This window comes from Pseudomonas sp. GM18 (genome assembly GCF_000282195.1).
GTDB lineage: Bacteria > Pseudomonadota > Gammaproteobacteria > Pseudomonadales > Pseudomonadaceae > Aquipseudomonas.
The window spans coordinates 1-51,193 of sequence record NZ_AKJT01000103.1 but is presented as its reverse complement, the minus strand read 5'-3'; the positions used below and the strand labels follow the sequence as shown (position 1 = coordinate 51,193).

Below are 51,193 nucleotides of genomic sequence, written 5' to 3'. Positions count from 1 at the left end.
CGCTCTGCGTGGGAATGCATCCTGTGACGCTCTGCGTCACGCTTGCGAAGGGACGCGGAGCGTCCCGGGCGGCATTCCCACGCAGAGCGTGGGAACGATCATCACCAGACACAAAAAAGCCCGCAGACGATAACTCATCTGCGGGCTTTTTGTTTTCAGCTAACGCTTAGATCGCGCCACGCTTGCGCAGCAGATCCAGCACTTGCTTGACGCTTTCTTCCAGCGACAGCGACTGGGTGTCGATCACAAGATCGGCATTCAGCGGCACGTCGTACGGGAAGGATTCGCCCGGGATGTTGTCGCCACCCGCCGCGTACAGGCCTTGCGGATCACGCTCGGCGCAGACTGTTGGCGAGGCCTGGACGTAGACCGTCAGCAGACGCTCCTTGCCGATCAGCTCTTTGGCCTGCTCACGACCTTCGGCACTCGGGGCAACAAACGCCGCCAGTGTCAGCAAGCCGGCTTCGTTGAACTGACGCGCAACGTGCGCCGCACGACGCCAGTTTTCGGTACGCCCGGCACGATCATTCGGCAGGCCTTTGTTCAGGTCATGACGCAGGTTCTGGCCATCGAGCACAAACACCGCGCGGCCCATGTCGAACAGCTTGCGTTCAACCGCATACGCCAGGGTGCTTTTGCCAGCGCCCGACAGGCCGCTGAACAATACGGTGGCCGGTTGCTGACCGAAGCGCTGGGAGCGTTCTTCGGTGGCTACATGGGCCAGTTTGCCGTGGTGGGAGCTGCTGCCATGTGCCAGCGGCTGAGCGATGATCATGCCCGCCGCGACCGTGCCGTTGGTCAAACGGTCGATGACGATGAACGAACCAGTGGTGCGGTTGCTGTCGTAACCGTCCAGCGCGATGGCCGCGTCGAGGCTGATCTTGACCCGACCGATCTCGTTCAGCTGCAACGAACTGGCAGGGCCTTCGGCCAAGGTGTTCACGTCCACGCGATTGACGATGCTGGTGATCGAGCCCGGCACGTAAGTCGTGGCGCGCTTGATGTCGTACTTCTTGCCCGGCAGCATCGGCTCTTCGGCCATCCACACCAGCATGGCGTCGAAGGCGTCGGTCACTTGCGGCTGGTTGTCGGCATGCACCAGCAAATCGCCGCGGGAGATGTCGATCTCGTCTTCCATGGTCAGCGTCACCGCTTGACCAGGACCTGCGTGCTCCAGCTCACCTTCGAAGGTGACAATGGATTTCACGCGGCTGCTCTTGCCCGACGGCAACACAACGACTTCATCACCCTTGTGTACGATGCCGCTGGCCAGGGTGCCGGCGAAACCACGGAAGTTCAGGTTCGGACGGTTGACGTACTGCACCGGGAAACGCAGGTCGGTGTAGTTGCGGTCGCTGGCGATTTCGACGGTTTCGAGGATTTCCATCAGCGACTGGCCGGTGTACCACGGCGAGCGCTCGGACTTGTTCACCACGTTGTCGCCCTTGAGCGCGGACATTGGCACGAACGCCATGGTGCTCGGCTTGAACGCGATGCCTTCGGCGAACTTCAGGTAATCGGCCTTGATCGACTCAAATACGCTTTCGTCGAAGCCGTTGAGGTCCATCTTGTTGATGGCGACAACGATGTGCTTGATGCCCAGCAACGAGGCGATAAAGCTGTGGCGACGGGTCTGGGTCTGCACGCCGTAACGGGCGTCGACCAGGATGATCGCCAGGTCACAGGTGGACGCACCGGTGGCCATGTTGCGGGTGTACTGCTCATGGCCGGGGGTATCGGCGATGATGAATTTGCGCTTGGCGGTAGAGAAATAGCGGTAGGCGACATCGATGGTGATGCCCTGCTCACGCTCGGCCTGCAAGCCGTCGACCAGCAACGCCAGGTCGATGTCTTCGCCGGTGGTGCCGACTTTTTTCGAGTCGCGGGTAATGGCTTCCAGGTGATCTTCGTAGATCATTTTGGAGTCGTGCAGCAGGCGCCCGATCAGGGTGCTCTTGCCGTCGTCGACGTTGCCACAAGTCAGAAAGCGCAGCATTTCCTTGCGTTCATGCTGGCCCAGGTAGGCGAGGATGTCCTCGCTGATCAAATCAGATGCGTGCGACATGACAACCCCTTAGAAATAACCCTGACGTTTCTTTTCTTCCATGGAACCGGCGCCATCGTGATCGATGACTCGGCCTTGGCGTTCGGAAGTTCGCGTCAGGAGCATTTCCTGAATGATGTCGGTCAGGCTGGTAGCCTCGGACTCGACAGCACCGGTCAACGGGTAGTCGCCCAGTGTACGGAAACGGACCTTTTTCTTGACGATGCGCGCCTTGTCTTCGTCGCTCAAGTGATTGAGCAGGCGCTCGTCGTCGATCATGATCCAGGTGCCGTTCATCTCGATGACATCACGTTCGGCAGCGAAATACAGCGGCACGATCGGGATGCCTTCCAGGTAGATGTACTGCCAGATGTCCAGCTCGGTCCAGTTCGACAACGGGAATACGCGGATCGATTCGCCCTTGTTGACCTTGCCGTTGTAGACGTTCCACAGCTCCGGGCGCTGGTTTTTCGGGTCCCAGCGGTGCTTGCTGTCACGGAAAGAGTACACGCGCTCTTTGGCACGGGACTTTTCTTCGTCGCGACGGGCGCCACCGAATGCAGCGTCGAAGCCGTACTTGTCGAGGGCCTGCTTGAGGCCTTCGGTCTTCATGATGTCGGTGTGCTTGGCACTGCCGTGGGTCAGCGGGTTGATACCCTGCGCTACGCCCTCGGGGTTGACGTGTACCAGCAGGTCCAGGCCGAGCTCTTCGACCATGCGGTCGCGGAACGCGTACATTTCCTTGAACTTCCACTGGGTGTCGACGTGCATCACCGGAAACGGAAGTTTGCCCGGGAAGAATGCCTTGCGCGCAAGGTGCAGCATCACGGCGGAGTCTTTACCGACGGAGTACAGCATCACCGGGTTATCGAACTCGGCGGCGACCTCGCGGATGATGTGGATGCTTTCGGCCTCCAGCTGTTTCAGATGCGTCAGTTTGTCGACCATGGCTACTCACGAAAACGATCTTATGGACGGCCTGCGGGCCGTGTTCGAGCGGGGAATCCTAGCACAGCGCCCTCTTCTAATCAGGACGGCGGCTAGATCGAAAGGGTATATGAATATACCCCCTCGTTTGGGCTCCAGCCCTGAAATCAAATCGGGTTCGGGCAATCGATGAAGATGTGCTCGAGGGCGAAACGTCGCGCCAGGTAATCGCCCAAAGCCTGCACACCGTAACGCTCGGTGGCATGGTGGCCGGCGGCGATGAAACTGATGTCGTTTTCCCGGGCGCTGTGGAACGTCTGCTCGGAGGCTTCGCCGCTGAGGTACAGATCGACGCCGGCCAACACCGCCTGGTCAATGTAACCTTGGCCGCCACCGGTGCACCAGCCGACCCGACGAATCATCTCGCTGCCTTCGATCAGCAACGGCTCGCGCCCCATGACTTCCTGCACGCGGCGGGCGAAATCGCGGGGAGTCATCGGTTCGCTCAACGAGCCGACCAGGCCGACGATTTTCAGATTGTCCGGATCCAGCGGACCTTCGACGGTGATGTCCAGTTGCCGGGCGAGCTGCACGTTGTTGCCGACTTCCGGGTGCAGGTCCAGCGGCAGGTGATAGGACAGCAGGCTGATGTCGTGCTTGAGCAGGGTTTTCAACCGGCGCTGCTTCATGCCGGTGATGCATGGGTTCTCGCCTTTCCAGAAATAGCCGTGATGCACCAGCACCAGATCGGCCTGGGCCTCCACCGCAGCGTCCAGCAGCGCTTGACTGGCGGTGACACCGCTGACGATACGCATCACTTGCGGCCGGCCTTCGACCTGCAAGCCGTTGGGGCAGTAATCGGCGATCTTCGAACTTGCCAGGTAACGGTCGGCTTCTTCGACCAGGGTGCTCAGGGCGACGGCCATAAAAGACTCCTAAATATCCCGTTCAGAGGCGCGCGCGGCCTCGTATAATGCGCGACATTATGGGCGGTCTCATACCGCCTGCAACCTCTCAGGACGTGCTTAATGCTCAAGGCGCTGCGTTTTTCCGGCTGGCCGCTGTTGGCCGGCGTGCTTGTCGCTCTACTGATTATTCAGCGTTACCCGCAGTGGGTCGGGCTGCCAAGCCTCGACGTCAATCTGCAGCAAGCCCCGCAAACCCTTGGTGCGCAACAGGGCCCGGTGTCCTATGCCGATGCGGTGACCACGGCCGCGCCGTCGGTGGTCAACCTGTACACCACCAAAGTGGTCAACAAACCCAGTCATCCGCTGTTCGAAGATCCGCAGTTCCGCCGCTTCTTCGGCGACAACTCGCCCAAGCAGAAGCGCATGGAGTCGAGCCTCGGTTCGGGCGTGATCATGAGCCCGGAAGGTTACCTGCTGACCAACAACCACGTGACCAGCGGTGCCGACCAGATCGTGGTGGCGCTCAAGGATGGTCGTGAAACCCTGGCCCGAGTCATCGGCAGCGACCCGGAAACCGACCTCGCGGTATTGAAGATCGACCTGAAAAACCTGCCTTCGATCACCGTCGGCCGTTCCGACAACCTGCGCATCGGTGACGTGGCCCTGGCCATCGGCAACCCGTTCGGTGTCGGCCAGACCGTGACCATGGGCATCATCAGTGCTACCGGGCGTAATCAGTTGGGCCTGAACAACTACGAAGACTTCATCCAGACCGACGCCGCGATCAACCCCGGCAACTCCGGCGGTGCGCTGGTGGACGCCAACGGCAACCTGACCGGCATCAACACGGCGATCTTCTCCAAGTCCGGTGGCTCGCAAGGCATCGGCTTCGCGATCCCGGTCAAACTGGCGATGGAAGTGATGAAGTCGATTATCGAACACGGCCAGGTGATTCGCGGCTGGCTCGGCATCGAAGTGCAACCGTTGAGCCAGGAACTGGCGGAATCGTTTGGCCTGTCGGGACGCCCGGGAATTGTGGTCGCGGGGATTTTCCGTGACGGCCCGGCTCAAAAGGCCGGCCTGCAACTGGGCGACGTGATCCTCAGCATCGATGGTGAACCGGCTGGCGATGGTCGCAAGTCAATGAACCAGGTGGCGCGCATCAAGCCGACCGACAAGGTCACGATTCAGGTGATGCGCAACGGCAAAGAACTCAAGCTCACCGCAGAAATCGGTCTGCGTCCGCCGCCGGCACCGGTCCAGGAGAAAGAAGAGTAGGAGCTGCCGAAGGTTCGGGCCGCGTTCGGACGATCTTTTACGCCCTCGAAAGCTCCACCACTCCAAAGTCGTTAACGGCAGACATTCTCATTAGGCATGTTATATTGTTTCAATATCAATATTGGAACAACATAACATGTCGTCTCGAACAATGGCTTCCCTCGCAGGCCTGGCTCTCGGTCTGCTGGGAGATCCGGTCTTCGCCGAAGAACCCCAAACCGTTGAACTGGACGCCATCAGCGTCACCTCCGACTACGAATCCCCCACCGGCCCGGTCAAGGGCTATCGCGCGACGCGTTCTTCCAGCGCGACCAAAACCGACACCGCCCTTCGCGACATCCCGCAATCGATCAGCGTGATTCCTGTCAGTGTGCTCAAGGACTTGGGCAGCACCAACGTCGAGCGCGCCCTGGATTTTGCCGGCGGTGTGTCGAAGCAGAACAACTTTGGCGGCCTGACGCTTTACGAATATAGCGTGCGCGGCTTCACCACCTCGGAGTTCTACAAGGACGGTTTCAGCGCCAACCGCGGCTATCCGAGCACGCCGGACGTGGCCAACATCGAACGCATCGAAGTGCTCAAAGGCCCGGCTGCCAGCCTCTATGGGCGCGGCGATCCGGGCGGCACAGTGAACATCGTCACCAAGAAACCCCAACCCGAAGCCTTCACCACCCTGCAGACCAGCGCCGGCAGTTGGGATCGTTATCGCACCGCGGTGGACGTCAACACGCCGCTGGATGATGCCGGCAACGTTCTGTCCCGGGTGAACCTGGCCGTCGAAGACAACCACAGCTTTCGCGATCACGTCGACAGCCGGCGCGTGTTCGTTGCGCCTTCGTTCAGCTGGCAGCTGAACCCGGACACCAGCCTGTTGGTGGAGAGCGAGTTCGTCCGCCACAGCTCGACATTCGATCGCGGCATCGTCGCGCCGAACAATAAGTGGAGCGGCGTCTCACGCTCGACCTTCCTAGGCGAACCCAACGACGGCAACATCGACAACCACAACAACCTGCTGCAAGCCGCCCTCGAACATCAGCTCAACGATCGCTGGAAACTGCGCCTGGCCAGCCATTACAAGGAAGGCAAGCTCTGGGGCTTCGCCTCCGAAAGTCGTCCATTGAACGCCGACGGCCACACCGTCAACCGCCGCTACCGCGAGCGCGATACCAACTGGCACGACAGCATCACCCAACTCGAACTGCACGGCCTGTTCGACATCGGCAGTTGGCAACACGAACTGCTGATCGGCAGCGAGTACGAAAATTTCCGCAAGAACGAACGGGTCACGACCATTGCCGGCGGCCCCTACGCCATCGATATCTATCGGCCGATCTACGGCCAGCCGAAACCCGATGGCGCGCGCTCCGGGACCGACTTCTTCGAGCATGTCGAAAGCCAGGCGTTGAACCTTCAGGACCAGATCGTCTTCACCGACAAACTGCGCGGCATGCTCGGTGCGCGCTTCGAACATTTCGAACAACGCATCGACGATCACAGCCGCAGCACGACCAGCCGCCAGCGCCACGACGCGCTGACTCAACGAGCAGGCCTGCTCTACCAACTGACGCCCGAAGTGGGACTGTTCGCCAACGCCTCCACCTCGTTCAAACCGAACAATGGCCTGGACGCTGCCGGTAAGTCCTTCGACCCGGAAGAGGGTGTCGGCTACGAAGTCGGGATCAAGAGCGAACTGTTTGACGATCGCTTGAGCAGCACCCTCGCTGCCTTTCATATCGACAAGGAAAACGTCCTGGCCCTCGACCCGAGCACCGACTCCAGCCGCGCCATGGGCAAGGCACGCAGCCAGGGTGTCGACCTGCAAGTCACCGGGCAAGTGACCGACGCCGTGCGAGTGATCGGTGCCTTTGCTTACATCGATGCCGAAGTCACCCAAGGCGACAAGGTGATTCCCACCGGCAGCCGAATTCTCGGCGTGGCCAGACGCAGCGGCAGTTTGCTGGGGGTTTATGAATTTCAGGATGGCCATCTGCGTGGCTCGGACCTCGGTGCCGCGTTCACCTATGTCGGCGATCGCTCGGGTGAAGCCGGCAGCGATTTCGAACTGCCGGCCTACCACACCGTCGACCTGCTGGCCCATTACAAGGCCAGCGAAAACGTCACCGTGGGCCTGAACCTGAACAACCTTTTCGACGAGAAATACTTCGAGCGCTCCTACAGCAACTACTGGGTCAATCCCGGCGAGCCGCGCAATTTCACCGTCAGCCTGACACTCAACCTGTAAAAGGACGTCACCATGCAACACCTCAAACCTTTGGCGCTGCCCGGCCTGCTGCTCGGCCTATTGTTTGTCGGCCAGGTTTCGGCCCATGGCCTGTGGACCGAACAACGTCGCGGCAACATCGAAGTCATCTACGGCCATGGCGCCGAAGACAACGCCTTCAAGGCGCAGAAAATCAGCGGCGCCTGGGCCTATGACGCCAGCGGCAAAATGATCCCGGTGAGCGTGCAACGCCTGGCCGACCACGCCCGCCTGCAACCGCTGAGATCGCCGGCGGTGATGGCCGTGGCGCTGAACAATGGCATGTGGTCGCAGACCGCCGATAAAAAATGGATCAACGAAGGACGCAGCAAGGTGCCGGGGGCAATCGAATCGACCCAGACCTTCAAGTACAGCCTGGCGATTTATCAGCCGGGGGCGAAGCTGCCGAAGCTCGATCAGATGAAGTTGCTGATTCTGCCGGAGGTTGATCCGCTGACCGTCGGGCCGGGGAAATCGTTGCCGGTTCGAGTGCTACTCGATGGCAAACCAGCGGCGGGTGTGAAGTTGGTGGGCGACTATCGCAGCGCGCCGAATACCTTGAGCACCGAGACCGATGCAGATGGCCGGGCGCAGGTACTGGTGCGTAATGAAGGGTTGAATGTGATTGCGGCGCAGGTGGAAATCCCGCTAAAGGACAATGCCGATGTGGCGACGCGTGGGCTATTCACATCGCTGACTTTCATTGGCGAACCGCATCACGAGTAACCACTGCATGATCGTTCCCACGCTCTGCGTGGGAATGCCGCCATGGACGCTCTGCGTCCACTGTGACGCGGAGCATCACGGGATGCATTCCCACGCGGAGCATGGGAACGATCAGTCTGGGGGGTGTTACAGGTCGCCGAGGCCGTCGATCAGCGCCTGATTCTGCTCCGGCGCGCCGATGGAAATCCGCAGGAACTGGGCAATCCGCTCTTGCTTGAAGTGCCGAACGATCACGCCCTGTTCGCGCAACTTCGCCGCCAGCCCTGCCGCATCGTGCTTCGGGTGACGGGCGAAAATGAAGTTCGCCGCCGACGGCAACACTTCAAACCCTTTCGCCTCCAGTTGCGCAATTACCTTCTCGCGACTCTCGATGACCAATCGGCAAGTCTTGTCGAAATACTCGCGATCCTCGAACGCCGCCGCAGCCCCCACAATCGCCAGACGATCCAGCGGGTAGGAGTTGAAGCTGTTCTTGATCCGCTCCAGCGCCTCGATCAGGTCCGGATGCCCCACCGCCAGGCCAACCCGCAGGCCGGCCAAAGAACGGGACTTGGACAGGGTCTGAGTCACCAACAGATTCGGATAACGGTCCACCAGAGTGATCGCCGTCTCGCCACCGAAATCGATGTAAGCCTCGTCCACCACGACCACCGAATCCGGGCTGGCCTTGAGAATTTGCTCCACGGCATCCAGCGCCAGCAGGCAACCGGTCGGTGCGTTCGGGTTCGGGAAGATGATCCCGCCGTTCGGCTTGGCGTAGTCCGCCGGGTTGATCTGGAACTGCTCGTCCAGCGGCACCGCGTCGAACGCAATCCCGTACAACCCGCAGTAAACCGGGTAGAAGCTGTAGCTGATGTCCGGGAACAGCAGCGGTTTATCGTGTTGCAGCAAACCGTGAAAGATGTGCGCCAGGACTTCATCGGAACCGTTGCCGAGGAACACCTGATTACCCTGCACGCCGTAGTACTTGGCAACGGCTTGCTTGAGCACGTCGCTGTTCGGGTCCGGGTACAGACGCAAGTTGTCGTTCAGTTCGGTCTGCATCGCCGCCAAGGCTTTAGGCGATGGACCGTACGGGTTTTCGTTGGTGTTGAGCTTCACCAGTTTCGCCAGCTTTGGCTGCTCGCCCGGGACGTAAGGCACCAGGTTCTTGACGAACGGGCTCCAGAATTTACTCATGTTCAGTTCCCCTGCTTGTCATCAAGAATGCGGTATTCAGCACTGCGGGCGTGGGCGCTCAACGATTCGCCACGGGCCAGCACGGAAGCGGTTTTGCCCAATTCGGAGGCACCCTGCTCGGAGCAGAAGATGATCGACGAACGTTTCTGGAAGTCGTAAACACCCAGCGGCGAGGAGAAGCGCGCAGTGCCGGAGGTCGGCAACACGTGGTTGGGACCTGCGCAGTAGTCGCCCAGGGCTTCGGAGGTGTGGCGGCCCATGAAGATCGCGCCGGCGTGGCGAATCTGCGGCAACCAGGCCTGTGGATCGGCGACCGACAACTCCAGGTGCTCCGGCGCGATGCGGTTGGCCACTTCGATGGCCTGCTCCATGTCACGAACCTTGATCAGCGCACCGCGGCCATTGATCGAGGTTTCGATGATCTCGGCACGTTCCATGGTCGGCAGCAGTTTGGCGATGCTCGCCGCTACCTTGTCGAGGAACTCGGCGTCCGGGCTGACCAGAATCGCCTGGGCGTCTTCGTCGTGCTCGGCCTGGGAGAACAGGTCCATGGCGATCCAGTCCGGATCGGTCTGGCCGTCGCACACAACCAGAATCTCCGACGGACCGGCGATCATGTCGATACCGACCTGGCCGAACACGTGGCGCTTGGCGGTGGCGACATAGATATTGCCCGGACCGACCACTTTGTCGACCTTCGGCACGCTTTCAGTACCATAAGCCAGCGCCGCAACCGCCTGGGCGCCGCCGATGGTGAACACCCGGTCGACGCCGGCGATGCAGGCCGCGGCCAGCACCAGCTCGTTGACTTCACCGCGCGGGGTCGGCACGACCATGACCACTTCGGTTACGCCCGCAACTTTGGCCGGAATCGCGTTCATCAGAACCGATGACGGGTAGGACGCCTTGCCGCCCGGCACATACAGACCGGCGCGATCCAGCGGCGTGACCTTCTGACCCAGCACCGTGCCATCGGCTTCGGTGTAGCTCCAGGAGTCCTGTTTCTGTTTTTCGTGGTAGCTGCGCACACGGGCCGCGGCTTTTTCCAGGGCTTCGCGCTGAGGCACGGTGATGCGGGTCAATGCCAGTTCCAGGCGTTCGCGCGGCAGGATCAAGTCCGCCATGGACGCCACTTGCAGGCCGTCGAACTTCTGGGTGAACTCGACCACTGCTGCATCGCCACGCTCACGCACGGCCTTGATGATGTCCAGCACCCGCTGATTGACCGAGTCGTCAGACACACTTTCCCAGCTCAGCAGATGATCCAGATGATGTGCGAAATCCGGGTCAGCAGCGTTGAGTCGGCGAATTGCAGTCGGTGCGGTCATAGCGAGAGCCTCATAGGATTGGCAAAAACTCGGGCGCCCTAAGCTAGCCGTTGATCCGCTTGGGCACCCGAGAATTCTGGCTATGAGGCGGATAGACGGGCGCGACTCAAGGTCGCGCAGGTGAATCAGCCGCGGTGTCGAGACTCCACTGCCTTGCGCAGGGTGTCGATCAACGCCTGGATACGGGCATGCTGCATTTTCATCGACGCTTTGTTGACGATCAGACGGGAGCTGATGGCAGCGATGAAATCCTGTGGCTCCAGGCCATTGGCCCGCAGCGTGTTACCGGTGTCGACCACGTCGATGATCTTGTCCGCCAGACCGATCAGCGGCGCCAGTTCCATCGAGCCGTAGAGCTTGATGATGTCGACCTGACGACCCTGTTCGGCATAGTAGCGCTTGGCGACGTTGACGAACTTGGTGGCAATGCGCAGACGGCCCTTGGGCTCGACTGCGCCGACTTTACCGGCCGTCATCAGTTTGCACTGGGCGATTTGCAGGTCCAGTGGTTCGTACAGCCCCTGGCCGCCGTATTCCATCAGCACGTCTTTACCGGCGACGCCCAGGTCGGCGGCACCATGCTCGACATAGGTCGGCACATCGGTGGCACGCACGATCAGCAAGCGCACATCGGCCTGGGTCGTGGGGATGATCAGCTTGCGGCTCTTGTCCGGATTCTCGGTCGGCACGATGCCCGCTTCAGCCAGAAGCGGCAAAGTGTCGTCAAGGATGCGGCCCTTGGACAGTGCGATAGTCAACATGGGAAACGTCAGTCCTTATCAAGGTACTCATGCCCGGTCGCAAATGGCGCCGAACACACATCGAGCCTGAAACAGGCTCGACTTCAACAAATCAACGGGCACGTCCCTGCGCCCATACAGCAGAAACTAGCCCGGTACGCGGCGGATCTTGGCGCCGAGCATCTGCAGTTTCTCTTCGATGCACTCATAACCACGGTCGATGTGGTAAATGCGGTCGATCAGGGTATCGCCTTCGGCGATCAGCGCCGAGATCACCAGGCTGGCCGAAGCACGCAGGTCGGTGGCCATGACTGGCGCGCCCTTGAGCTTTTCGATGCCGGTGACGATGGCAGTGTTGCCTTCGACCTGGATGTGCGCGCCCATGCGGTGCAGTTCGTAAACGTGCATGAAACGGTTTTCGAAGATCGTCTCGATCACCGCACCGGTGCCTTCGGCAATGGCGTTGAGGGAGATGAACTGCGCTTGCATGTCGGTCGGGAACGCCGGGTATGGAGCGGTCCGCACGTTGACGGCTTTCGGCCGCTTGCCGTGCATGTTGAGCTCGATCCAGTCTTCACCGGTGGTGATTTCGGCGCCCGATTCACGAAGTTTTTCCAGAACGGCTTCGAGGATGGTCGGATCGGTGTCCTTGACCTTCACACGCCCGCCGGTGACCGCTGCGGCCACCAGGTAGGTGCCAGTCTCGATACGGTCAGGCATCACTTTGTAAGTGGTGGTGTGCAGACGCTCGACGCCATCGATGGTGATGGTGTCGGTGCCGGCGCCGGAAACCTTCGCGCCCATGGCGTTCAGGAAGTTCGCCAGGTCGACGACTTCAGGCTCGCGAGCGGCGTTGGCCAGAACGCTGCGGCCCTTGGCCAGAGCGGCCGCCATCATGATGTTCTCGGTACCGGTCACGCTGACGGTATCGAAGAAGAAGTGCGCACCGTGCAGGCCGCCTTCAGGGGCCTTGGCCTTGATGTAGCCGCCTTCGACGTCGATGACCGCGCCCATGGCCTCAAGACCACGGATGTGCAGGTCAACCGGGCGCGAACCAATGGCGCAACCGCCAGGCAGTGCGACTTCGGCTTCACCGAAACGGGCAACCATCGGGCCCAGTACCAGGATCGAGGCGCGCATGGTTTTAACCAGTTCGTACGGCGCGATCAGGGTCTTGATGGTGCGTGGGTCGATTTCGACGCTGAGCTTCTCGTCGATCACAGGCTCAATGCCCATGCGACCGAACAGCTCGATCATGGTGGTGATGTCGTGCAGGTGCGGCAAGTTGGCCACGGTCACCGGGCCATCGCACAGCAAGGTGGCAGCCAGGATCGGCAGGGCAGAGTTCTTTGCCCCGGAAATGCGGATCTCGCCATCAAGACGAGCGCCACCGGTAATAATCAGTTTATCCATAAGAATCTCGACGCCCTTGGGCTCAGGTGCGCTCGGCCCAGGCCGCGCTGCTGAAAAATTTCATAGTGACCGCATGGATGCTGCCATCGACAATCCACGGGTTCAAATGGGCATAGATGCTCTGCTGACGCTTCACCGGGCTCAACGCCGCCAGTTCATCGCTAATCACGTTCAGCTGAAAGTTGCAGCCTTCGCCCTCAACTTCTACCTGAGCTCCGGGCAGCTTTCCTTCAAGAAAGCTCTTCACTTCGTTGGCCTGCATGCTCAACCTCAATCGGCGCCCTGTGCGCGCGGGTCGGACATCATACAAAAAAGCCCCGCGCCTGCGAACCCCGCGAAGCAGGACTCTGACGGGGGGCTTCTTTATAGATGCGGTTCAGGGGTGCGCCAACAGCTCGGTCAACTCACTGACCTGAGCGATTTCGCGCATATCGTCGGGCATCGCACGAATGCTCAGGGCCTTGCCGGCCGCCTGGGCATCGCGCATGAAACACAGCAGCAGCGACAAGCCGACGCTGCTGGACTTCTCCACCGCGGAGCAATCGACCACCAGCGCAGCCGCGTTGCTGGACTTGATCAGCGCCTGCCCCTGCTTGCGCAGGTCCGGGCCTGTCCGGTAATCCAGCACGCCGCTGAGCCGTAGCTCGCCGGTTTCGCTCATGCGAATGGCCGACTCACTCATTGGGCTTTCTTCTCGACAGCTTTTTCGGTGGTTTCCTTGGCTTTGGCGACTTCCCCGGCCCAACCATTGATGGTCTTGTCCAGGTCGTTGCCATTGCGCTGCATCGCATCAGCGAACTGATCGCGGAACAGCTTGCCAATGTTGATGCCGTTGATGATCACGTTGCGCAGCTTCCACTCGCCGTTGATCTTCTCGAGTGTGTAAGACACAGGATAGATCGCGCCGCTGCTGCCTTTGACCGTCATGCCAACGCTTGTACGGTCTCCCGACTCATCCTTGGCAGGGTCGACGATGATGCCCTGGTTGTCGTACTCCAGCAGGGCATTGCCGTAGAACTGAAACAGGCCTTTCTTGAAGTTTTCTTCAAACGTGCGCATTTGCTCAGGCGTGGCTTTGCGCGAGTACTTGACCGTCATGATGCTCTTGGAAATGCCCTCGGCATCCACTACAGGGCCAACGATGGTGTTCAGGGCCGCATAAAAGCCTTGCGGATCCTGCTTGTACTTTTCTTTGTTGGCGGAAAGATCCGCCAACAGCCGGGTGGTGGTGTCCTGTACCAGATCGTGCGCGGAAGGCGCCGCCACGGCGTTAGCCATCAACGGCAAGGCCGCGAGCAATATCAACAGGCCACGTCGCAAGATAGAGATCATTGAAAAGCTCCTCATTTGGCGTCTTTGCTAACGGTATTGAGTAGAAATTTACCGATCAGGTCCTCAAGCACCAGCGACGACTGCGTGTCGTGGATGGTTCCACCATCCTTGAGCAGGGCTTGTTCCCCGCCCACGCTGATACCGATGTATTTCTCACCCAACAGGCCAGCGGTCAGGATAGATGCAGTGGAGTCAGTCGGCAGGTTATCTACGCGCTTTTCCAGTTGCATGGTCACCCGACCGGTGAAGCTGTCACGGTCCAGATCGATCGCCGTGACCTTGCCAATGGTCACACCGGCCATGGTCACTTTAGCTCTGACCGTCAAACCGGCGATATTATCGAAATATGCATAAAGTTTATAAGTATCGGTGCTCGGGCTCGGGGACAGACCACTGACCCGCAACGCAAGCAACAGCAAAGCCAGGATGCCAGCCAGCAAGAAAAGGCCGACACCGATTTCCAGGGTGCGGTTTTGCATCAGAAATCTCCAAACATCAAGGCGGTCAAAATAAAGTCCAGGCCGAGTACCGCCAGAGAGGCGTACACCACGGTCTTGGTAGTGGCACGACTGATACCCTCGGAAGTGGGCTCGCAGTCATAGCCTTGGAATACGGCGATCCAGGTCACGACGAAGGCAAAAACGATGCTTTTGATAATGCCGTTGAGCACATCGTCGACAAACGTCACGCTGTTTTGCATGTTCGACCAGTAGGAGCCTTCATAGACCCCCAACCAGTCGACGGCCACCCACGAACCGCCCCAGATACCCACCACGCTGAAAATCATTGCCAGCACCGGCAGGGAAATGAAGCCGGCCCACAGGCGCGGGGCAATAATGTACTTGAGCGGGTCGACCCCGATCATTTCCAGGCTGGACAGTTGCTCGGTGGACTTCATGTTGCCGATTTCGGCGGTCAGCGCCGAACCCGCGCGCCCGGCGAACAGCAAGGCCGTGACCACTGGCCCCAGCTCACGCAGCAGCGTCAGCGCAACCATCTGCCCGACCGCCTGCTCCGAACCGTAGCTGGACAGAATATTGAAGCCCTGCAGCGCCAGCACCATGCCGATGAACACCCCGGAGACCACGATGATCACCAGGGACATCACGCCCACCGAGTGCAGCTGCTTGACCAGCAGACCAAAACCGCCGCCGATGCCGCCACGACCGAGCAAGGCATGAAACAGGAACAGCGCCGAACGCCCGAACACCGCCAGCACATCGATGCCGGCGTGGCCGAAACGGCGCACTCTTTCTATTAGTGAAATCTTGCGCATCAGCGCTTCCCCAGAAGATCTGCGCGGTAATCCGTCGCTGGAAAGTGGTATGCGACCGGGCCGTCGGGTTCGCCAGTCATGAACTGGCGAATCCGTGGTTCCTGCGAATTCATCAATTCCTCGGGAGTCCCCTGCCCCAACACCTGACCTTCGCCGACGACATAGATGTAGTCCGCAATGCTTGCGGTCTCGGCCAGATCATGGGAAACCACGATACTGGTGATGCCCAGCGCATCGTTGAGCAGGCGGATCAGGCGCACCAGCACGCCCATGGCGATCGGGTCCTGGCCGACAAAGGGCTCGTCATACATGAGAATTTGCGGATCGAGGGCAATCGCCCGGGCCAGCGCGACTCGACGCTTCATGCCGCCGGACAATTCGTCAGGCATCAGGTCGATGGCGCCACGCAAGCCCACGGCCTGCAATTTGAGCAGGACAATGTCGCGAATCATTTCTTCCGGCAGCGCGGTATGAACGCGCAGCGGAAAGGCGACGTTCTCGAACACATCGAGATCGGTAAACAGTGCGCCACTCTGAAACAGCACGCCCATGTGCTTGCGCGCATCGAACAAATCGCTGCGCGACAACGTTGGCAGGTTCTGGCCGTTGACCCACACTTCGCCGCTGGTGGGGCGCAATTGTGCCCCCATCAGCCGCAACAGCGTGGTCTTGCCACACCCGGAAGGCCCCATGATGCCGGTGACCTTGCCGCGTGGGATGCGGATATCGACGTTATTGAAAATGCTGCGCGCACCGCGCTTGAAGGTCAGTCCCTTCAGCTCGACCGCGTAGGCGTTATCGGCACTCATCTAAACTCCTTGCGATGCAGCCTCTCACTCGGACGCCTGGCCTTCTGACGAAAGCACATACCTCCCCGGGCAGGCCGAACTGGCGGCGAACTATATCACTGCAAAGGCCAAGCGCCCAAGGCCCAAGCCGGGCACGTTCAGCAACATGACCACCTGAAATCATCTATTTAGAGGGTTTCGGTAACAAGGAATGACAAAGCGCGACGAACTTGCGTGAGGGTTTTGATCATTACCGTTATAATCGCCGCCTTTTCATCAGGCTATACGATTTCTGACATGAGCCAATCCAGCGACCTGATTCATTCTGCACAACGCACCATCCGTCTCGAACTGGAGGCCGTGCAAGGCTTGCTACCCCATATCGACGCAGATTTCGTACGCGCTTGCGAGATGATTCTGGCCAGCAAAGGCCGCGTAGTCGTGGTCGGCATGGGCAAATCGGGGCATATCGGCAACAAGATTGCCGCCACCCTGGCCAGCACCGGCACCACGGCGTTCTTCGTGCATCCAGCCGAAGCCAGCCACGGCGACATGGGCATGATCACGCGTGACGACATCATCCTGGCACTGTCGAACTCCGGCTCCACCAATGAAATCGTCACCCTGCTGCCACTGATCAAGCGCCTGGGCATCAAATTGATCAGCGTCACCGGCAATCCCGACTCAGCGCTGGCCAAGGCTGCCGAGGTCAACCTCAACGTTCATGTCGAGCACGAAGCCTGCCCATTGAACCTGGCGCCCACCTCCTCGACCACCGCCGCCCTGGTGATGGGCGATGCCCTGGCGGTGGCACTGCTGGAAGCCCGCGGCTTTACCGCTGAAGATTTCGCCTTTTCCCACCCCGGCGGCGCGCTTGGCCGACGCCTGCTGCTGAAAGTGGAAAACGTCATGCACGCCGGGCAAGAGTTGCCGCAGGTTCAGCGCGGCACCCTGCTCAAGGACGCATTGATGGAAATGACCCGCAAGGGCCTGGGCATGACCGTGATCCTGGAAGCCGACGGCAAACTCGCCGGGATCTTCACCGACGGCGATCTGCGTCGCACCCTGGACCGCAGCATCGACATCCACAGTGCCACCATCGACCAGGTCATGACGGCTCACGGCAAGACCGCACGTGCAGAGATGCTTGCCGCCGAGGCGCTGAAAATCATGGAAGACCACAAGATCAACGCGCTGGTCGTGGTCGACAGCGAAGACCGTCCGGTCGGCGCCTTGAACATGCACGATTTGCTGCGCGCGGGAGTAATGTAATGAGCACAGACCTGCTGCAACGCGGCAAACAGATCAAACTGGCGGTATTCGACGTCGACGGCGTGCTGACCGACGGGCGCCTGTACTTCCTCGAAGACGGCAGCGAGTTCAAGACCTTCAACACCCTCGACGGCCAAGGCATCAAGATGTTGATGGCAGCCGGCGTGCAGACCGCTATCATCAGCGGCCGCAAGACCCCGGTGGTCGAACGGCGGGCGAAGAATCTTGGCATTCCACACCTGTATCAGGGTCGCGAAGACAAACTGGTGGTGCTCGACGAGCTCCTTGCCCAACTCAACCTAAGCTATGAACAAGTGGCCTACCTCGGCGACGACCTGCCGGACCTGCCGGTGATTCGCCGCGTCGGCCTGGGCATGGCTGTGGCCAACGCCGCCAGCTTCGTGCGCGAACACGCCCACGGCATCACCCTGGCCCGCGGCGGCGAGGGTGCCGCGCGCGAATTCTGCGAATTGATCCTGCGCGCCCAGGGCCGCCTCGATGCGGCCAACGCCGCGTACCTGTGAGCCCATCATGCTGAGCAAAAAGATTCGCAACATCCTGATATTCGGTTGCATCGCAGCGCTATTCGCTGCGGTCGGCTACTGGAACATCAGCCCGGAACGCTTCCTCGACAAGCAAGTGGCGCATGTCGATGAAACCATGATCGATTACTACGCCACCAACGCCCACAGTGTGCAGTATCTGCCCGATGGCAAACTGCAATACGAGATGACCTCGGACAAGGTCGAACACCTGAAGGCGACCGAAGTGACGTTGCTGACCAATCCTGACCTGAACATGTTTCGCGGCACCGAGTTCCCCTGGCACGTCCAGAGCGAGCGCGGCGAAGTCAACCCGGACGGCACTCAGGTTGAGCTGATTGACTCGGTACGTATCACGCGTTTCGACGAGAAAAACCGCAAAACCCTGATTACCACCACCCGTATGACAGTGTTCCCGCAGCAGCAATATGCGCAGACCGAGCAACCCGTTAGAATCGACGGCGCCGGCGGTGTATCGACAGGCAACGGAATGAAAGCGTACTTGAAAGAAAGCAGGATACACCTGCTATCGAACGTAAGAGGACAGTATGAGGCTCGTTAAAACTCTCCCTATTTTGCTCAGTCTGGGCGCAGCACTGGGAAGCGTGAGCGCCTGGGCTCTGCCGAACGATCAGCAGCAGCCTATCCGCATTCAGGCCGACGACGCCCAACTGGACGACAAGAATGGCGTTGCCACCTATAAAGGTGACGTGATCATCACCCAGGGCTCGATGAAGGTCACCGGCAACACCGTGACCATCACTCGCACCCCGACTGGCGACATCGACGTGGTGACCTCGGTGGGCAACCTGGCGTACTTCGAGCAGGTGCAAACTGCTGGCGATACCAAGCCGGTTCAGGGTTGGGGCGTGACCATCCAATATCACGCCGCGCAAAACCGCGTCGTACTGATCGACAAGGCCAAAGTTGTCGACAAGGACAACAACGTCACTCAGGGCGAAAAAATCGTCTATGACACGGTGAAAAAACTGGCCAGCGCCGGTCGCGCTACCGGCAACAAGGTCACCGAGGCGCGTCCGCGCATCGACATGGTGATCCAGCCGAAGAAGAAAACCGACGAGAAAACCCAGTAATGGCAACTCTGAAAGCTCAGCACCTGGCCAAGGCCTATAAAAGCCGCCAGGTCGTGCGCGACGTCAGCCTGTCGATCGACAGCGGCCAGATCGTCGGCCTGCTCGGCCCCAACGGCGCCGGCAAGACCACCTGCTTCTACATGATTGTCGGCCTGGTACAGGCCGATCAGGGTCGCGTACTGATCGATGACCTGGACGTCAGCCACCAGCCGATGCACGGTCGCGCGAAGGCCGGTATCGGCTATCTTCCGCAAGAAGCGTCGATCTTCCGCAAACTGTCGGTGACCGACAACATCATGGCCATCCTCGAGACCCGCAAGGAACTCGACAAGGCCGGTCGCCGCAAAGAGCTGGAAAGCCTGCTGCAGGAGTTTCACATCCACCACATCCGTGACAGCCTTGGCATGAGCCTGTCCGGTGGTGAACGCCGCCGGGTGGAAATCGCCCGGGCACTGGCCACCAACCCGAAATTCATCCTCCTCGACGAACCCTTCGCCGGCGTGGACCCGATCTCGGTGGGCGACATCAAGCAGATCATCCATCACCTCAAGGCCAAAGGCATTGGCGTGCTGATCACTGACCACAACGTCCGTGAAACCCTGGACATCTGCGAAACCGCCTACATCGTCAACGATGGCCAGCTGATCGCTGAAGGTGACTCCGCCACCATCCTGGCCAACGAACTGGTCAAGGAAGTGTATCTGGGCCATGAGTTCCGCCTGTAAGCACTGAGGTGCCTGGCCAGTCGCCTCGGTGCTCGTCTCAATAAAAAATCAATAGTTTTTTATTGTTACAGCGCTCTAGGCAAACACTTCAGTTTCAGGCATATAATTTGCTTATGTTTGGCGCTTCGGCGCCCTGTAGTGGATGGCGCATGTGCGCCGGCGAATAAGGTGTTAAGCCCCTGCCATGAAACCATCGCTAGTCTTGAGAATGGGCCAGCAGCTGACGATGACACCGCAGCTGCAACAGGCCATCCGCCTGCTCCAATTGTCGACCCTGGACCTGCAACAGGAAATCCAGGAGGCCCTGGAGTCCAATCCGATGCTCGAACGCCAGGAAGAAGGCGACGACTTCGATAACGCCGACCCCTTGGCCGACAAAGCCGAACAGCAACCCAGCGCCGACATTCAGGAACCCTCCTACCAGGAAACCGCCCCGACGGTGGATAACCTTGAGGAAGGCGACTGGAACGAGCGCATTCCCAATGAATTGCCTGTCGATACCGCCTGGGAAGACGTCTACCAGACCAGCGCCAGCAGCCTGCCGAGCAACGATGACGACGAGTGGGATTTCACCACCCGTACTTCGGCCGGTGAAAGCCTGCAAAGCCATTTGCTCTGGCAACTGAACCTGGCACCGATGTCCGACACCGATCGCCTGATCGCTGTGACCCTGATCGACTGCATCAACAATCAGGGCTATCTGGACGAAACCCTCGAGGAAATCCTTGAGGCCTTCGATCCGGAACTGGACATCGAACTGGACGAAATCGAAGCGGTCCTGCACCGCATCCAGCAATTCGAGCCCGCCGGTATCGGCGCCCGCAACCTCGGTGAATGCCTGCTGCTGCAACTGCGCCAACTGCCCGCCAAGACCCCTTGGCTGACCGAGGCCAAGCGCCTGGTCACCGATTACATCGACCTGCTTGGCAGCCGCGACTACAGCCAGCTGATGCGCCGCATGAAGCTCAAGGAAGATGAACTGCGCCAGGTGATCGAACTGGTCCAGAGCCTCAACCCGCGCCCGGGTTCGCAAATCGAGTCCACCGAAGCCGAATACGTCGTTCCCGACGTGATCGTGCGCAAGGACAACGAGCGCTGGCTGGTGGAGCTGAACCAGGAGTCGGTACCGCGCCTGCGGGTCAACGCCCAATACGCCGGCTTCGTACGTCGCGCCGATACCAGCGCCGATAACACCTTCATGCGTAATCAGCTGCAGGAGGCTCGCTGGTTCATCAAGAGCCTGCAAAGCCGCAACGAAACCCTGATGAAAGTGGCCACCCAGATCGTCGAGCATCAACGCGGCTTCCTGGAGTACGGCGACGAGGCCATGAAGCCGTTGGTGCTGCATGACATCGCCGAAGCGGTGGGCATGCACGAATCGACGATTTCACGGGTGACCACGCAAAAATTCATGCATACCCCACGGGGCATCTATGAACTGAAATACTTTTTTTCCAGCCACGTCAGCACCTCCGAAGGCGGTGAATGCTCGTCCACGGCGATCCGCGCGATCATCAAAAAACTGGTTGCCGCGGAAAATCAGAAAAAGCCGTTGAGTGACAGCAAGATCGCTGGTTTACTGGAGGCACAAGGCATTCAGGTGGCTCGCCGCACCGTCGCCAAGTACCGCGAATCCCTCGGGATCGCGCCTTCGAGCGAACGTAAGCGGTTGATGTAGAGCCACGCCACAGCGTTCCAGTGGTAGATCATCTGATCTACCGCTTTATGCACTGGCAACGAAGGAGAAGCTGTATGCAAGTCAACATCAGTGGACACCAACTGGAAGTGACCGAACCTCTTCGCACCTACATCGGCGAAAAACTCGAACGATTAGAGAGGCATTTCGACAAGATCACCAACGTGCAGGTCACGATGACGGTCGAGAAGCTCAAGCAGAAAATCGAAGCCACACTGCATATTCCCGGGAATGAAGTGGTCGCTAACGCGGAACATACCGATATGTACGCAGCGATCGACGCACTGACCGACAAGCTGGATAAACAACTCAAAAAGCATAAGGAAAAGACCCAGAGCCTCCTCCAGGGCGCTACCGGTCGTTAACACTCCCAACCCATGATCCGACTTGAAAGCATCCTGACCCCCGGCCGTTCCCTCGTGAACGTGCCGGGCGGCAGTAAAAAGAAAGCCCTCGAGCAAATTGCCAACCTCATCCATCGCGAAGTGCCGGATCTGGCCATGCAGGATGTCTTCGAGAGTCTGGTCGCCCGTGAAAAACTCGGTTCCACCGGTTTTGGCAACGGTATCGCCATCCCCCACTGCCGCCTCAAGGGCTGCGAATCGCCCATCAGTGCCTTGATGCACCTGGATGCACCCATCGATTTCGACGCCATCGACGGTGCCCCGGTTGACCTGCTATTTGTACTGCTGGTCCCGGAAGCAGCCACCGATGCGCACCTGGAGCTGCTGCGCCAGATCGCCAGCATGCTTGATCGCAAGGAGGTGCGTGAAAAACTGCGCAGCGCCCCGAGCAACGAAGCCTTGTACAAGGTTGTCCTGAACGAGCAAAACGGTCACTAATCATGCGCCTGATCATCGTCAGCGGCCGCTCCGGCTCCGGTAAAAGCACTGCCCTCGATGTTCTCGAGGACAACGGCTATTACTGCATCGACAACCTGCCTGCCGGCCTGTTGCCGGAACTGGCCGAACGCGCGCTGATTCATACCGAACTGGCACAACCGCTGGTGGCCGTGTCCATCGATGCACGCAACTTGCCGAGCCATCTGTCACGGTTTCCCGAATTGCTGGAAGAAGTCCGCAGCCGGCATATCCAGTGCGATGTGCTGTATCTGGACGCCGATGAAGAAACCCTGCTCAAACGTTTTTCGGAAACCCGCCGTCGTCACCCGCTGAGCAGCGCCAATCGCTCGCTGGCGGAGGCAATCGAGGACGAAACCAATCTGCTGGGGCCGATCGCCGATCTGGCCGACCTCAAGGTCAACACCACCAGTCTGAACCTGTATCAGCTGCGCGATACCATCAAGCTGCGCCTGCTGAATCAGCCGGAGCCCGGTACTGCGTTTCTGGTGGAGTCTTTCGGGTTCAAGCGTGGCATGCCGGTGGACGCCGATCTGGTGTTCGACGTGCGCTGCCTGCCCAACCCTTACTGGAAACCGGAGCTGCGGGCACAGTCCGGGCTCGATCAACCGGTGGCCGAGTACCTGGCGGCGCAGCCGGATGTCGAAGAGATGTTCCAGGACATTTCCTCCTACTTGCTCAAGTGGCTACCCCGCTTTGCCGCCAGCAACCGCGCCTATGTCACCATTGCCATTGGCTGCACCGGCGGGCATCACCGCTCCGTCTACCTGACCGAACGTCTGGGTCAGGTCCTGCAACAATCCCTGAAGAACGTCCAGGTTCGCCACCGCGACCTCAGCTAAAGGATTCACATCGCGATGCCTGCTCTGGAAATCGAAATCATCAACAAGCTGGGCCTGCATGCCCGCGCATCTGCAAAGTTCGTCGGGGTGGCCGGGCAGTTCCCGTGCCAGATCAGGGCCGGCCGCACTCCGGAGACGATGGTCGACGGCAAAAGCATCATGGCCATGATGATGCTGGCCGCGGGCAAAGGCACCACAATCCACCTGAAAACCGAAGGTGAACAAGAGCAGGAAGCGCTGGATGCGCTGGTGGCGCTGATCAATAACTTCTTCGACGAGGGCGAGTAATGCTCGCCCTGTAGCAGCCCTAGGCCAACGCCGTATCCATCACCATCATCAGACAAAACCCGATCAGCAGCCCAAGGCTGGCCAATTTGTCGTGACCATGGCGGCGCGACTCGGGGATGACTTCGCGAGTCACCACCAGCAACATTGCCCCGGCCGCCAGTGCTAATCCCAACGGCAACAGCAGTTCGGCCAGGCTCACCAGCCACGCGCACAACAGCGCAAAGACCGGTTCGACCACCCCTGATGCGGCGCCGATCAGGAACGCCTTGAACCGCGACATCCCTGCGCCGGCCAATACCAACGCGATCACCAGCCCTTCCGGCACGTCCTGCAAGGCGATGCCCATGGCCAGGCTGTCGGCGTCCGGCATGCCACCCCCGGCCGAGACACCGACCGCCATGCCCTCGGGGATGTTGTGGGCGATGATGGCAAACACAAACAACCAGATTCGCGGCGGAATCACCGGTCGTTCCAGCGTCCCCACGAGCATCTCAGGTGTGGCGCCAGACACTTTGCGATCCACCAGAAACAGCCCGAAAGCGCCCAGCATGATGCCGAAGCTGATCAGGCCGCTGGCCGCCCAAGGCGTCAGCCCGAGGTTCTCGGCCGCGGCAATGCCCGGAACGATCAGCGAAAACGCCGTCGCCGCAAGCATCACTCCGGCCCCGAAACCCAGCAGTGTGTCGCTGAGCGTCTGAGGCATCCGCCGAATCACCAGCACCGGCACCGCGCCCAAGGCGGTGCCCAAGGCGCAGATCACCCCACCTTGCAGGGCGCGCTGCAGTTTCGGTTCGAGATCCAGCCATGTCAGCCCTTGGGCAACCAATAACGTCATGCCCGCCAGCAGCAACAGCGACCCCAGTGCGTAACGAAACATCCGCCCACTGCCGATCGCCAGTGTTTCAGTGCCCATAGTCAGCCCTTTAAGCCAGTGCAGCCTGATAGCGCGCAGCAACTTCGGGCCAATTGATCACGTTGTAGAACGCATTGATGTATTCCGGACGGCGGTTCTGATAACGCAGGTAATAAGCGTGCTCCCAGACATCCAGGCCGAGGATCGGCGTATTGCCGCTCATCAATGGGCTGTCCTGATTGCCGCTGCTTTCAACGATCAAAGTCTTTTGCGGCGTCACACTCAGCCACGCCCAGCCGCTGCCGAAGCGGGTCAGCGCGGCTTTGGTGAAAGCCTCCTTGAAGCTATCGAGGCCACCCAATTGCTCGTCGATCGCCCTGGCCAGCGCACCCTCAGGCTTGCCACCATCGCTGGGCGCCATGACTTCCCAGAACAACGAATGATTGGCATGCCCACCGCCCTGATTAATCACCGCTGCACGTAGTTTTTCCGGCAATTGCTGGACAGCTGCCACCAGTTTTTCCACGGGCCATTCGGCGAATTCGGTGCCCTCGACTGCAGCGTTAAGGTTATTGATGTAGGTCTGGTGGTGTTTGGTGTAGTGGATTTCCATGGTCTGCGCATCAATGTGCGGTTCCAGGGCGTCGTAAGCGTACGGCAAGGCAGGCAAGGTAAAAGCCATTTCAATGAACTCCATGTTGTAGGGGCGCAGGCTGATGCGCGGGCGACTTTTCGGTGCGTAGCAGTCGCTGGGTGCGCGGATACTCGCCGTGTTCACTGATGAAACTCAGCAGTTCGACGTAGGTTTTGCTGCTCTGGCGCAGCGCGGCTTCACGCAGGGCCGGTGACAGTCGCGGGTCCTGCATGGTCTGCAACAGCCGTTGATGGATTGCGCACAGGTACTCGGCGCTCTCCTCCGGCTGGTTCAGACGCAAGTGCAGGTCTGCCAGGTTGTGGTGGGAAATCACGCAGGCCGCCACCGCTTCGTCGGCATCCGCCCAGCGCTCGAACAACACCTGCGCCAGGGCCAATGCCTGCAAGTAAGCCTCGCGGGCATCGACCAGCTCGCCCAGCATGAAGCAGCGATTTGCTCTTTCGATCGTGCGTTTCCAGTACTCCATGGTGAGCCTCCAAAGCGCTAGCAGTGATTACACGCCGCCTGCGGTGAGCTTTTCCGGATCAAGCAAAACCTCAAGCTGGTTGCGTGTCAGGTCGGTGTGTTCCAGGGCGACATCAATCACCGGCCTGCCCTGCTGATAAGCCTTCTTGGCGATTTCGGCGGCTTTTTGGTAGCCAATGATCGGGTTTAGGGCGGTGACCAGAATCGGATTACGCGACAAAGCTTCCTTGATCCGGGCTTCATTGACCGTAAAGCTGGCAATGGCCTTGTCACCCAGCAGACGGCTGGCGTTGGCCAGTAATTCGATACTGCTCAGCAGGTTCTGGGCGATGATCGGCAGCATGACGTTCAGCTCGAAATTGCCCGACTGACCGGCGACGGTGATGACTGTGTCGTTGCCGATCACTTGAGCGGCGACCATCGCGGTGGCCTCCGGGATCACCGGGTTGACCTTGCCGGGCATGATCGATGAGCCCGGCTGCAAGGCTTCGAGTTCGATTTCACCGAGACCGGCCAATGGACCGGAATTCATCCAGCGCAGGTCGTTGGCAATCTTCATCAGAGAAACTGCCGTGGCCTTGAGCTGCCCGGAAACGCTGACCGCCGTGTCCTGCGAACCGATCAGCGCAAACAGGTCCCTGCCCGGCGTGAATTGCACTTGAGTCAGATGGCTGAGCTGCTGGCTGAAACGCGCCGCAAACTGCGGATGGGCGTTGATCCCGGTGCCCACCGCCGTGCCGCCCTGGGCCAGGGATTGCAGGCTTGGCAGCAAATCCTGCAAGTGAGCGATATTGGCCTTGAGCTGTTGCGCCCAGCCATTGAGCACCTGACTCATGCGCACCGGCATGGCATCCATCAAATGGGTGCGCCCGGTTTTGACAAACGGATGAACCTGCTCGGCCTTGCGTTCGATCACCTGCACCAGATGCAGCAGCGCCGGCAGCAACTGCTCATGCAAGGTCAACGCGGCGCTGACGTGGATGGTGGTCGGGATGATGTCATTGCTGCTCTGGCCGCAATTGACGTGATCGTTGGGATTCACCGGCTCGCCCAACAAACGACTGGCCAGGGTGGCGATCACTTCGTTGGCGTTCATGTTGGAACTGGTGCCGGAACCGGTCTGGAAAATATCCACCGGAAAGTGCTGCATGAAATCGCCTTCGAGCAAGCCTTGAGCGGCGTCAACGATGGCTTTGCCCTGAGATTCGCTGATCTGTTTGAGTTCGACGTTGGCACGGGCGGCCGCGGCCTTGGCCAGAATCAGCGCCCGGATGAACTGCACGGGCATCGGTTTGCCGCTAATCGGGAAGTTATCCACCGCGCGCTGGGTTTGCGCGCCATACAAGGCATCAATCGGAACCTGTAACTCGCCCATACTGTCGCGTTCGATACGAGTGTTACTCATCGGGGAATCCTTGCACCAGTTCTATGAGAGGAATCGAGGGTTGCAACTCGCAGGTCGCCAGTTGCCAGGTGTAGCGTTGCCAGCGCTTGAGGCGGCACTTGCAGAGGGAGAGGCGTTCCAGATCACGCAACGGACGCCAGGCCTGATCCAGGCAGTAGGTCCGCCAGTGCCACGGCAGCGCGACGTCAGCAGCGGTGTCGAGCAATAAACGGAAGGAGGTTTCGGCGATGGTCCAGGGTGAGGTCGCCGTACAACAGGCCAGATACCGGCCTTCGGCCAGGTAATGTTCGATCAGGCGCGGCTCGTCGGGGTCCATGGCACATCGGATCTGGCGACTCATCCAGCGCCAGCTTTCGAGGTAAGGCTGCTCGTGCAAGGCAGAACTCATAATCCGGGCTCATTCGGTAATGAGATTTATTATTAGATGATAATGAGAACCAAAACAAGTGCGCGGATAAAGATCAAAAGATCGCAGCCTTCGGCAGCTCCTACGCGCCTGTGGGTGCCGCCGAAAGCTGCGATCTTTTGATCCCCCCAAAAAAAACGCCACCCGATTGGGTGGCGCGCTTTTTTACAGCGGTCGAAGTTTAGCTACCCGCAACCGTCATCCGCTCAATCAACACCGAACCCGTGCGAATGTTGCTACGCAATTCCAGGTCATTGCCGACCGCAATGATCTGCTTGAACATGTCGCGCATGTTGCCGGCAATAGTCACTTCCTGGACCGCGAACTGGATTTCGCCGTTCTCGACCCAGAAACCCGCCGCGCCACGGGAGTAATCGCCAGTGACCATATTCAGGCCCTGCCCCATCAACTCAGTAACCAAAAGGCCACGGCCCATGCGGCGCAGCAAGGCCGCCTGATCTTCGTCGCCGTGGGTGACGAACAGGTTGTGCACGCCGCCGGCGTTGGCAGTGCTCGGCATGCCCAGCTTGCGGCCGGAGTAAGTACCAAGTACGTAGGACACCAGTTCACCCTTCTCCACAAACGGCTTGGCGTAGGTTGCCAGGCCATCGCCGTCGAAGGCCGAACTGCCCAGAGCACGCATCAAATGCGGACGTTCATCGATGGTCAGCCATTCCGGGAACAGTTTCTGCCCCAGGGTGCCTTCGAGGAACGACGATTTGCGATACAGACTGCCGCCGGAAATCGCCGAGAGGAAACTGCCGAACAAACCGCCGGCCAGTTCCGCGGAAAACAGCACCGGCACTTCGCAAGTCGGCACCGGGCGCGCGCCCAAGCGGCTCGCCGCCCGTTGCGCGGCACGCTGGCCGATGCTCTCTGGAGAAGCTAGCAAGTTGCCCTGCCGGTTCACGTCGTACCAGTAATCGCGCTGCATCTGCCCGTCGGCTTCGGCAATCATCACGCAGCTTAGGCTGTGCCGGGTCGAGGCATAACCGCCAACAAAACCGTGGCTGTTGCCGTAAACCCGGCAGCCCTGGTGAGTGCTGAGGGTAGTGCCGTCGGCATTCTTGATCCGGCTGTCGGCGGCAAATGCCGCCGCTTCACAGGCCAGGGCTTGCTCGATGGCTTGCTCCGGGGTGATGTTCCATTGATGGAACAGGTCGAAATCCTGCAGGTCCTTGGCCATCAGCGCGGCATCCGCCAGGCCCGCGGCTTCATCTTCCGATGTGTGTTTGGCGATCGCGAGTGCGGCAGCGACGGTTTCACGAATCGCTTCCGGGCCACTGGCCGAGGTGCTGGCCGAGCCTTTGCGCTGCCCTACATACAAAGTGATGCCAAAGCCCTGGTCGCGGTTGAACTCAACGGTTTCGACTTCCCGCTGACGCACCGTGGTCGACAGGCCCTGCTCCAGCGACACCGCCACTTCACAGGCACTGGCGCCCTGGCGCTTGGCTTCAGCAATGATCTGCTCGACTTGCTCTTGCAGTGCCGGCAACGCTTGTGGGCCGACGCTTTCAACTGCACTCATGCTGTTCTCCACTCAAATTCTGCTTTCGGTAACGGTCATCGAGCGACCGGGCCGGACAAGCGGCCCCCGACTGGTTATCATGGCGGCGTTTCTTTGCGGACGGCCACCATGGTTGATTCTTACGACGACTCCCTCGATACGGGAGAAAAAAGCAAATCCCAGGTCAAACGCGAGCTGCATGCTCTGGTTGACCTCGGCGAGCGCCTTACAACACTCAAGCCTGACCTGCTGGCAAAACTGCCGTTGACCGACGCTTTGCGCCGGGCACTGGCCGATGCGCCCAAGCACACCGCGAACATCGCGCGTAAACGGCACCTTCAGTTCATCGGCAAGCTGATGCGCGATCAGGACACTGGCGCCATTCTCACTCTGCTCGATCAACTCGATGCCTCCACCCGGCAGTACAACGAACGTTTCCACGGCCTGGAACGCTGGCGCGATCGTTTGATCGCAGGCGACGACGCCGTCCTGGAGAAGTTCGTCGTCGATTACCCGGAGGCCGATCGTCAACAATTGCGCTCCCTGATCCGTCAGGCCCAGCACGAACTGGCGACCAACAAGCCACCGGCTTCGAGCCGTAAAATCTTCAAGTACATCCGTGAGCTGGACGAGACTCAACGCGGTTTGCGTTAACTCTCGAATCGGGTGAGTTGCCTTGCAACTCACCCGAAGCTCCATCCCTTAGGCGCCTGTGCCACCCACAGTGATCGCATCAATCTTCAGCGTTGGCTGCCCGACACCCACCGGCACCGACTGCCCATCCTTGCCACACGTTCCCACACCGCTATCCAGCGCCAGATCGTTACCAACCATCGACACACGGCTCATGGCTTCCGGCCCGTTGCCGATCAACGTCGCGCCTTTGACCGGGGCAGTAATCTTGCCGTCTTCGATCAGGTACGCCTCGCTGGTGGAGAACACGAACTTGCCACTGGTGATGTCTACCTGACCGCCGCCGAGGTTGGCGCAGTAGATGCCTTTTTTCACCGAGGCGATGATTTCCGCCGGGTCGCTTTCGCCACCGAGCATGTAAGTGTTGGTCATGCGCGGCATCGGCAGGTGCGCATAGGATTCGCGACGACCGTTGCCGGTGCGGGCCACACCCATCAGGCGCGCGTTGAGCTTGTCCTGCATATAACCTTTGAGCACGCCGTTTTCGATCAGTGTGGTGCACTCGGTCGGCGTGCCTTCGTCGTCGACGCTCAGCGAACCTCGGCGCCCGGCGAGGGTGCCGTCATCGACGATGGTGCAAAGCTTCGATGCAACCATCTCGCCCATGCGCCCGCTGTAGGCCGAACTGCCCTTGCGGTTGAAATCGCCTTCCAGGCCATGGCCGACGGCTTCGTGCAGCAACACGCCGGACCAACCCGAACCCAACACCACCGGCAACGTACCGGCCGGCGCCGGGATGGCTTCCAGGTTCACCAGCGCCTGACGCAACGCTTCACGGGCATAGCCCATCGCGCGGTCTTCGCTGAGGAAATAGCGGTAGTCGGTACGACCGCCACCGCCATGACCGCCGCGTTCACGACGACCGTTCTGCTCGACGATCACGCTGACGTTGAAACGCACCAGCGGCCGTACATCCGCCGCCAGCCCGCCATCGGTAGAGGCAATCAGAATCCGCTCCCAGACCCCGGCCATGCTCACGGTGACTTGCTGGATACGCGGGTCGAGGGCGCGGGTCGCCACATCGATGCGCTTGAGCAGCTCGACTTTCTCCGCGCGGGTCATCACTTCCAGTGGGTTGTCCGGCCCGTACAATTGGGCGACATCCTGGGTGGTGAACGCCTGCACGGTGCCATTCTGCCCAGCCCGGGAGATCGAACGGGCCGCACGGGCCGCCGCGCCCAGCGCTTCGAGGGTGATCGCATTACTGTAGGCGAAGCCGGTTTTTTCACCCGATTGCGCACGCACGCCGACACCCTGGTCGAGGTTGAAGCTGCCTTCCTTGACGATCCCGTCTTCCAGCGCCCAGGACTCGGAAATCTGCCCTTGGAAGTACAGGTCGGCGGCATCGATGCCCGGGCCGGCCAGATCGCCGAGCACACCTTGCAGGCTCTCGATCGTTACGCCGCCGGGCGCCAGGAGGTGTTCACTGACAGAGGACAACAACTCGCTCATATGCTTTACGCCTTAAATTCGTCGTTCTGATGCAGGTCGCTGAGCGCCCTGCGAGAAAAAGCGCCGGTGAGTGGACACCGGCATCCGCGCCCTGATGGACGCCTGTTCGCTGCTGTCGCGTTCGGCCAGCAGCACGGCCTCGCCCTGATCCTGTTGTGCCAGCACCCGCCCCCATGGGTCGATAATCGCGGCATGACCATAGGTTTCTCGTGGTCCCGGATGAGTACCACCCTGGGCGGCCGCGAGCACATAACATTGAGTCTCGATGGCCCGTGCACGAATCAGCACGTCCCAATGGGCCGCGCCGGTTACTGCGGTAAAGGCCGACGGAGCGGTAATCAGCTCCGCGCCGGCAGCACGCAATTCGCTATACAGCTCCGGAAATCGTAAGTCGTAACACACCGTCAGGCCGACTCGGCCGACCGGCGTATCGGCGACCACCACGCCACTGCCATAAGCATAGTCATCGGACTCGCGATAACGCCCGCGATTGTCCGCCACGTCCACGTCGAACAGATGCAGCTTGTCGTACCGCGCCACGGTCTCGCCCTGATCATCGACCAGCAACGAGCACGCATGGGCTTTGGCCGTCGGTTGATCCACCGGCGGCAGCGGCAACGTGCCGGCCACTATCCATAACTTGAGGTCGCGGGCGGTCTGTTTCAACCATGGCAGGATCGGGCCTTCACCCAAGGCTTCGGCGCGGCCGATGTCGGCAATGTCGCGACGGCCCATGGCGGCGAAGTTTTCCGGCAGCACGGCAAGCTGCGCGCCACCGGACGCCGCCTGCTCAAGCAGACGACGGGCCTGGGCCAGATTGGCCAGCACGTCGCTCTGGCTGACCATTTGAATCACCGCTACAGACATGGCCATTTCCTTATCTGGAATCAACACATACCCGTAGGAGCTGCCGCAGGCGATCTTTTGATTTCGGGTTCTTCAAAACCAAAGGATCGCAGCCTGCGGCAGCTCCCACAGGGGACTTACGGCCATGCTACTCCATAGGCCTGGAAAGTGGCTTTTCAAAAAGGCTTGTCGAAGGTGATTTTCGGCTCTTTCCACGGGCCTTTGACGGTGTATGCGACGCTGGCGAAACGCGCCACGCGGTCACCGATCAGCTTATCGATCAGGAACAGCGCCCCGCCGACGGCCGGTGCACCGACGATCAGCGCGGCAATCGGCAGATTGTTGGTCACTGGCAAGGTCACCAGCAACTTGGCATCAACCTGATCAGCCACCAGGTCCAGGGTGCCGTTGAGCTCCAGGTTACTCGACGGGCCGGTCAGCCGGATCGGCTCACGGGTCACGTAGACCCCGTTGCTCGCGACCAACAGCCCTTTGACCCGGTCATAGCTCAGCCCTTTCCCGAACAGGTCGGAAAAGTCCAGGCGCAAGCGGCGGCCAATGGAGTTGAAGTTGAGCAGGCCGAATACCCGTAGAGCCTGGGCGCTGCCCTCGACCTCAACGAACTGACCTTTATTGAGCGATGCATCAAGAGTGCCGGAGAAGCGCTTGGTGGCCAGCCACGCCGGTGAGCCGGGCCAGCGACCGTCGACATCCATGTGAAACTCTTCACTGGTGACGCTCGGCGCAAAACCCCAGCCCTTGAGCACGTCGGCGAGGTTCTTGCCACTGACCCGGCCCTTGTACCAACTGCTGGAATTGCCGGGTGTGCCTTCCCAACCGCCGCTGCCCTGCAGGAAGATGCCCTTGAGGCCCAGATCCAGCGTATTAAGGGCAATGCCCTTGGCGGTCGGACGGACTTTCAGTTGCCAGCCACCCACCAGATCCGGGCCCTGGAACAGCTGATTGATGGTGATATCCAGCGCCGGGATCTTCGTCGGGTCTACGGTGGCCAGCGGGTCCGGCGAATTCTCGTCGGCCAGCACCGTCGGGTCTGGCGCCGGCAAACGTACGTATTGCAGATTGACCGCAATCGGTGCGGCTTTCGCATCGGGAATACCGACGGTGCCCTTGGCCTGCTGACTGTCGAGTTGCAGCGCCCAGGCGGCCGGCTTGCGCGTCAACTGCACCGACGCCTCATCAAGGGTGGTGCCGAAACCGCTGAGCTTGCCAACCTTGAAATCCGCGCCGCTGAGCAATTGCTTGGCGCTGCCGCCCGGATCCTGGCCGGCATACTTGCTGACAAGATCCTGCCAGGGAGACACATCCAGCTCGGACAGTACACCGCGCACGCGCAGGCCTTTGTTGCCAGGCAGCACAGCATCGCCACCGCCGAGAAACAACTCACCGCGACCGTCGACGAAATTACCGGTCGGTGCCGCAAACGTGAAGTTCGCCAGTTCACCATAGTTGACCCAGTAACGCCGCTCCGGTCCTTGCAGGGTCATGCGGAACACGGTGTCGCGGCCGACATCCGCCGCCATGCCGAACGGCGCCGGCAAATCCACCGCCACGCCTTTGAGATTGGAGCTGACTATCAATTGGCTGTCGGCGCCATCAAGGTTCAGTTGCAGCTGATAAGGGACCACACCGGACACGGGCAGCGGCTGAGTGACGTTCAGCCATTCAGTGAGCTTCTTGACCTCGACCTGACCCGACGCGGTGACCCGAGTGTTGAGCTTGCCCGCACTGCCATCGGCAAAAATCTGCGCGGTCACGGGCTTGTCGAACGCTCGTGCGGTGATCTTCTGCCCGCTCAACCCCTTGGCGCTGTCGAAGCGGAAGTCGCCCTTGAGTTGCGTCAGTTCCAGGATGGGCTCGCGAAGTTTCAAACGGGCCTTGTCGGTCTTGAAGTCGACGAGGATTCTCGGTTGCTCACCTTTGACCAGCGGGATATCCAGGTTGAGCTTGCCTTGCAGATCGCCCTCGCCCTCCCAGCCAGCAAAGGTGTCGGCGGTGCCGATCGGAGCTTCCTGCAGAATCTTCAGGCCATCGCCCAACCCGCCAGCGAACCCGCCATCGAGGAATAGGTGGGGGCTCTGCCCGGCAGGCACATGGGGAATATTGACGTAGACGTCGTTGACCTGAGTGTCGAGCAATTGCCCCTTGCTCGCGAGAATCCGCACGCCGCTGTCTTCGATGAACACATCGCCGCTAACCTTGCTGACATGCGGCCAACCCGGCTGAAACGCCAGTTCGGCATCGTGAACCTTGAAAAACAGGCTGATACTGCGGGCCGTTTCCAGGGCGCCATGGTTCAACGAACCCTGGTACTGGAAGAAACCTTCATCCACCGCGCCTTTGAGAATCGCCGTACGCAACCATTCGTCCAGCGCTGGGCTCAACACGGCCGGCAGGTACTTGGCGGTGTAGCGACCGTCGCCGTCGACCAGGCCGACCCGCAGGTCCATGTAGTCTTCCTGGGTGTGATCGAAATGCAGGCGGATCAGGAAGTCGCCAGCAATCTTGCCCTCTTCGCCCAGCACCTTCAGGTACGGCGCGATCAGGGTGAAACCTTCTTTATCGAGCTTCCAGGTCAACCGCGCATTGGCCTGAATGTACTGCCATGGCTTGGCGAAAATCGGGTCCAGGTGCAGGGAAAAATCCTTGCTGTCCATGCGCAACTCGCCCTGACCCAGGTCGCCGCTAATACTGCCACTGACGTTTCGCGCCGCCGGTGCGCCGTGATAGGCGTCGAAGCCAACCCGTTCCAGATTGGCGGCAAAGCTGAATTTGCTGTCATCGGTAGCCGCGGGGCGCAAGTCGATCAGCACGTTGCGCAATACCCCGGTGACCTTGAGCCGCTCGACGGCCGTGGCGACACCTTCCGGAAGCGGCCCCAAGGCGTTCAGCAACGGGGTGAGCGGCGTGAGGTCGATGCGGTCGGCTTGCAGATGCAAAAGCTCTGGCGTCTCGTCGGTCGCCGCGGTTTGTTGAAATTGCAGTTTCGATTCCCAGCGGGTTTCACCCAGGCTCATCGCCAGAGAATCCAGGGTCACCAGCACGCCTGTGGAGCTGCGCTGGAAATAGCCGTTAAGCGCCAGATTGTTGATCTGGATCGGCTTGCGCTCGGCGTAGGCGCCGTTGAGTTGCGGCGCATTCAAACGGATCGCGGCGCTTTGCAGGATGCCCTCGCTCCAGTTCACCCAGAGCTCGCCACCGGCCTTGATCTCGGAGAAATTCCATTGTTGGGTCAGGCGCTCGGGCAACCATTTCGACCAATCGCTTTGCGGCAGGCTCAAGTAAGCCTCGACCTGGCCGTCCTGCCACTGGCTAGCGCGGATACGGGTGCGCAGGCTCATCGCAACCGGCTGGCCGTCAGGCAGAGTCAAACGGGCGTCGAGGCGCTGACGCGACACACCGGTTCTCAGATTGAGGCCAACGTAGGTCAGGGTCAGCGGCGGCTGATCCAGTGGCTGCAAGGTCACCTGGCTGTCGAGCACCGACAATTGCCGGACCATCTGCATACGATTGAACAACTGCTCCGGGTCCAGCGGCTGATCCTGCCGCACCGGCAACCCTTCCAGCGTCCAATGACCATCCTCGCCTTCCTTGAGGCTGATCTTCAGGCCGTTGAGCTCCAGATGTGCGATGCGTATTTCGCGCGCCAGCAGGCTGGCCCACAGATCCGGCACCGCGCGCACCTTGTCCAGGCGCAAGGCATTGGAGCCCTCACCGACCATCACGTCATGGGCCAGCAGAACCGGGGCGAGGCCGCTCCAGTTGCCCTCCAGTTCGCCGATGTGCAGCGGCATGCCCAAGGCGGCGCTGGCCTTGGTTTCGACGTCGGCACGGTATTCGGCCACCAGCGGTGTCAGCTCCCGGCCGAGACTGACGAACAGCGCCATCAACACCAAAACCAACGCACACAGGCCCAGACCCCAGCGGGTCAGTGCGGCCAAAATGCGTGTCAGACGGTCCATGTCAGTTGGCTCCCATGGCAAAAATACTGCAAAAAGCTGAGGCCAGCCGTTCTAGTGGAATTGAAATACAACGCTTCAGAGCAGCACCACGTCGTATTGTTCCTGGGAATACATGGTTTCTACCTGAAACCGAATGGTGCGCCCGATAAACCCTTCGAGCTCGGCGACGTTGCCCGACTCTTCATCGAGCAAACGGTCGACCACTTTCTGGTTCGCCAGCACGCGATAGCCTTCGGCCTGATAGGCACGGGCCTCACGCAGGATTTCGCGGAAGATCTCGTAGCACACGGTTTCCGGGGTCTTGAGCTTGCCGCGACCCTGGCAGCTGCTGCACGGTTCGCACAGCACTTGCTCGAGACTTTCGCGGGTGCGCTTGCGGGTCATCTGCACCAGGCCCAGCTCGGTGATGCCGATGATGTTGGTCTTGGCGTGATCGCGCTCCAGTTGCTTCTCGAGGGTGCGCAACACCTGACGCTGATGCTCTTCATCTTCCATGTCGATGAAGTCGATGATGATGATCCCGCCCAGGTTGCGCAGACGCAGTTGACGGGCAATGGCGGTGGCGGCTTCGAGGTTGGTCTTGAAGATGGTTTCTTCGAGATTGCGATGACCGACGAAGGCTCCGGTGTTGACGTCGATGGTGCTCATGGCTTCCGCCGGGTCGACCACCAGATAGCCACCGGATTTGAGCGGCACCTTGCGCTCCAGGGCTTTCTGGATTTCGTCTTCGACGCCATACAGGTCGAAAATCGGCCGTTCGCCCGGATAATGCTCCAGACGATCGGCGATTTCCGGCATCAGTTCAGCGACGAACTGCGTGGTTTTCTGGAAAGTTTCCCGGGAGTCGATGCGGATCTTTTCGATTTTCGGGCTCACCAGATCGCGCAAGGTGCGTAACGCCAGGCCGAGGTCTTCGTAGATCACACTCGGCGCGCTGATGGTTTTGATCTGGGCGTTGATCTGGTCCCAAAGCCTGCGCAGGTAGCGGATATCCATGAGGATTTCATCGGCCCCGGCCCCTTCGGCAGCGGTACGCAGAATGAAACCGCCGGCTTCCTTGATGCCTTCTTTCTCCACGCAGTCGGTGACCACTTGCTTGAGGCGTTCGCGCTCGGCTTCGTCTTCGATCTTCAGGGAAATACCGACGTGGGCAGTGCGCGGCATGTACACCAGATAGCGCGACGGGATCGACAGCTGCGTGGTCAGGCGTGCGCCTTTGGAGCCGATCGGGTCCTTGGTGACTTGCACCACCAGGCTTTGGCCTTCGTGAACCAGCGAGCTGATGCTCTCCACCGCCGGGCCTTCGCGCAGGGAAATTTCCGAGGCGTGAATGAATGCGGCACGGTCCAGCCCGATATCGACGAAGGCGGCCTGCATGCCCGGCAATACCCGCACAACCTTGCCTTTGTAGATGTTGCCGACGATCCCGCGTTTTTGCGTGCGTTCGACATGGACCTCTTGCAGAACACCGTTTTCGACCACCGCCACGCGTGATTCCATCGGCGTGATGTTGATCAGGATCTCTTCACTCATGGCAGGGTCTCGTTCAGGCATGTTCACGATAATGGCCGCATCTTGTCAGTACGACGCTCAGTGCGCGTTAAGGGTTTGCCAACAGGGTATGCCGAAATGGCCGAGTAGTTCTGCGGTTTCGCACAGCGGCAAACCGACCACCGCCGAGTAGCTGCCATTGAGCCCGGCGACGAACACCGCGCCCAGCCCTTGAATCCCGTAGCCGCCAGCCTTGTCCCGGGGTTCGCCGCTGGCCCAGTAGGCCGCCGCTTCGTCGCGGCCGATGGTGCGAAAACGCACCAGACTGCGCACCACCAGAGACTCGCAACGTTCACCATCGTGCACCGCAATCGCAGTCAGCACTTCATGCTCACACCCGGACAACAGCATAAGCATGGCGCACGCTTCGGCTTCATCCACCGGCTTGCCGAGAATTTTTCCGTCCAGCACCACGGCGGTGTCGGCGCCCAGCACGCAGAAATCCGCGTCGGACACGATCGCCCCACGCCCGGCCTCGGCCTTGCCGCGCGCCAAACGCTCGACATAGGCCGATGGAGATTCTTCAGGGAAAGGGGTTTCATCGATGTCCGCGCTGATGGCGGTGAACGGCACGCCAATCTGCGTGAGCAGTTCACGCCGACGCGGCGAGCCTGAGGCGAGGTACAGCTGTTTCATCAAGACATCTCCCTGTCCAGTGCCCTGTCTCACGAATACTGTTCCTTTTTGGCGAGACAGGGCACCAGGTGCGAGCACATGCCTGACCGAATTAATTGATTTTGTAACGTCGACGCAAACCGCGCAAACCGAAGCTGATCCAAGGCCAGAGCAACGCACTGACCAGCGCCGGCAACACCAGCGCCAGGGTCGGCTGACGATTGCCGGTCAGGGCACTCAGCCACAACTGAGCCAGTTGGGCGAGGCCGAAGATCACCAGGATCACCAGGCTCTGTTGCCACATCGGGAACATGCGCAGGCGCTGTTGCAACGACAGCACCAGGAACGTTATGAGCGTGAGGATCAACGCGTTCTGGCCCAGCAACGTGCCATACAGCACGTCTTCGGCAAGGCCCAGGCACCAGGCGGTCACCATGCCGACTTTCTGCGGCAGGGCCAACGCCCAGAAGGCCAACAGCAAGGCCAGCCACAAAGGACGCAGGATTTCCATGAATTGCGGCAGCGGTGAAACGCTGAGCAACATGCCGATGGCGAAAGTCAGCCAGACCATCCAGCCGTTTCGGGAGGAAGTTGCACCGCCCATTATTCTGTTCCCCCATTGGTGGCCGGCGCGGCGACAGGCGGTTTGGCAACAGGCTTCACGGCCGCGGGTTTGGGTTTGGCGGCCGTCGGTGCCGTCGCGGGTGGCTTGGCGGCAGCGGGATGGGAAGCGGCAGGTTTGACCGGGGTCGCGGCAGCAGGTGCAGCCGCCGGAGTAGCTGGAGTTGCAGCGGCAGCCGGCATCAACGACGCGGCCGGTTTCGGCACGGTTGCAGGAATGATCGGCCCGCCACCCTGGCGGTCCAGAGCCTCTTGAGCCTGGGCGGCTTCGTTGGCGCGCTCCTCGGCTGTGCGACCATCACTGAACACCAACAGCAAATAACGGCTGCGGTTCAGCGCGGCAGTCGGCACCGCACGCACGATGGCAAACGGTTGACCGGAATCGTGGATCACTTCCTTGACCGTCGCCACCGGGTAACCCGCCGGGAAACGCTGACCGAGGCCGGAGCTGACCAGCAGATCGCCTTCTTTAATATCGGCGGTATCGGCCACATGACGCAGCTCAAGGCGCTCCGGGTTGCCGGTGCCGCTGGCAATAGCCCGCAGACCGTTACGGTTCACCTGCACCGGAATGCTGTGGGTGGTGTCGGTCAGCAACAGTACGCGAGAGGTATAAGGCATCAACTCGACCACCTGCCCCATCAGGCCGCGGGCATCGAGCACCGGCTGACCGAGGATCACACCGTCGCGCTCACCTTTATTGATGATGATGCGATGGGTGAAGGGGTTGGGGTCCATGCCGATCAACTCGGCCACTTCGACCTTCTCGTTGACCAGTGCGGAAGAGTTGAGCAACTCGCGCAGCCGAACGTTCTGCTCGGTGAGGGCGGCAAGCTTTTGCATGCGCCCCTGCAACAGCAGATTTTCGGTTTTGAGTTTTTCGTTTTCGGCGACCAGCTCGGTCCGGCTGCCGAATTGGCTGGCCACACCTTGCCATAGCCGCTGCGGCAGGTCGGTGATCCAGTAAGACTGCATCAGCACCAGCGACATTTGGCTACGCACTGGCTTGAGCAGTGTGAAGCGGGCATCGACCACCATCAGCGCGACCGATAGCACGACCAGCACCAACAAGCGCACGCCCAGTGAGGGGCCTTTGGTGAAAAGCGGTTTAATAAGCCGCTCCTCCCAGGCAAATGTTCTCTTTATTCATACGGCATCAAACCGGCCTGGATGCAGACTGACAGAAGATAAACGCCAACAGGCAGCACTGCAAAGTGCTGCCTGCGGGCTCACCAGCATAGATGCATCGGGCGAGATCACTCGCTCGACAGCAGGTCCATGGTGTGTTTATCCATCATTTCCAATGCACGGCCACCGCCGCGAGCAACGCAGGTCAGCGGGTCTTCGGCGACAATCACCGGCAGACCGGTTTCCTGGGCCAGCAACTTGTCGAGGTCGCGCAGCAAGGCGCCACCACCGGTCAGTACCAGACCACGCTCGGCGATATCGGAAGCCAGTTCCGGAGGCGATTGCTCCAGCGCACTTTTCACTGCCTGAACGATGGTGGCCAGCGACTCTTGCAGAGCTTCCAGCACTTCGTTGGAGTTCAGGGTGAATGCGCGTGGAACGCCTTCGGCCAGGTTACGGCCACGAACGTCGACTTCACGAACTTCGCCGCCCGGGTAGGCCGTACCGATTTCCTGCTTGATGCGCTCGGCGGTGGATTCACCGATCAGGCTGCCGTAGTTGCGACGCACGTAGGTGATGATCGCTTCGTCGAAGCGGTCGCCGCCAACCCGTACGGATTCGGCATAAACCACACCGTTGAGGGAGATCAACGCGATTTCAGTGGTACCGCCACCGATATCGACCACCATCGACCCGCGAGCTTCTTCAACCGGCAGGCCGGCACCGATCGCAGCAGCCATCGGCTCTTCGATCAGGAACACTTCACGGGCGCCGGCACCGAGGGCCGACTCACGGATGGCACGACGCTCAACCTGGGTGGATTTGCATGGAACGCAGATCAGCACACGAGGGCTAGGCTGCAAAAAGCTGTTCTCGTGAACCTTGTTGATAAAGTACTGCAGCATTTTTTCGCAAACGCTGAAGTCGGCGATCACACCGTCCTTCATCGGACGAATGGCTGCAATATTGCCCGGCGTCCGACCGAGCATGCGCTTGGCCTCGGTGCCGACAGCAACGACACTTTTCTGGTTACCGTGTGTCCGAATAGCCACAACCGATGGCTCATTCAGGACGATACCGCGCTCGCGCACGTAAATAAGGGTGTTGGCAGTGCCCAGGTCAATGGAAAGATCGCTGGAAAACATGCCACGCAGTTTCTTGAACATGGGAAAGGGACCCTAGGCAACGCGTGGGTAAAAAAGTGCGGCAAACTCTAACAACGACAGGGATTTTGGGCAAGGCGCCAATATGTTAAATTGGCCGCTTTTCTGTGCACCAAGCACCACAATCGCGGCCTTGAGACCGTAGATATGCGGTAGTGTTCCGACAATCTAACACACGGACGCGGTCCGTTTTGTTTTCCACTGGAGAATCCCATGGCGCTTGAACGCTCCGACGTGGAAAAAATCGCTCATCTGGCCTGCCTTGGCCTCGATGATGCCGATCTTCCACACATCACTTCGGCCCTGAACAGCATTCTCGGGCTGGTCGACGAAATGCAAGCGGTCAATACCGACGGTATCGAGCCGCTGGCCCACCCTCTGGAGGCCAGCCAGCGCCTGCGTGCAGACGTCGTGACCGAGACCAATCATCGCGAGGCCTATCAGTCCATCGCACCAGCGGTCGAAAACGGCCTGTACCTGGTTCCGAAAGTCATCGACTAAAGGGAAAGAGCCTGCAATGCATCAATTGACTCTGGCCGAGATCGCCCGCGGACTCGCCGATAAAAAGTTTTCTTCCGAAGAGCTGACCAAAGTCCTGCTGGCGCGCATCGCCCAGCTCGACCCGCAGCTCAACAGTTTCATCAGCCTCACCGAAGACCTGGCGCTGCAGCAGGCGAAAGCCGCTGACGCACGTCGGGCCAACGGTGAGAGCGGCGCCCTGCTCGGCGCGCCGATCGCCCACAAAGACCTGTTCTGCACCCAGGGCATCCGCACCAGCTGCGGCTCGAAGATGCTCGACAACTTTAAAGCACCGTACGACGCCACCGTGGTCGCCAAACTGGCCGCTGCCGGGGCCGTGACCCTGGGCAAGACCAACATGGACGAATTCGCCATGGGGTCGGCCAACGAGTCGAGCTATTACGGCGCAGTGAAGAACCCGTGGAACCTGGAATACGTTCCGGGCGGCTCGTCCGGCGGTTCGGCGGCGGCGGTGGCCGCTCGTCTGTTGCCGGCGGCGACTGGCACCGACACCGGCGGTTCCATCCGTCAGCCTGCCGCGCTGACCAACCTCACCGGCCTGAAACCGACGTACGGTCGTGTTTCGCGCTGGGGCATGATCGCCTACGCGTCCAGCCTCGATCAGGGCGGCCCGCTCGCCCGCACCGCCGAAGACTGCGCGATCCTGCTGCAAGGCATGGCCGGTTTCGACCCGCAGGACTCCACCAGCATCGACGAGCCCGTGCCGGATTACAGCGCCGGCCTCAACGGTTCGCTGCAAGGCCTGCGCATCGGCGTGCCGAAGGAATACTTCAGCGCAGGCCTGGACCCGCGCATCGCCGACCTGATCATGGCCAGCATTGAAGAGCTGAAAAAGCTCGGCGCCGTGATCAAGGAAATCAGCCTGCCGAACATGCAGCACGCGATTCCTGCGTACTACGTGATCGCCCCGGCGGAAGCGTCCTCCAACCTGTCGCGTTTCGATGGCGTGCGTTTCGGCTATCGCTGCGAAGACCCGAAAAACCTGGAAGACCTGTACAAGCGTTCCCGTGGCGAAGGTTTCGGCCCGGAAGTGCAGCGCCGGATCATGGTCGGCGCCTATGCGTTGTCGGCCGGTTACTACGACGCCTACTACCTGAAGGCGCAGAAAATCCGTCGCTTGATCAAGAACGACTTCATGGCCGCCTTCAATGAGGTTGACATCATCCTCGGCCCAACCACGCCGAACCCGGCCTGGAAGCTCGGCGCCAAGAACAACGACCCGGTCGCCGCGTACCTGGAAGACGTCTACACCATCACCGCCAACCTCGCCGGTCTGCCGGGCTTGTCCATGCCTGCAGGTTTTGTCGATGGCCTGCCGGTCGGCGTGCAACTGCTCGCTCCGTATTTCCAGGAAGGCCGCTTGCTCAACGTTGCGCACCAGTACCAGTTGAACACTGACTGGCACACCCGCACCCCAACCGGCTTCTGAGGAGAAACACATGCAATGGGAAGTCGTGATCGGGCTGGAGATTCATACCCAGCTCACCACCCTGTCGAAAATCTTTTCCGGTAGTTCCACCACCTTCGGTTCCGAGCCGAACACCCAGGCCAGCCTGGTTGACCTCGGCATGCCCGGCGTATTGCCGGTGCTGAACCAGGAAGCGGTGCGCATGGCGGTGATGTTCGGCCTGGCCATCGATGCCGAGATCGGTCAGCACAACGTGTTCGCCCGCAAAAACTACTTCTACCCGGACCTGCCCAAGGGCTACCAGATCAGCCAGATGGAATTGCCGATCGTCGGCAAGGGCCACCTGGACATCGCCCTCGAAGACGGCACGGTCAAACGCGTCGGCATCACCCGCGCGCACCTGGAAGAAGACGCCGGTAAAAGCCTGCACGAAGAATTCAGCGGCGCCACCGGCATCGACCTGAACCGTGCCGGCACACCGCTGCTGGAAATCGTTTCCGAGCCGGACATGCGCAGCGCCAAGGAAGCCGTGGCTTACGTCAAGGCGATCCACGCGCTGGTACGCTACCTGGGCATCTGCGACGGCAACATGGCCGAAGGCTCGCTGCGTTGCGACTGCAACGTGTCGATCCGTCCGAAAGGCCAGGCCGAGTTCGGTACTCGCTGCGAGATCAAGAACGTCAACTCGTTCCGCTTCATCGAGAAGGCGATCAACAGCGAAGTGCAACGCCAGATCGAGCTGATCGAAGATGGCGGCAAGGTGATCCAGCAGACTCGCCTGTACGATCCGAACAAGGACGAAACCCGTCCGATGCGCAGCAAAGAGGAAGCCAACGACTACCGTTACTTCCCCGATCCGGACTTGCTGCCGGTGGTCATCGAGGACTCGTTCCTTAATGACGTACGCGCCACCCTGCCGGAGCTGCCACCGCAGAAACGCGAGCGCTTCCAGGCGCAGTTCGGGCTGTCGGTCTATGACGCCAGCGTCCTGGCCACCAGCCGTGAGCAAGCCGATTACTTCGAGAAAGTCGTGAGCATCAGTGGCGACGCCAAACTGGCGGCCAACTGGGTCATGGTTGAACTGGGCAGCCTGTTGAACAAGCAAGGCCTGGACATCGACCAGTCGCCGGTTTCAGCCGAGCAACTGGGCGGCATGCTGCTGCGCATCAAGGACAACACCATCTCCGGCAAGATCGCCAAAGTGGTGTTTGAAGCCATGGCCAACGGCGAAGGCAGCGCGGACGAGATCATCGACAAGCGCGGCCTCAAGCAAGTGACCGACACCGGCGCGATCTCGGCCGTTCTGGACGAGATGCTCGCGGCCAACGCTGAACAGGTCGAACAGTACCGCGCGGCAGACGAAGCTAAACGCGGCAAGATGTTTGGCTTCTTCGTCGGCCAGGCCATGAAAGCCTCCAAAGGCAAGGCCAACCCGCAACAGGTCAACGAACTGCTCAAAAGCAAGCTCGAAGGCTGATGAGAATGGAGCCAGCTCTCAATATTGGCTCCATTCCTTGTGGCGAGGGGGCTTGCCCCGCTGGTCTGCGAAGCAGGCCCAAATCGGCAACCGCACTCTTTCAGCGAGAATGCATCAGCCGATTTTGCGACCGCTTCGCGGTCGAGCGGGAGCAAGCTCCCTCGCCACATTTATTTTGGGAGCCGTATAAATGAAACGTCTGCTCAGCGCCTGCGCCCTGCTCTCCCTGCTGGCCGGTTGCGCCAGTACGGATACCATCGATCCACACGGCTACGACAAGACAGGCACGGCTTCGTATTACGGCGCCAAGCATCATGGCAAACGCACCGCCAGCGGTGAGCGTTTCAACCAGCATGGCCTGACCGCCGCCCATCGTCAGTTACCATTCGGCACCCGGGTGAAAATTACCAACCTGAATAACGACAGATCCTGCGTGGTGCGTATCAACGACCGTGGGCCGTATTCCCGTGGACGCCTGATCGACGTGTCCCGTGAAGCGGCCGAACAGTTGGGCATGCTGCGCAGCGGCACCGCGAAGGTTCGCGTGCAAGCCCTCGACGACTGATAGACGGAGCGCTGACTATTTTCGGACTGGCCGATTTACCCCTGATCAGCGTGATTGAATTGCTCAGCGGTCTGCTTTTACTGATCGCCGGCGCCGAGCTGATGGTGCGCGCCGCCGTACGCCTGGCCGCGCGACTGCATGTGCGGCCACTGATCATCGGCCTGACCATCGTGGCCCTCGGCAGCAGCGCGCCGCAGATGGCGGTCAGCCTGCAAGCCACCCTGGCGCAAAACGCCGACATCGCCGTCGGCAGCGTGATCGGCAGCAGCATCTTCAACATCCTCGTCACCCTCGGGCTCTCGGCACTGATTATTCCGCTGCGGGTTTCGCGGCAATTGGTGCGCCTGGATATTCCACTGATGATCGGCGCCAGCCTGCTGGTGTCCGTACTGGCGTGGAATGAAGAACTGACTCGGGCCGACGGCGTGATGCTGCTGACAGCGCTGGCGCTGTATTTGGGTTTGCTACTGCGTCAGTCACGGCACTCGGCCCGTCCGCCATCGGCGGCTCATGAAGCGCCGCAGGCACCGTGGTTCAGCAGCCTGCTGATGATTGTCGCCGGGCTGGCGATGCTCGTGTTCGCCGGGCACTTGCTGCTCGGCGCAGCGGTGGCGGTCGCGACCGATCTGGGGTTGTCGGAGCGGATCATCGGCCTGACCATCGTCGCCGTCAGCACCTCCCTGCCGGAGCTGGCCACTTCGTTGATCGCCGCGCTGCGCGGTCAGCGGGACATCGCGGTGGGCAATGTGATCGGCAGCAACCTGTTCAACCTCTTGGGCGTGCTCGGGCTGACCGCGTTGATCGCGCCGTCACCGCTGTCGGTCTCGCCCAACGCGCTGGATTTCGATTTGCCGGTGATGCTCGGAGTCGCGGTGCTGTGCCTGCCGGTGTTCTATTCCGGCTACCGGGTGACCCGCGCTGAAGGCCTGCTGTTTTTGGGCTTGTACCTGGCCTATGGGCTGCACGTGGTGTCGTTCACCACGGGCATGCCGCTGGCCGGCAAGCTTGAACACCTGATGCTGTTTTTCGTCCTGCCGGCGCTGATGGCGTTTTTGCTGTTCACCTCACTACGCGCCTGGCGTCGCCAACACCACAAGAGGGAATTGCCATGAGCACTGATAAAAAGCCTGGGGTTGAAATCCGCCGCCAAGTGATGGGCGACGCGTTCGTCGACCGCGCCTTGGGCAACGCCACCGAATTCACCCAGCCGCTGCAGGACTTCGTCAATGAGCACGCCTGGGGCGGAGTGTGGAACCGTGAAGGTTTGCCGCTGAAAACCCGCAGCCTGATCACCCTCGCCGCGCTGACCGCATTGAAGTGCCCGCAAGAATTGAAAGGCCATGTGCGCGGTGCGTTGAACAACGGTTGCACGGTGGAAGAGATTCGCGAAGCGCTGCTGCATTGCGCGGTGTATGCCGGTGTGCCGGCGGCGATCGATGCATTTCGGGCGGCGCAGGAAGTGATCGATACCTATCAGAAGCCGGAATAATTTCGTCGCATTGAAAAGATCGCAGCCTTCGGCAGCTCCTACAGAGTTTTGTGTACACCCGTAGGAGCTGCCGAAGGCTGCGATCTTTTGGTCTTTCCCTCCTAAATCCACCCACCCCACTGCAACAAAAAGATCCCGATGTTGGTGGTGACCGCCGCCATCAGTGTAGTAATCACGATGATCGCCGCCGCCAGTTCATGATTGCCATTGGCCTGCCGGGCCATGACGAAACTGGCCGCGGCGGTCGGGCTGCCGAAGTACAGAAACAGAATCCCCAACTCCGCCCCACGAAACCCCCAGAACCAGGCACCCAGCGTCGCCAGCACCGGCAGGCCGATCATCTTCACCAGACTTGAACTCAGAGCCATCGTGCCGCTTTTGCGCATTGCCGCCAGCGACAACGTGCCACCGATGCAGATCAATGCCAATGGCAAAGTGGTTTGCGCCAAATATTGGCCGGACCTCTCCAGCCACCCCGGCAAGCCGATCTGGAACCAGGCAAATGGTGCGGCCGCAATCACACTGATGACCAGCGGATTGGCCATCACACTTTTGCAGATGCTCCACGGATCAGACTTGATCACCGGGCTGTAGACCGCCAGCACAATGGTTGAGAGCGTGTTGTAAAACAGGATCACCAGCGCCGCGAGAATCGCCCCAAGGGAAATGCCGTAGTCGCCGTACATGCTCGCCGCCAGGGCCAGGCCGATTACCCCGTTATTGCCGCGAAACGCGCCTTGGGTGTAAATGCCCCGATCTTCCCGCGGGCATTTCCAGATCGCCCAACCCCAGGCAATTGCAAAGCACATCAGGGTCGCGACCGAGAAGTAGATCAGCAGCGCCGGTTGCAACGCAGCGTGCAGGTCGGCATGCAAGATGCCCAGAAACAGCAACGCCGGCATGGTGACATTGAACACCAGGGCCGACGCAGTATGGATGAAGTTGTCGTTGATCCAGTCGATGCGCTTGAGCAGCACACCCAGAAACAGCATGGCAAACACCGGCGCGGTGATGTTCAGGGTTTCGAGGAAAATAGCCAGCATGCCGGGGGAACCTTGGGTGGGCGTCGTTAGGGGGCTAATGATAAGCCACCGGAGACGTCGGCGTCTGGTAGACCGTCTTCGCGGGCTTGCACGCGAAGACGGTCCAATAAACGCCAAATTAACCTCGGGTTACTTACCGATAGAAATCTTCGGCGCCCAAGTCAGCCATTCATCTTCAAACTTGTCGAACAGCGGGAACGTTTGCTCGGGCCGCGCCGGGACACCCATGCGGTCGCCATCCGGCGTGGCAAAGGCGATACCGCCCTGGATCAGCGTCTCCAGCGATTCGGTGCGTATGGTTGCGCCTTTGAACAAGCCGTAGTCAAAACCAAAACCACTGGTGTTCCAGAAACGCGTGCCACTGCGCACCAATGGCGCGTATTTCGGCTCGATCAGGATGTGCACCAACACTCGATCCGCCGTCTGGCCCAGCTCATAGCCAGTCACCTTGCCCACCGTGATTTCGCGGTAGGTGACGGGCACACCGGTCTTCAGCGAGCCTCGACGAGCAGCACTCAATACCAGGCTCAAACCGGCCTCTTCCTTGGCGGTTTCCGGGGGATTGGTCAGGGCTACGAAGTCCTTTTGCGGACCGAGGTTCTTCGGCGCTGGTTGCACTTCGATGTACTGCCCTGTCACCAGTGTCTCAAGGTTGGACGTCTTGATCAGACCCAATTCAGGCTTGACCACCCAGAACTGGCTGCCCACCCGAGCGATACGCTCCGGCACCTCAGTGATCCGCGCGGTCAGCAGCACCGATTGCAGGTCGTCACTAAGGTCGACGTCTTCGATCTTGCCGACGTCCAGGCCTTTGAACCGAATCGGGGTGCCCGTGCGCAGACCATCGGCGCGATCGACCCTGATCGTCACCACGGCGCCTTTCTGGTTTGCCTCTTCATGGCTGGCGAACAGACGGAAACGCGGAATACGCTTCTGCAATGGCGCTTTGGCTTCCGGGGTTTCGAAAGCAATGCCGCCGGCCATCAGACTTTGCAACGACTCACTTTTGACCTGGATGCCGCCGGTCAGCCCACCCGTCAGCGTAATGCCGCTGGCATTCCAGAAGCGCGTCGAGGCGTTGACCAGCCCTTCGTATTCCTTCTCGATGTGCACACCAATCACCAACTGCTTTTTGGTGCGGGAGAACTGGTAGCTCTGCACCGATCCCACCTTGACCTGCTTGTAGAGAATCGGACTGCCGACTTCCAGTGAACCGAGGTTTTCGGTGAACAGCACCAGGTGCAGGCCCGGCGAACGCAGATCCAGCGGCGGCGCCTTGGCCCGGGCTTCGAACTCGCGCTGCGGTGCGCCGCCCTTGTCGCCAGGGCGAACGGCGATGTAGTTACCTTTGACCAACGCTTCCAGGCCGGTAATACCGGCGAGCGAAATCGACGGTTTGACCACCCAGAACTGCGTACCGGTGACCAGGTAATCTTCGGCCAATGGGTCGAGCGTCAGCTCGGCGGTCGCACTGGACAGGTCCGGGTCGACCTTGAGCGCTTTCAGATTGCCGACCTGGATGCCTTTGTACATTACTGGCGTACGACCGGCCTGCAGGCCTTCGAAATCGCTGAGTTTGACCTTGACCCGAATGCCGGCGGCGGCTGCATCGAAGTCTTCGTAGAGACGGAACGGCAGGCTTGGATCGGTGGGCGGGCTGTCCTTGCGGTTTTCCGGTGTGGCAAACGCAATACCACCGGCGACGATGCTGGCGAGGGACTCGCTACGCACTTTCACACCGGACAGGTTGGCGTCGATGCTGATGCCGCTGGCATTCCAGAAACGCGTGTGTTTGCGTACCAGGCTGGCGTAGGTCGGTTCGATGAAGACTTTGAGTTCAACGGTGTTCTGGTCCGCGGACAGCAAGTAGCTTTTAATCTGACCGACCTGGATCTGCTTGTAGAACACCGGGCTACCGCGATTCAGCGAACCGAGACGATCAGCCTTGATGGTCAGGTGCAGACCAGGCTTGGCGTCCGACAGCGGCGGCTCTTCGGCCAGGGCCTTGAACTTGCGGGTCGGTTCGCCCTCTCCCGGGCTGACAGCCACATAGTTACCCGAGACCAGCGTCTCCAGGCCCGTGATGCCGGCCAGGGTCACGCTCGGCTTGACCAGCCAAAAACGTGTGCTGGTTCTGAGGTATTGCTCCACGTCCTTATTCATCTCGATGGTGGCGATCACGCCTTTGGAGCTGCCTTCGTCATCGAGTGTGAGGGCTTTCACCTTACCGACCGACATACCTTTGTAAACGACTTCGGTCTTGTTGGCCTGAATACCTTCGCCGCTTTCGAAGCGCACATGGATCTCAATGCCTGTCTCGCTATAGGCCCGCCAGGCGAGCCAACCGCCAATGAGCAAGGCGATCAGGGGCAATACCCAAATGGCAGACCAGTTAGAGGCCGGTCGGGTTTTCGCTGTAGGCAAATCAGTCATGGTCGTCGTCCGACTCCGTGTTATCCCAAATCAGTCGGGGATCGAAAGTTACTGCGGCAAGCATCGTCAGAATCACCACACTGGCGAAGGCGATGGCGCCAAGATTGGCTTCGACACTGGCAAGCCGTCCGAAATTCACCACCGCCACCAGGATGGCGATCACAAAAATATCGAGCATCGACCAGCGGCCGATAAACTCGATAAAGCGGTACATCCAGATACGCTGGCGTGCCGAGAGTGGCTGGCGGCGCTGAACCGAAAACAGCAGCAACCCGATGCCCACCAGTTTGAACGTGGGTACCAGAATACTGGCGATAAAAACCACAGCCGCGATTGGAATCATGCCGTGCTGAACCAGCTGGATCACGCCGGACATGATGGTGCTCGGATCGCCCTGCCCCAGGGAACTGACGGTCATGATCGGCAGCACGTTGGCCGGAATATAAATAATCGCAGCCGTGACCAGCAGCGCCCAGGTTCGCATCAGGCTGTTCGGTCGACGGGCATGAACCAACGCACCACAGCGGGTGCAGACTTGCTCGTCGGTGCCGGCTTCCTGCTTGTTCAACTCGTGGCATTCGGCACAAATCAGAATGCCTGCATCAATCGCCCGCATGGGCATCTTCTCCTGATAAAGCCTGCCAGATCTGGTGCGGTGACATCACCACTTCCAGCCAGACCTGGACCAACAACAAACTGATAAAGCACGCCAGACCAAGACCTACGGTAATCGCCGCCATATCGGCCAATTTGACGATCGCGACCAGTACGCCCATGAGGTAAACCTCGAGCATCCCCCAGTCCCGTAGATGGTGATAAATGCGGTAGAGCAGCAAACCGTAGCTGCGTCCGATATCGAAGCGGATACTCAGCAGCACCACCAATTGGCAGAGCAGCTTGAGTAGCGGAATCCCCATGCTGCAGAGAAATACCACTGCTGCTACGCCCTGCATACCGGTATCGAACAGGCCGACAACACCGCTCCAGACAGTGTCATTCGATGACTGCCCGAGTAGATGGAGCTGCATGATGGGTAAAAAGTTCGCGGGGATATACAACAACAGTGCGGCAATGACCAAGGCGAGACTGCGCTGCACGACATTGTGCCGATGGGCATACAGCTCATAACCGCAGCGTGGACAAATGGCCTTCTCACCATGAGCGAGTTCAGGCTTGCGCATCAGCAAGTCGCACTCATGACACGCCACCAAACCGTCCAGTGGTAAATCTGACAGCCCAGGGGCGTCAACCGGATCTGGCATAAAGGCTCTGGCTCCAAAAAAGTTGGACCTATTCTAGTGTCCTGACTCGAAAATAACTGTGCAATTTTGTGTTGCCAGCGAAGTAGGCTTTTCCTGCGGGCAAAACAAAACCCCTACC

At 60.1% G+C, this 51,193-nt stretch carries 51 protein-coding genes; 20 read left to right on the top strand and 31 right to left on the bottom strand.

The genetic code is table 11. The features are described from left to right. Positions 1-166 precede the first annotated feature (166 nt). The 3 genes from cysN to PMI21_RS03675 form a co-directional block, all read right to left on the bottom strand. Complete coding sequence (cysN, locus tag PMI21_RS03665) at positions 167-2,065, bottom strand: sulfate adenylyltransferase subunit CysN (protein ID WP_007941269.1); 1,899 nt, start codon at positions 2,063-2,065, stop codon at positions 167-169. A 9-nt stretch (positions 2,066-2,074) separates the two neighbouring features. Beyond that, complete coding sequence (cysD, locus tag PMI21_RS03670; protein WP_007941268.1) at positions 2,075-2,992, bottom strand: sulfate adenylyltransferase subunit CysD; 918 nt, start codon at positions 2,990-2,992, stop codon at positions 2,075-2,077. A gap of 146 nt (positions 2,993-3,138) precedes the next feature. Continuing rightward, complete coding sequence (locus PMI21_RS03675) at positions 3,139-3,897, bottom strand: Nif3-like dinuclear metal center hexameric protein (RefSeq protein ID WP_007941267.1); 759 nt, start codon at positions 3,895-3,897, stop codon at positions 3,139-3,141. 102 nt (positions 3,898-3,999) lie between these two features. On the opposite strand from PMI21_RS03675, the gene algW reads away from it, so the two are divergent. From algW to PMI21_RS03690, 3 genes are all read left to right on the top strand, one after another. Next, positions 4,000-5,157 carry a Do family serine endopeptidase AlgW gene (algW, locus tag PMI21_RS03680; protein ID WP_007941266.1) on the top strand — a complete coding sequence of 386 codons (1,158 nt, stop codon included), beginning with the start codon at positions 4,000-4,002 and terminating at the stop codon, positions 5,155-5,157. 136 nt (positions 5,158-5,293) lie between these two features. Further along, positions 5,294-7,399, top strand: a complete 2,106-nt coding sequence (locus PMI21_RS03685; RefSeq protein ID WP_007941265.1) for a TonB-dependent siderophore receptor — start codon at positions 5,294-5,296, stop codon at positions 7,397-7,399. Positions 7,400-7,411: 12 nt separating this feature from the next. After that, on the top strand, positions 7,412-8,143 hold the full coding sequence (locus tag PMI21_RS03690; protein WP_007941264.1) for a DUF4198 domain-containing protein: 732 nt from the start codon (positions 7,412-7,414) through the stop codon (positions 8,141-8,143). 126 nt (positions 8,144-8,269) lie between these two features. Here PMI21_RS03690 and hisC read toward each other — a convergent pair whose 3' ends face one another. From hisC to PMI21_RS03740, 10 genes are all read right to left on the bottom strand, one after another. Next, positions 8,270-9,322 carry a histidinol-phosphate transaminase gene (gene hisC, locus PMI21_RS03695; protein ID WP_007941263.1) on the bottom strand — a complete coding sequence of 351 codons (1,053 nt, stop codon included), beginning with the start codon at positions 9,320-9,322 and terminating at the stop codon, positions 8,270-8,272. A gap of 2 nt (positions 9,323-9,324) precedes the next feature. Further along, positions 9,325-10,650: a histidinol dehydrogenase gene (gene hisD / locus PMI21_RS03700; protein WP_007941261.1), complete on the bottom strand. Its 1,326-nt coding sequence runs from the start codon at positions 10,648-10,650 to the stop codon at positions 9,325-9,327. 125 nt (positions 10,651-10,775) lie between these two features. Further along, positions 10,776-11,411, bottom strand: a complete 636-nt coding sequence (gene hisG, locus PMI21_RS03705; protein ID WP_007941260.1) for an ATP phosphoribosyltransferase — start codon at positions 11,409-11,411, stop codon at positions 10,776-10,778. A 126-nt stretch (positions 11,412-11,537) separates the two neighbouring features. Further along, on the bottom strand, positions 11,538-12,803 hold the full coding sequence (gene murA, locus PMI21_RS03710; RefSeq protein WP_007941259.1) for a UDP-N-acetylglucosamine 1-carboxyvinyltransferase: 1,266 nt from the start codon (positions 12,801-12,803) through the stop codon (positions 11,538-11,540). A gap of 22 nt (positions 12,804-12,825) precedes the next feature. Continuing rightward, positions 12,826-13,065 carry a BolA family protein gene (locus PMI21_RS03715; protein ID WP_007941258.1) on the bottom strand — a complete coding sequence of 80 codons (240 nt, stop codon included), beginning with the start codon at positions 13,063-13,065 and terminating at the stop codon, positions 12,826-12,828. 114 nt (positions 13,066-13,179) lie between these two features. Next, entirely contained in the window at positions 13,180-13,485 is a 306-nt protein-coding gene (locus PMI21_RS03720; protein ID WP_007941257.1) for an STAS domain-containing protein, read from the bottom strand. Then, positions 13,482-14,135 carry an MlaC/ttg2D family ABC transporter substrate-binding protein gene (locus tag PMI21_RS03725; RefSeq protein WP_007941253.1) on the bottom strand — a complete coding sequence of 218 codons (654 nt, stop codon included), beginning with the start codon at positions 14,133-14,135 and terminating at the stop codon, positions 13,482-13,484. Before PMI21_RS03725 ends, PMI21_RS03720 begins: the two co-directional genes overlap by 4 nt. An 11-nt stretch (positions 14,136-14,146) precedes the next feature. After that, positions 14,147-14,614 carry an outer membrane lipid asymmetry maintenance protein MlaD gene (gene mlaD / locus PMI21_RS03730; RefSeq protein ID WP_007941252.1) on the bottom strand — a complete coding sequence of 156 codons (468 nt, stop codon included), beginning with the start codon at positions 14,612-14,614 and terminating at the stop codon, positions 14,147-14,149. Continuing rightward, positions 14,614-15,411, bottom strand: coding sequence for a lipid asymmetry maintenance ABC transporter permease subunit MlaE (gene mlaE, locus PMI21_RS03735; RefSeq protein ID WP_007901556.1), 798 nt, complete (start codon positions 15,409-15,411; stop codon positions 14,614-14,616). The genes mlaD and mlaE overlap by 1 nt, the downstream gene beginning before the upstream one ends. Further along, on the bottom strand, positions 15,411-16,220 hold the full coding sequence (locus PMI21_RS03740) for an ATP-binding cassette domain-containing protein (protein ID WP_007941251.1): 810 nt from the start codon (positions 16,218-16,220) through the stop codon (positions 15,411-15,413). Before PMI21_RS03740 ends, mlaE begins: the two co-directional genes overlap by 1 nt. A gap of 276 nt (positions 16,221-16,496) precedes the next feature. On the opposite strand from PMI21_RS03740, the gene PMI21_RS03745 reads away from it, so the two are divergent. From PMI21_RS03745 to PMI21_RS03790, 10 genes are all read left to right on the top strand, one after another. Beyond that, positions 16,497-17,471, top strand: a complete 975-nt coding sequence (locus tag PMI21_RS03745; RefSeq protein WP_007941250.1) for a KpsF/GutQ family sugar-phosphate isomerase — start codon at positions 16,497-16,499, stop codon at positions 17,469-17,471. Then, positions 17,471-17,995: a KdsC family phosphatase gene (locus PMI21_RS03750; protein ID WP_007941249.1), complete on the top strand. Its 525-nt coding sequence runs from the start codon at positions 17,471-17,473 to the stop codon at positions 17,993-17,995. Before PMI21_RS03745 ends, PMI21_RS03750 begins: the two co-directional genes overlap by 1 nt. A 7-nt stretch (positions 17,996-18,002) precedes the next feature. Beyond that, a complete protein-coding gene (gene lptC, locus PMI21_RS03755) occupies positions 18,003-18,575 on the top strand; it encodes an LPS export ABC transporter periplasmic protein LptC (RefSeq protein WP_007941247.1) in 573 nt (190 codons plus the stop codon). Then, positions 18,562-19,107, top strand: a complete 546-nt coding sequence (gene lptA / locus PMI21_RS03760) for a lipopolysaccharide transport periplasmic protein LptA (RefSeq protein WP_007941246.1) — start codon at positions 18,562-18,564, stop codon at positions 19,105-19,107. Before lptC ends, lptA begins: the two co-directional genes overlap by 14 nt. Continuing rightward, a complete protein-coding gene (gene lptB, locus PMI21_RS03765) occupies positions 19,107-19,832 on the top strand; it encodes an LPS export ABC transporter ATP-binding protein (RefSeq protein WP_007941245.1) in 726 nt (241 codons plus the stop codon). The genes lptA and lptB overlap by 1 nt, the downstream gene beginning before the upstream one ends. Before the next feature lie 184 nt (positions 19,833-20,016). Continuing rightward, positions 20,017-21,510: an RNA polymerase factor sigma-54 gene (locus PMI21_RS03770; RefSeq protein WP_033064206.1), complete on the top strand. Its 1,494-nt coding sequence runs from the start codon at positions 20,017-20,019 to the stop codon at positions 21,508-21,510. Between the two features lie 74 nt (positions 21,511-21,584). Further along, positions 21,585-21,893, top strand: coding sequence for a ribosome hibernation-promoting factor, HPF/YfiA family (gene hpf / locus PMI21_RS03775; RefSeq protein ID WP_007941242.1), 309 nt, complete (start codon positions 21,585-21,587; stop codon positions 21,891-21,893). Positions 21,894-21,905: 12 nt separating this feature from the next. Further along, positions 21,906-22,370 (top strand): PTS IIA-like nitrogen regulatory protein PtsN, encoded by a 465-nt coding sequence (ptsN, locus tag PMI21_RS03780; protein WP_007941241.1) that lies wholly within the window; start codon positions 21,906-21,908, stop codon positions 22,368-22,370. A gap of 2 nt (positions 22,371-22,372) precedes the next feature. After that, a complete protein-coding gene (gene rapZ / locus PMI21_RS03785) occupies positions 22,373-23,230 on the top strand; it encodes an RNase adapter RapZ (protein ID WP_007941240.1) in 858 nt (285 codons plus the stop codon). Positions 23,231-23,245: 15 nt separating this feature from the next. Beyond that, positions 23,246-23,518 carry an HPr family phosphocarrier protein gene (locus PMI21_RS03790; RefSeq protein WP_007941239.1) on the top strand — a complete coding sequence of 91 codons (273 nt, stop codon included), beginning with the start codon at positions 23,246-23,248 and terminating at the stop codon, positions 23,516-23,518. Between the two features lie 19 nt (positions 23,519-23,537). Here PMI21_RS03790 and PMI21_RS03795 read toward each other — a convergent pair whose 3' ends face one another. The 6 genes from PMI21_RS03795 to pmbA all read right to left on the bottom strand — a co-directional run bounded on the left by PMI21_RS03795 (position 23,538) and on the right by pmbA (position 28,830). Then, complete coding sequence (locus PMI21_RS03795) at positions 23,538-24,431, bottom strand: ZIP family metal transporter (RefSeq protein WP_007941238.1); 894 nt, start codon at positions 24,429-24,431, stop codon at positions 23,538-23,540. A 10-nt stretch (positions 24,432-24,441) separates the two neighbouring features. Then, complete coding sequence (locus PMI21_RS03800; RefSeq protein WP_007941237.1) at positions 24,442-25,053, bottom strand: superoxide dismutase; 612 nt, start codon at positions 25,051-25,053, stop codon at positions 24,442-24,444. 1 nt (position 25,054) lies between these two features. Beyond that, positions 25,055-25,492 (bottom strand): hypothetical protein, encoded by a 438-nt coding sequence (locus tag PMI21_RS03805; RefSeq protein WP_007941236.1) that lies wholly within the window; start codon positions 25,490-25,492, stop codon positions 25,055-25,057. A gap of 27 nt (positions 25,493-25,519) precedes the next feature. Further along, positions 25,520-26,896, bottom strand: a complete 1,377-nt coding sequence (locus tag PMI21_RS03810; RefSeq protein ID WP_007941235.1) for a class II fumarate hydratase — start codon at positions 26,894-26,896, stop codon at positions 25,520-25,522. Continuing rightward, positions 26,889-27,284 (bottom strand): hypothetical protein, encoded by a 396-nt coding sequence (locus tag PMI21_RS03815; protein WP_007941233.1) that lies wholly within the window; start codon positions 27,282-27,284, stop codon positions 26,889-26,891. The genes PMI21_RS03810 and PMI21_RS03815 overlap by 8 nt, the downstream gene beginning before the upstream one ends. Before the next feature lie 199 nt (positions 27,285-27,483). Then, positions 27,484-28,830, bottom strand: coding sequence for a metalloprotease PmbA (pmbA, locus tag PMI21_RS03820; RefSeq protein WP_007941232.1), 1,347 nt, complete (start codon positions 28,828-28,830; stop codon positions 27,484-27,486). A gap of 108 nt (positions 28,831-28,938) precedes the next feature. Between pmbA and yjgA the strand changes: the two genes are divergently transcribed. Further along, entirely contained in the window at positions 28,939-29,463 is a 525-nt protein-coding gene (yjgA, locus tag PMI21_RS03825) for a ribosome biogenesis factor YjgA (protein WP_007941230.1), read from the top strand. Between the two features lie 48 nt (positions 29,464-29,511). On the opposite strand, the gene tldD is transcribed toward yjgA, so the two are convergent. The 8 genes from tldD to mreB form a co-directional block, all read right to left on the bottom strand. Next, positions 29,512-30,954, bottom strand: a complete 1,443-nt coding sequence (gene tldD, locus PMI21_RS03830) for a metalloprotease TldD (RefSeq protein WP_007941229.1) — start codon at positions 30,952-30,954, stop codon at positions 29,512-29,514. Positions 30,955-30,966: 12 nt separating this feature from the next. Further along, positions 30,967-31,821, bottom strand: coding sequence for a carbon-nitrogen hydrolase family protein (locus PMI21_RS03835; protein ID WP_007941228.1), 855 nt, complete (start codon positions 31,819-31,821; stop codon positions 30,967-30,969). A gap of 155 nt (positions 31,822-31,976) precedes the next feature. Further along, positions 31,977-35,780, bottom strand: coding sequence for a YhdP family protein (locus PMI21_RS03840; RefSeq protein WP_007941227.1), 3,804 nt, complete (start codon positions 35,778-35,780; stop codon positions 31,977-31,979). Between the two features lie 75 nt (positions 35,781-35,855). Next, entirely contained in the window at positions 35,856-37,313 is a 1,458-nt protein-coding gene (rng, locus tag PMI21_RS03845; protein ID WP_007941226.1) for a ribonuclease G, read from the bottom strand. A gap of 57 nt (positions 37,314-37,370) precedes the next feature. Beyond that, entirely contained in the window at positions 37,371-37,967 is a 597-nt protein-coding gene (locus PMI21_RS03850) for a Maf family protein (RefSeq protein ID WP_007941225.1), read from the bottom strand. Between the two features lie 91 nt (positions 37,968-38,058). Continuing rightward, positions 38,059-38,550, bottom strand: a complete 492-nt coding sequence (gene mreD, locus PMI21_RS03855) for a rod shape-determining protein MreD (protein ID WP_007941224.1) — start codon at positions 38,548-38,550, stop codon at positions 38,059-38,061. After that, the gene (gene mreC / locus PMI21_RS03860; protein ID WP_081499541.1) at positions 38,550-39,680 is read right to left on the bottom strand and encodes a rod shape-determining protein MreC; all 1,131 of its coding nucleotides are present in this window, start codon (positions 39,678-39,680) and stop codon (positions 38,550-38,552) included. The genes mreD and mreC overlap by 1 nt, the downstream gene beginning before the upstream one ends. A 143-nt stretch (positions 39,681-39,823) precedes the next feature. Then, positions 39,824-40,861 (bottom strand): rod shape-determining protein MreB, encoded by a 1,038-nt coding sequence (gene mreB, locus PMI21_RS03865; protein ID WP_002555108.1) that lies wholly within the window; start codon positions 40,859-40,861, stop codon positions 39,824-39,826. Positions 40,862-41,071: 210 nt separating this feature from the next. Here mreB and gatC point away from each other — a divergent pair, with 210 nt between their 5' ends. From gatC to PMI21_RS03895, 6 genes are all read left to right on the top strand, one after another. Continuing rightward, positions 41,072-41,359, top strand: coding sequence for an Asp-tRNA(Asn)/Glu-tRNA(Gln) amidotransferase subunit GatC (gene gatC, locus PMI21_RS03870; RefSeq protein ID WP_007941222.1), 288 nt, complete (start codon positions 41,072-41,074; stop codon positions 41,357-41,359). 16 nt (positions 41,360-41,375) lie between these two features. Then, positions 41,376-42,827: an Asp-tRNA(Asn)/Glu-tRNA(Gln) amidotransferase subunit GatA gene (gene gatA, locus PMI21_RS03875; RefSeq protein ID WP_007941220.1), complete on the top strand. Its 1,452-nt coding sequence runs from the start codon at positions 41,376-41,378 to the stop codon at positions 42,825-42,827. A gap of 10 nt (positions 42,828-42,837) precedes the next feature. Continuing rightward, entirely contained in the window at positions 42,838-44,283 is a 1,446-nt protein-coding gene (gene gatB / locus PMI21_RS03880; RefSeq protein WP_007941218.1) for an Asp-tRNA(Asn)/Glu-tRNA(Gln) amidotransferase subunit GatB, read from the top strand. Positions 44,284-44,473: 190 nt separating this feature from the next. Beyond that, the gene (locus PMI21_RS03885; RefSeq protein WP_007941217.1) at positions 44,474-44,848 is read left to right on the top strand and encodes a septal ring lytic transglycosylase RlpA family protein; all 375 of its coding nucleotides are present in this window, start codon (positions 44,474-44,476) and stop codon (positions 44,846-44,848) included. Between the two features lie 50 nt (positions 44,849-44,898). Then, positions 44,899-45,960, top strand: coding sequence for a calcium/sodium antiporter (locus PMI21_RS03890; protein ID WP_007941216.1), 1,062 nt, complete (start codon positions 44,899-44,901; stop codon positions 45,958-45,960). Beyond that, positions 45,957-46,337, top strand: coding sequence for a carboxymuconolactone decarboxylase family protein (locus PMI21_RS03895; RefSeq protein WP_007941215.1), 381 nt, complete (start codon positions 45,957-45,959; stop codon positions 46,335-46,337). Before PMI21_RS03890 ends, PMI21_RS03895 begins: the two co-directional genes overlap by 4 nt. Before the next feature lie 101 nt (positions 46,338-46,438). Here PMI21_RS03895 and PMI21_RS03900 read toward each other — a convergent pair whose 3' ends face one another. The 4 genes from PMI21_RS03900 to PMI21_RS03915 all read right to left on the bottom strand — a co-directional run bounded on the left by PMI21_RS03900 (position 46,439) and on the right by PMI21_RS03915 (position 51,075). Next, the gene (locus PMI21_RS03900; RefSeq protein ID WP_007941213.1) at positions 46,439-47,380 is read right to left on the bottom strand and encodes an AEC family transporter; all 942 of its coding nucleotides are present in this window, start codon (positions 47,378-47,380) and stop codon (positions 46,439-46,441) included. A gap of 129 nt (positions 47,381-47,509) precedes the next feature. Beyond that, positions 47,510-49,813, bottom strand: coding sequence for a PqiB family protein (locus PMI21_RS03905; protein WP_007941212.1), 2,304 nt, complete (start codon positions 49,811-49,813; stop codon positions 47,510-47,512). Then, positions 49,806-50,429: a paraquat-inducible protein A gene (locus PMI21_RS03910; RefSeq protein WP_007941211.1), complete on the bottom strand. Its 624-nt coding sequence runs from the start codon at positions 50,427-50,429 to the stop codon at positions 49,806-49,808. The genes PMI21_RS03905 and PMI21_RS03910 overlap by 8 nt, the downstream gene beginning before the upstream one ends. Next, positions 50,416-51,075 (bottom strand): paraquat-inducible protein A, encoded by a 660-nt coding sequence (locus tag PMI21_RS03915; protein WP_007941210.1) that lies wholly within the window; start codon positions 51,073-51,075, stop codon positions 50,416-50,418. The genes PMI21_RS03910 and PMI21_RS03915 overlap by 14 nt, the downstream gene beginning before the upstream one ends. Positions 51,076-51,193: the final 118 nt, after the last annotated feature.

Bases quoted from the DNA above. Each gene is read 5' to 3' on its own strand.
- cysN (WP_007941269.1), bottom strand. From the start codon at position 2,065: ATGTCGCACGCATCTGATTTGATCAGCGAGGACATCCTCGCCTACCTG.
- cysD (WP_007941268.1), bottom strand. From the start codon at position 2,992: ATGGTCGACAAACTGACGCATCTGAAACAGCTGGAGGCCGAAAGCATC.
- PMI21_RS03675 (WP_007941267.1), bottom strand. From the start codon at position 3,897: ATGGCCGTCGCCCTGAGCACCCTGGTCGAAGAAGCCGACCGTTACCTG.
- algW (WP_007941266.1), top strand. From the start codon at position 4,000: ATGCTCAAGGCGCTGCGTTTTTCCGGCTGGCCGCTGTTGGCCGGCGTG.
- PMI21_RS03685 (WP_007941265.1), top strand. From the start codon at position 5,294: ATGTCGTCTCGAACAATGGCTTCCCTCGCAGGCCTGGCTCTCGGTCTG.
- PMI21_RS03690 (WP_007941264.1), top strand. From the start codon at position 7,412: ATGCAACACCTCAAACCTTTGGCGCTGCCCGGCCTGCTGCTCGGCCTA.
- hisC (WP_007941263.1), bottom strand. From the start codon at position 9,322: ATGAGTAAATTCTGGAGCCCGTTCGTCAAGAACCTGGTGCCTTACGTC.
- hisD (WP_007941261.1), bottom strand. From the start codon at position 10,650: ATGACCGCACCGACTGCAATTCGCCGACTCAACGCTGCTGACCCGGAT.
- hisG (WP_007941260.1), bottom strand. From the start codon at position 11,411: ATGTTGACTATCGCACTGTCCAAGGGCCGCATCCTTGACGACACTTTG.
- murA (WP_007941259.1), bottom strand. From the start codon at position 12,803: ATGGATAAACTGATTATTACCGGTGGCGCTCGTCTTGATGGCGAGATC.
- PMI21_RS03715 (WP_007941258.1), bottom strand. From the start codon at position 13,065: ATGCAGGCCAACGAAGTGAAGAGCTTTCTTGAAGGAAAGCTGCCCGGA.
- PMI21_RS03720 (WP_007941257.1), bottom strand. From the start codon at position 13,485: ATGAGTGAGTCGGCCATTCGCATGAGCGAAACCGGCGAGCTACGGCTC.
- PMI21_RS03725 (WP_007941253.1), bottom strand. From the start codon at position 14,135: ATGATCTCTATCTTGCGACGTGGCCTGTTGATATTGCTCGCGGCCTTG.
- mlaD (WP_007941252.1), bottom strand. From the start codon at position 14,614: ATGCAAAACCGCACCCTGGAAATCGGTGTCGGCCTTTTCTTGCTGGCT.
- mlaE (WP_007901556.1), bottom strand. From the start codon at position 15,411: ATGCGCAAGATTTCACTAATAGAAAGAGTGCGCCGTTTCGGCCACGCC.
- PMI21_RS03740 (WP_007941251.1), bottom strand. From the start codon at position 16,220: ATGAGTGCCGATAACGCCTACGCGGTCGAGCTGAAGGGACTGACCTTC.
- PMI21_RS03745 (WP_007941250.1), top strand. From the start codon at position 16,497: ATGAGCCAATCCAGCGACCTGATTCATTCTGCACAACGCACCATCCGT.
- PMI21_RS03750 (WP_007941249.1), top strand. From the start codon at position 17,471: ATGAGCACAGACCTGCTGCAACGCGGCAAACAGATCAAACTGGCGGTA.
- lptC (WP_007941247.1), top strand. From the start codon at position 18,003: ATGCTGAGCAAAAAGATTCGCAACATCCTGATATTCGGTTGCATCGCA.
- lptA (WP_007941246.1), top strand. From the start codon at position 18,562: ATGAGGCTCGTTAAAACTCTCCCTATTTTGCTCAGTCTGGGCGCAGCA.
- lptB (WP_007941245.1), top strand. From the start codon at position 19,107: ATGGCAACTCTGAAAGCTCAGCACCTGGCCAAGGCCTATAAAAGCCGC.
- PMI21_RS03770 (WP_033064206.1), top strand. From the start codon at position 20,017: ATGAAACCATCGCTAGTCTTGAGAATGGGCCAGCAGCTGACGATGACA.
- hpf (WP_007941242.1), top strand. From the start codon at position 21,585: ATGCAAGTCAACATCAGTGGACACCAACTGGAAGTGACCGAACCTCTT.
- ptsN (WP_007941241.1), top strand. From the start codon at position 21,906: ATGATCCGACTTGAAAGCATCCTGACCCCCGGCCGTTCCCTCGTGAAC.
- rapZ (WP_007941240.1), top strand. From the start codon at position 22,373: ATGCGCCTGATCATCGTCAGCGGCCGCTCCGGCTCCGGTAAAAGCACT.
- PMI21_RS03790 (WP_007941239.1), top strand. From the start codon at position 23,246: ATGCCTGCTCTGGAAATCGAAATCATCAACAAGCTGGGCCTGCATGCC.
- PMI21_RS03795 (WP_007941238.1), bottom strand. From the start codon at position 24,431: ATGGGCACTGAAACACTGGCGATCGGCAGTGGGCGGATGTTTCGTTAC.
- PMI21_RS03800 (WP_007941237.1), bottom strand. From the start codon at position 25,053: ATGGCTTTTACCTTGCCTGCCTTGCCGTACGCTTACGACGCCCTGGAA.
- PMI21_RS03805 (WP_007941236.1), bottom strand. From the start codon at position 25,492: ATGGAGTACTGGAAACGCACGATCGAAAGAGCAAATCGCTGCTTCATG.
- PMI21_RS03810 (WP_007941235.1), bottom strand. From the start codon at position 26,896: ATGAGTAACACTCGTATCGAACGCGACAGTATGGGCGAGTTACAGGTT.
- PMI21_RS03815 (WP_007941233.1), bottom strand. From the start codon at position 27,284: ATGAGTTCTGCCTTGCACGAGCAGCCTTACCTCGAAAGCTGGCGCTGG.
- pmbA (WP_007941232.1), bottom strand. From the start codon at position 28,830: ATGAGTGCAGTTGAAAGCGTCGGCCCACAAGCGTTGCCGGCACTGCAA.
- yjgA (WP_007941230.1), top strand. From the start codon at position 28,939: ATGGTTGATTCTTACGACGACTCCCTCGATACGGGAGAAAAAAGCAAA.
- tldD (WP_007941229.1), bottom strand. From the start codon at position 30,954: ATGAGCGAGTTGTTGTCCTCTGTCAGTGAACACCTCCTGGCGCCCGGC.
- PMI21_RS03835 (WP_007941228.1), bottom strand. From the start codon at position 31,821: ATGTCTGTAGCGGTGATTCAAATGGTCAGCCAGAGCGACGTGCTGGCC.
- PMI21_RS03840 (WP_007941227.1), bottom strand. From the start codon at position 35,780: ATGGACCGTCTGACACGCATTTTGGCCGCACTGACCCGCTGGGGTCTG.
- rng (WP_007941226.1), bottom strand. From the start codon at position 37,313: ATGAGTGAAGAGATCCTGATCAACATCACGCCGATGGAATCACGCGTG.
- PMI21_RS03850 (WP_007941225.1), bottom strand. From the start codon at position 37,967: ATGAAACAGCTGTACCTCGCCTCAGGCTCGCCGCGTCGGCGTGAACTG.
- mreD (WP_007941224.1), bottom strand. From the start codon at position 38,550: ATGGGCGGTGCAACTTCCTCCCGAAACGGCTGGATGGTCTGGCTGACT.
- mreB (WP_002555108.1), bottom strand. From the start codon at position 40,861: ATGTTCAAGAAACTGCGTGGCATGTTTTCCAGCGATCTTTCCATTGAC.
- gatC (WP_007941222.1), top strand. From the start codon at position 41,072: ATGGCGCTTGAACGCTCCGACGTGGAAAAAATCGCTCATCTGGCCTGC.
- gatA (WP_007941220.1), top strand. From the start codon at position 41,376: ATGCATCAATTGACTCTGGCCGAGATCGCCCGCGGACTCGCCGATAAA.
- gatB (WP_007941218.1), top strand. From the start codon at position 42,838: ATGCAATGGGAAGTCGTGATCGGGCTGGAGATTCATACCCAGCTCACC.
- PMI21_RS03885 (WP_007941217.1), top strand. From the start codon at position 44,474: ATGAAACGTCTGCTCAGCGCCTGCGCCCTGCTCTCCCTGCTGGCCGGT.
- PMI21_RS03895 (WP_007941215.1), top strand. From the start codon at position 45,957: ATGAGCACTGATAAAAAGCCTGGGGTTGAAATCCGCCGCCAAGTGATG.
- PMI21_RS03900 (WP_007941213.1), bottom strand. From the start codon at position 47,380: ATGCTGGCTATTTTCCTCGAAACCCTGAACATCACCGCGCCGGTGTTT.
- PMI21_RS03905 (WP_007941212.1), bottom strand. From the start codon at position 49,813: ATGACTGATTTGCCTACAGCGAAAACCCGACCGGCCTCTAACTGGTCT.
- PMI21_RS03910 (WP_007941211.1), bottom strand. From the start codon at position 50,429: ATGCGGGCGATTGATGCAGGCATTCTGATTTGTGCCGAATGCCACGAG.
- PMI21_RS03915 (WP_007941210.1), bottom strand. From the start codon at position 51,075: ATGCCAGATCCGGTTGACGCCCCTGGGCTGTCAGATTTACCACTGGAC.